Here is a 57671-nt window from a genome sequence, read left to right on the forward strand (position 1 = left end):
GCGGCTGCCCGCGTGGCAGTTCGCCGAGCACAGCGCGCTGCCCGGACTGGACGTGGTGCTGGAGGCCGTTCCCTCGGACCAACCGCCGCTGGTCGTGGCCGCGTTCATGACCACGCCGCAGGAGGACCTGCTGGTCGGCGACCGGCCCACCACGCCACGGGACTGGCTGCTGGCCGGCGGTGATCCACAACGCGTCGCCGAGCTGGCCACTATGCTGGGCACCCCCGCCTGAGCTCGCCGGCTCCCAGGCACGAGACGACTGGCCCCGTATGACACGGCTTCCCCAGCCGCCGGCTCCCGCTGTCCTGCAGGCGCAGTTGCGCCGCGCCGAGGACGTGGTCGCCGTGCACCGCGCAACGCGACTGGTCCGGATCTTCAGCGCGGGCGGCACGCACCCGCAGCGCTGGAACTCCTTCCGGTACGTGGGTCCACTGCCCCACGCCCGGTTCGACCCGCATCCGCCCGGCCCGAACAACCTGCCCGTGGAGAACCGCGACCACGGCGTGCTGTACTTCGGCCTGTCCGTGCGCACCAGCATCGCCGAGGTCTTCCAGGCCACCTCCACGGTGGACCGGACAACCCGACTGCCCCACCTGGTCGTGCTGCGGCCCCGCCGCACCCTGCGCCTGCTCGACCTGGCCGGCCTGTGGCCGACCAGGGTGGGCGCCTCGCAGGAGATCAGCACCGGGCCCAAGCACCTGACCCAGCCGTGGGCCCGGGCGATCCGCGCGGCGTACCCGGAGCTGGACGGGCTGTGGTACCGCTCGTCCATGGACTCCGGCGACCCGGCCGTCTGCCTGTGGGACCCGCCGGGCGCCAGCGGCCTTCCGGCCGCGCCCGACGTGCTGCTGCCCCTTGACCACCCCGGACTCGACCTGCCGCTCGCGCGGGTCTGTGAGGAGCTGAACTACACGCTGCTCGGGTGAGCCAGCGGCCAGCCCGGGCCGAAGCACCGCCGGTTGCGCCCACGCGCGGCCGGCAGGAAGCGGCCGTACCTGGTCTCGACCAACTCCTGCGTGCCGAGCCGGTGGTGTTTGCCGGCGCCGTCGGCTCGCCAGCCGTGCGCCGCGTAGAACGCCCTGGACGGCTCGTTGGTCTCGAAGACCCACAGCACCGCGTAGCGGAACCCCTGGTCGGCCAGGTGCGCGAGGCCCGCCTCGTGCACCAGCCGGCCGGCGCCGGTGCCCAGGTGGTCCGGGTTGGCGTAGAGCGCGATCAGCTCACCGGTGGGCAGGTCGCGGTGCCGGTCGTCGTCCGCGCGCACCGCGCCCACCCCGCAGTAGGCGCCGATCGCGCCCTGATCGTCCACCGCGACCAGGACCGCGCTGGGATCGGGCGCGCTCAGCCACCGGCGCCAGCCGGCCAGCCGTTCCTGCGGCAACATCCGGTCGAGGGTCTCGTCGGCGATGATCCCCCGGTAGGCCCGCTGCCAGGCCGCCACGTTGATCCTGGCGATCTCCTCGGCGTCCGCCGGCTCTGCCCTGCGCACCGTCCACTGCTGCATGCCTCGCAGAATCGCTCACCGCGGCCCAGCCCGTCACCAGCTTTTTCTCCGGCGGCGGTCACGCGCTGGCCGCCGCCGGAGCCGCGGTGAGCGCCCGGTTCACACCGGCAGGTGCCGGTTCCACCAGTCGAGCACCGCGACGAACCGCTGCTGGCGGTGGCGGGGCTGGCCGGAGCGGGTCAGCTCGTGGCCCTCACCGGGGAACAGCAGCATCTCGGTGTCCACGCCGTTCTGGCGCAGCGCCACGAACATCCGCTGCGCCTGCTCCAGCGGGCAGCGCCAGTCCTGCTCGGAGTGGACCACGGCGAACGGGATGCGAATGCGGTTCGCGTGGGTGAGCGGGCTCTTCTCCAGCTGGGTGGCCAGGTCGGCGCCCACGTAGGCCTGGGTGAAGAACCAGCCGATGTCCGAGGAGCCGGTGAACGAGTCCCACGCGTTGACCGCGCGCTCGCTCCACGCGGCCTGGAACCGCTCGCCGTGGTGGGCGGCCAGCCAGCCGGTCATGAACCCGCCGTAGGAGCCACCCATCACACCGACCCGCGTGGCGTCGCACTCGGGTTCGGCCAGCGCGAGGTCGAGCACGGACAGCACGTCGTCCACGTCCACCGTGCCGAAGGCACCCACCACGGCCTGGCCGTGCTCCTGGCCGTAGCCGGCGGAGCCACGCGGGTTGGGCAGCACCACCGCGTAACCGGCCGAGGCGTAGACCTGCGCCTCGTCGTAGAAGCCCCAACCGTGGTACATGAACGGGCCGCCGTGCACGGCGAGCAGGACCGGGTGCGGGCCCTCCCCTTCGGGCAGCACCAGCCAGCCGTGCACCGGGTAGCCGTCGGAGGCCGTGCCGGTCAGTTCCCGCACCGGCCGCAGGCCGGTCTCCCGCACACCGGCGGCGAAGTCGGTGAGGGTGCGCGTCTGGCCGTCCACCAGCAGCACCACCTCACCCGGGCTGTCCGGTGTGGACACCACGGCGGCGATCCGCCCGCCGTCGGCGCTGAACGACTTCACCGAGGCGTGCTCGCCAGCCAGTAAGGCCAGCTCGGCCAGGGGTGCGGCGGCCGCGTCCCTGGGCACCGCGCGCAGCTGGATCGCGCCCCGGTCGCGCACCGCGACCAGCACGCCGTCGGCGGTGAGCACGGGTGGCCCGGACAGCCGCTCGCAGTCGACGGTCTGCTCGTCGGTCAGCCGGCGGCCCTCGGCTGGCGCACCGGTCAGCTGGAGCGGGGCCGCCCACAGCCCGGTGTTGCGGGCCACCGAGTCGATGCCGGTGAAGGCGGTGCCGAAGTAGTAGACGGTGTTGTCGGCGTCCACCACCGGCAGGCTGGCGCTGCCCGCGCTGCGCACGACGAGCACCAGCTCGCCGCCGTCCGCCGGCACCGCGTACAGGTCGCTGCTGGTGGTCTCCTGCTCGGCGAGGTCGCGGTCGGCGACCACGACCAGGTGGCCGCCGTCGGGCGTCCACGCCGGCTCGACCACGTCGAACCGGCCGTCGGTGAGCTGGCGGGGCTCGGCGTCCTCGGCCAGCGCGTCCACCACGAACAGGCACTGGCGCCGGTCCAGGACGAACCCGACGTTGTCGGCGCGGTAGTCGAACCGGGTGATGCGGCGCGGGGCCTCGGCCTCGGGCCCCGGGGCGGTGGCGCCCTCGGCGGCCGGCGTGCCGTAGCGGCCGGACTCGGGCAGCCGGGCGGTGAACGCGATCCGCCGGGAGTCGGGTGCCCACACGGGCGCGCCCGCGCCCAGTGGCAGGTCGGTGATCCGCCTGGCCTCACCGCCGCCGACCGGGATCACGTGCAGCTGCGGCTTGGCGGCCCGCCCGGTGTTCCCGGTGGTGCGCAGGAAGGCCAGCCAGGCACCGTCCGGCGAGACGCGCGGGGCGAAGTCGTGTTCGCCCTGGGTCCAGGCCACGGGTTCGCCGCCGTCCAGCGGAACCCGGTGCAGGGTGCCGCGGTAGGCGTTGGCCTCGGGGTCCGGGCTGGCCACGTCCACCAGGAGCAGCTGTCCGATCAGGCAGGGGGTGCCGGGCACCCGCAGTGTTGCCACGTCGTCTGGTCTCACGGCCGCACTCTAACCGAAAACGTTAGCAAGCCTTACGAACTGGTTGGCTGAGCGCCGCCACCCCGCCCCGGCGGCCACCGGTGCCCGTCGCCCCCGGTGGACAGCCCCGGAAATGCCCGGGGCCGGCGTCGGGAGCGACAAGCTCACCCAACGCCGGCCCGCGCACCTCGCGGCCGGGGTCACCCCACCCGGTCGGCGACCTCCGTCCGCGCGTCGCGCCGGACCTTGAGCAGGCTGGCCACCGTGGTCACGGCCAGCACCACGACGATCACCGACAACGACAGGCCGATGCTGATCGTGGGCACGTGCAGGCCCTGGCCGCCGTTGATGAACGGCAGCGAGTTCGAGTGCAGTGCCTCCAGGATCAGCTTGACGCCGATGAAGCCCAGGATCACCGACAGGCCGATCGCCAGGTACACGAGCTTGCTCAGCAGGCCGCCGATGAGGAAGTAGAGCTGCCGCAGCCCCATCAGCGCGAAGGCGTTGGCGGTGAACACCAGGAACGGGTGCTTGGTGAGGCCGAAGATCGCGGGAATGGAGTCGACGGCGAACATCAGGTCGGCCGTGCCGATGGCGATCATCACGATGAACATCGGCGTGACCATGCGCCTGCCGTTGATCTTCACGAACGACTTGGCGTCGTGGTACTCGTCGGTGACCGGCACGATCCGGCGCACCAGGCGCAGCGCCGCGTTCTCCTTGTTGAACCCCTCGTCGTCCTCGTCGTGGCCGTAGGAGCGGGCCTGCTTGTAGGCGGTGTAGATCAGGAACGCGCCGAACAGGTAGAAGACCCAGCTGAACTGCGAGATCACCGCCGCACCCAGGGCGATGAACAGGCCGCGCATGATCAGGGCGAGCAGGATGCCGATCAGCAGCACCTTGTGCTGGTGGATCGCGGGCACCGCGAAACTGCTCATGATGAGCACGAAGATGAACAGGTTGTCGACGCTGAGCGAGTACTCGGTGATGTAGCCGGCGAAGAACTCACCGGCGTGCGCTCCGCCGCTGAAGTACCAGATACCGAGACCGAAGGCCACCGCACAGGCGACGTAGAAGACCACCCACTTGGCCGCCTCGCCGATGGTCACCTCGTGTGGCTTGCGGTCCACGATCACCAGATCGATGGCCAGCAACGCGAGCAACCCGACAAAAGTGGCAATCCACACCCACACGGGTACGTTCATGCAAAAAACCTCCGGTTCACGGCACACGCCAATGACCGGAGGTCTCTTCCGCCAGCCCACCGGGCTGGCCGACGGCACCGGGTGCCCGTGGGCTCCGTGTTGACGACACCGCCGCGAAGGAGTACTCCCCTCCCGCTCGGCAGATATTCTCCCCGATGTCTGACCGGCGACGCCAGCCAGGGTGAGCAGACCCACCAACGCCCGTTCGGGAACGTGCGCCGACGTGTCGCGGCGCGCTCGACGGCACGCCACCCCGCGACGACACCTCCGGCCTGCCGTCGGTCGCCCGATACGCGGCTTTCAAGTCACGTCGCATACGGTTCGCACGTGCCCCGCCTCTCGCGTCCCAGAAGCAGGCGGCCACTACTCGCCGTAGCCGTGGTGCTGGCGGTGGTGGCCGGTGCGGTCGTGTGGTCGTCGTCCGGCTCCGCCGCTCCCCCGGTGACCACGCGCGACGCCACCGTCGACGTCCTGGACGGCCCAGCCCGCGACCAGCGGGTGCAGCTGAGCACCCGGCTCTACCTCCCCGAGAACACCCCGGCCCCGGCGGTGCTGCTGGCCCACGGCTTCGGCGGCAGCAGGGACACCGTGGCCGAGCAGGCCAGGGAACTCGCACAGCGGGGCTTCGTGGTGCTCACCTACTCCGCGCGCGGCTTCGGCCTGAGCACCGGCAAGATCGCGTTGAACGCGCCGGACTACGAGGTCTACGACGCCCAGAAGCTGCTGGACTACCTGGCCAGGCAACCCGAGGTGATCACCGACGGGCCGGACGACCCCCGGGTGGGCGTCACCGGTGCGTCCTACGGCGGGGCGCTCGCCCTGATGCTGGCCGGCACCGACAAGCGGGTGGACGCGATCGCCCCGGTGATCACCTACAACGACCTGTCCCAGGCGCTGCTGCCCAACGCGGCCACCACCGGGCAGACCGCGCGCACCCCGGCCGCGGGCGCGTTCAGCGGTGACGGCGTGTTCAAGCGGTCCTGGGCCGGCCTGCTGTTCTCGGCCGGTGCCGGCCCGCGGGGCGCCGGCGCACCCGGGGGCGGCGCGGCCAACCCCGGCGCCACCCAACAGCCCACCCAGCCGCCCACCGACCAGCCCAGCGACCAGCCCACCCAGCCGCCCAGCGAGCAGCCCACCGGTGCCAGCGGGGACCAGGGCGGCCAGCCGCCAGCCGGTGACGCCACCGGCGGCCCGGTCTCCTGCGGCAACTTCACCGACGAGATCTGCCGGGCCTACGTCGAGGTGGCCACCACGGGCCGGGCCAGCCAGCAGACCATGGACCTGCTGCACAGCGTGTCCCCGGTGTCGGTGGCCGAGCACATCACCGCGCCCACCCTGCTCGTGCAGGGCGAGCAGGACACCCTGTTCGGCCTGGACCAGGCCGATGCCACCGCCAGGCAGATCAGCCAGGCCGGCGGCACGGTGAAGGTGATCTGGTATCCCGGCGGCCACGACGCGGACAGCCCCGGACCGGACCTGCGCGCCACCATCGGCGACTGGCTGGCCACCCACCTCGGGCTGCCCAGGACCAGCACCCTGGACACCGCCGCGGTCACCACCGCCGGCTTCGAGTACTCCATCCAGGGACCGCTGCGCACCCAGCGCGCACCCACGGTGCGCACGGTCGCGGCCCCGACCTACCCCGGTCTGGGCACCGAGTCGCCGGGCACCCAGCGCCAGTCCCTGGCACTGGCCGGCAACCCGCAACCGGTGCTCCGCCCACCCGGCGGCAGCCCCACGTCGATCAGCGCGATCCCCGGCCTCGGCACGCAGACCGCCACCTCGTCCCAGCTCGCCAACCGGCTCGCCCTGGACATGCCCGGGCAGACCGCGCAGTTCACCACCGAACCGGTGACCGAGCAGATCCTGGTGGCCGGCGCGCCGACCGTGCGGCTGCGGATCAGCTCCCCCGCCGGCCAGCAGGGCGCCGACGAGGCCGTGCTGTTCGCCAAGCTCTACGACGTGGCCGCGGACGGCTCGCGCACCCTGCCCGGCTCGGCCGTGGCCCCGCTGCGGGTCACCGGACTGCCGGCCGACGGCAGCCCGGTCGAGGTGACGGTCACGCTGCCGGGCATCGTCCGCCCCGTGGCAGCCGGCCACCGGCTGCAACTGGTGGTGACCACGACCGACCTGGCCTACGCCACCCCGGTGCAGCCGGCCACCCACGTGGTGGCACTGGCCGGTGACCAGGGCCTGGCCCTGCCGGTGGTGCCCGGACGCACCGTCACCGCGGACAGCCTGCCCACCGGCGCGCTGTGGGGCATCGGCGTGGTGCTCGCGGTCTGCCTGGTGCTCGGCCTGGTCAGCCTGGTCCGCCGCCGCCACCCCGAGGACGTGGCCGAGGACCTGACCGGGGTGCCGCTGGTCATCGACGGCCTCACCAAGTCCTACCCGGGTGGCCTGACCGCCGTGCGGGACCTGTCCTTCCGGGTGGAGCGCGGCCAGGTGCTCGGCCTGCTCGGCCCGAACGGGGCCGGCAAGACCACCACGCTGCGGATGCTGATGGGCCTGGTCCGGCCGACCGAGGGCAGCATCCGCGTGTTCGGCCACCAGGTGAGCCCCGGCGCGCCCGTGCTGTCCCGGATCGGCTCGTTCGTCGAGGGCGCCGGTTTCCTGCCGCACCTGTCCGGCGCGGCCAACCTGCGGCTGTACTGGGCCGCCACCGGCCGGCCCGAGGAACAGGCCCACTTCGACGAGGCGCTGGAGATCGCCGGCCTGGGCAGCGCGGTCTACCGCAAGGTCCGCACCTACAGCCAGGGCATGCGGCAGCGGCTGGCCATCGCCCAGGCCATGCTGGGCCTGCCCGACCTGCTCGTGCTCGACGAACCGGCCAACGGGCTGGACCCGCCGCAGATCCACCAGATGCGCGCGGTGCTGCGCCGCTACGCGGCGACCGGGCGCACCGTGCTGGTGTCCAGCCACCTGCTCGCCGAGGTCGAGCAGACCTGCAGCCACGTGGTGGTGATGCACCGGGGCCAGCTGGTCGCGGCCGGACCGGTCGGCGAGATCGTGGCCGACGGCGGCGAGGTCAGCTTCCGGGTGGACGACGCCGAGACCGCCGCGCGGGTGCTCCGGGAGCTGCCCGGCGTCACCAAGGTGACCGTGGCCGGCCCCGACCAGGTGCACGCCGAACTGGACGCGGTACCGCGCGCGACCGCCGTGGCCAGCCTGGTCCGGGCGGACGTGGCGGTCGAGCAGGTGAGCCCGAGGCGGCGCCTGGAAGACGTGTTCCTGGAACTGGTGGGTGAGGGGGCGGCGCGGTGAACGCACGCGAGCACGGGCCGGCGGAACGCGGCCGCAGGCGGGAGGCCGCCACCGGGGCCGGCGGCACGGGCGGCGGCCACGACGTGCACACCGATCCGGCGGCGGTGGCCGAGTTCACCGAACTGGCCGAACACGAGCACCTCGGGGTCTCCCCGGTCGGCGCCGCCGCCGGCTACCGGGCCGGGCGGACCCTGCCGCTGCGCGTCGAACTGGCCCGCCAACTGGGCCGGCGGCGCACCCAGCTCCTGCTGGGGTTCCTGGTGCTGCTGCCGTTCCTGCTGGTGCTGGCGTTCGAGCTGGGCAGCGACAGCGCCAGCCAGCGCTCCGGCGGCTTCGTGGACCTGGCCACCAGCAGCGCGCCCAACTTCGTGGTGTTCGTGCTGTTCGTGTCCGGCAACTTCCTGCTGCCGATGATCGTGGCGCTGTTCTTCGGCGACACCGTGGCCAGCGAGGCGTCCTGGTCCAGCCTGAAGTACCTGCTGGCGATACCCGTGCCCCGGCTGCGCCTGCTCAGGCAGAAGGCGCTGGCCTCGGCGCTGCTCTCGCTGTTCGCCCTGGTCCTGCTGCCCGCGGTGGCCCTGGTCGTCGGGCTGGTCTGGTACGGCACCGGCCAGCTGGTCAGCCCGAGCGGCGAGGCCCTGCCGTTCGGCGACGGCCTGGTCGCGGTCCTGCTCGCGGTCGGCTACCTGGCCGTGCACCTGTGCTGGGTGGCCGGGGTCGCGCTGTTCCTGTCCGTGCTCACCGACGCGCCGCTCGGCGCGGTCGGCGGCGCGGTGCTGATCTCGATCCTGTCGCAGATCCTGGACCAGATCACCGCCCTGGAGGACCTGCGCGACTACCTGCCGACGCACTACGCGTTCGCCTGGTCGGACCTGCTGTCCAGCGAGGCCGACTGGGGCGACATGACCAGGGGCGCGTTCTCGGCGCTGGCCTTCGCCCTGGTGTTCACCCTGCTCGCCGCGCGCCGGTTCACCACCAAGGACATCACCAGCTGAACTTTGGACCAGCTGAACACCGGCCCCAGCGGCCCGCCCACCGTCGCACCACGTCGACCGAACCACCCCGAGGACCAGCACCGTGCCGTACGCGACCGCCCCGGACCAGACCCGCATCGCCTACCAGGTCGCGGGCGATGGCAGCCCGCTCGTCCTGCTCGCCGGGCAGGCCAACAACCACCACTGGTGGGACCCCGTCCGGGCGGACTTCCACGCCACGCACCGCACCATCACCCTGGACTGGCGGGGCACCGGCGAGAGCGACAGCCCGGACCGGCCCTACAGCACCGAGGGCTTCGCCGACGACGTCATCGCGGTGCTCGACGAGCTGGGCATCGAGCGGACCGACCTGTACGGCACCTCGATGGGCGGCCGGGTGGCCCAGTGGGTCGCGGCCCGCTATCCGCAGCGGGTGCGCGCCCTGGTGCTCGGCTGCACCTCACCGGGCGGGCCGCACAGCGTCGAGCGGGACAACGGCATCCGCAAGGCCCTGGCCCAGCCCGATCCGGCCGAGGCACGGCGGGTGCTGCTCGACCTGATGTACACGCCTGACTGGCTGGCCACCCACCCCGGCCCGCACCACACGCTCGGCGACCCGACCATGACCGGCCACGCCCGCCGCCACCACCTGACCGCCAGCAACCGGCACAACGCCTGGGACGTGCTGCCCACCATCACCGCGCCCACCCTGGTGGTGCACGGCACGGACGACGTGTTCAACCCGGTGGCCAACGCGCCCCTGATCGCCGGGCGCATCCCCGGCGCCCGGCTGCACCTGATCCCCGGTGCGCGGCACGCCTACTTCGAGGAGTTCCGCGCCACGGCGAGCCCACTCGTGCTGGACTTCCTCAACCAGGCAGCCGCCCACTGACCCGGGACAGCCAGGACCGGCGACCGGTGCCGGCTGGCTGGCACGACACCAGCCACCCGGCACCCGGCACCCGGCTGAACCTCAGCGCACCCCGGCCGCGTCCATGCCGCGCAGTTCCTTCTTCAGGTCCGCGATCTCGTCGCGCAGCCGCGCGGCGAGTTCGAACTGCAGGTCCCGCGCGGCGTTCATCATCTGGTCGGTCAGCTGCTGGACCAGGTCGGCCAGTTCCGCGCGCGGCATGGCCTTCACGTTCCGTTCGGCCAGCACCCCCGAGCTGCCCCGGCCACCGCCCGGCTCACCAGCCGGCTTCTTGCCGCGCGAGGCGTTGCGGCCGGAACCGCCGACCGGCACCTCCTGGTCGGAGTCCTCGGCCTCGGCGTAGACCTTGTCGAGGATGTCGGTGATGCGCTTGCGCAGCGGCTGCGGGTCCAGTCCGCGCTCGGTGTTGTAGGCGATCTGCTTGGCGCGCCGCCGGTTGGTCTCGTCGATGGCCCGCTGCATCGAGTCGGTGACCCGGTCGGCGTACATGTGCACCTGGCCGGACACGTTGCGCGCGGCCCGCCCGATCGTCTGGATCAGGCTCGTCTCCGAGCGGAGGAACCCCTCCTTGTCCGCGTCCAGGATGGCCACCAGGGACACCTCGGGCAGGTCGAGGCCCTCCCGCAGCAGGTTGATGCCGATCAGCACGTCGTACTCGCCGAGCCGCAGCTGGCGCAGCAGCTCCACCCGCCGCAGGGTGTCCACCTCCGAGTGCAGGTAGCGCACGCGGATGCCCAGTTCCAGCAGGTAGTCGGTGAGGTCCTCGGCCATCTTCTTGGTCAGCGTGGTGACCAGCACCCGCTCGTCCTTCTCGGCGCGCACGCGGATCTCGTGCACCAGGTCGTCGATCTGGCCCTTGGTCGACTTGACGATCACCTCGGGGTCGACCAGGCCGGTGGGTCGGATCACCTGCTCGACGAACTCACCGCCGGTCTGCCCCATCTCGTACGGCCCGGGGGTGGCCGACAGGTACACCGTCTGGCCGATCCGGTCGGAGAACTCCTCCCAGGTCAGCGGCCGGTTGTCCAGTGCGCTCGGCAGCCGGAAACCGTGCTCGACCAGGGTGCGCTTGCGCGAGGCGTCGCCCTCGTACATGCCGCCGATCTGCGGCACTGTCACGTGGGACTCGTCGATGACCAGCAGGAAGTCCTCGGGGAAGTAGTCGAGCAGGGTGGCCGGGGCCGAACCGGCCGGCCGGCCGTCGACGTGCCGCGAGTAGTTCTCGATGCCGGAGCAGAACCCGACCTGGCGCATCATCTCGATGTCGTAGGTGGTGCGCATCCGCAGCCGCTGGGCCTCCAGCAGCTTGCCCTGGCGTTCCAGCGCGGTCAGCCGCTCCGCCAGCTCGGCCTCGATGGCCGCGATCGCCCGCTCCATCCGCTCCGGGCCGGCCACGTAGTGGGTAGCCGGGAAGATGCGCAGCTCGTCGACCTCGCGCACCACCTCACCGGTGAGCGGGTGCAGGTAGTAGAGCCGGTCCACCTCGTCGCCGAAGAACTCCACCCGCACCGCCAGCTCCTCGTAGGCGGGGATGATCTCGACGGTGTCGCCGCGCACCCGGAAGGTGCCCCGGTTGAACGCCAGGTCGTTGCGGGCGTACTGGACGTCAACCAGGGCGCGCAGCAGCACGTCCCGCTCGATCTCGGTGCCGGTCTTCAGCTGGATCGACCGGTCCAGGTACTCCTGCGGGGTGCCCAGGCCGTAGATGCACGAGACCGAGGCGACCACGATGACGTCACGCCTGGTCAGCAGGCTCATCGTGGCCGAGTGCCGCAACCGCTCGACGTCCTCGTTGATGGAGGAGTCCTTTTCGATGTAGGTGTCGGTCTGCGGGACGTAGGCCTCGGGCTGGTAGTAGTCGTAGTAGCTGACGAAGTACTCGACCGCGTTGTCCGTGAAGAACCCGCGCAGCTCGTTGGCCAGCTGCGCGGCCAGCGTCTTGTTCGGCGCCATCACCAGGGTGGGCCGCTGCACCCGCTCGATCAGCCAGGCTGTGGTCGCCGACTTGCCGGTGCCGGTGGCGCCGAGCAGCACCACGTCCTTCTCGCCGGCCTTGAGCCGACGTTCCAGCTCGTCGATGGCCTGCGGCTGGTCTCCTGCCGGCTGGTAGTCGCTGACCACACGGAACCGACCCTCGGTGCGCGGGATGTCGCTGACCGGGCGGAACTGGGAATCTGCGATCACGGGTGCCTGTGCCACGCCTACGACTGTATGCCCGCCCCCTGACAGAGTTCAGTCCGGCGCGGTCCGGCGCACAGTCCCGCTGTCACAGGTGTCCCACCAGTCGCACCACCCCCAGCCGCGACGCCCACGCGCCAGCCGGCCGGCACCGCCGCCCGGGCCTGCCGCGCGGGGTTGGGGGACGGGGGCGCTGCGGGCAGGATGGGCGCCATGACCAGCGTGCACCCTCCGCGACAGCCCGCGCCCCGTGCCGCCGACCCGCACCCCGTCCACCCGCCCAAGGTGGAGCTGTTCGACCTGACCGCCGGCACCAACACCGACCCCAAGGGCTTCGTCCGCCCGGTCGAGGAGTACCGGGTGGAGCCGGGCGGGCTGTACATGTTCCGGCCACTGGTGGGGCATCCCGAACTCGACCACTTCGAGTCGTGGCTGGTGCCCGGACACGGGTTGCGGGTCACCAGGCAGTGGTGGCGCCCCGGACACGAACGCGACTACGACTTCTACGTCGACATCGTGGAGATCAGCGCGGACGACGCGGTCTGGCGCACCCTGGACCTCTACCTGGACCTGCTGGTGCGCACCGGCAGCGGGGTCGAGGTGGTGGACACCGACGAGCTGGCCGATGCGCTGGCCGCCGGCCTGGTCAGCACCGAGCAGGCCCGCTGGGCGATGGACACCTGCTTCCGCGCGGTCGCCGGCATCGCCGGCCACGGCAACGACGTGCTCGCCTGGCTGGCCGGCCAGGGGGTGTCCACCAGGTGGCGGACGGGGTGAGGGCGCGATCCGCTACCCGCGCTGGGCCGGTCGGGTCAACCGCCGTCCGCATGGTCATATGCGGTTTTCACTGAATCGCAATCCCAGCGGCGACGAGCCGTGACATAACAAATCAGCTGGCACCGTCACTACCCGCACACCCCCGGCTACCCTCAGGTCGCGTGGGAGCCGTCATCACTCCGCAGCTGGTGGATGTCGTCGACACGTTCACCGCGATGCGCAGCTACTCGTCCGGGTCGACGCGACACCTCGCCACCTGCCGCGTCGAGCTGTGGGGGCTCCGGTTGGAGTGCCCCACGCCGGAGGACCCGTTCTCCGCGTCCGAACTCACCTGGATCCTGCCCGAGCCGGGCCTGCGACTCACCTACCGCCGGCCGAGGTCGCGGCACGCCCTGGGCGGGCCCAGCACGCTGACCGCCGTGCGGGTGGAGCGGGACACCCGCTCGTGGCGCACCACCGACCTGCTGCTCGGCCTGGCCGTGCCAGGCGGCACCACCGCGCGGATCGTGCACTACGAGGAGTTCGCCGCGGCCGTGGCCGGCCGGGTGCTGCTGTCCGACGACGCCGACCGCGCGTTGCGCACGGTGCACCGCACCCTGGAGGAACTCAGCCACCTCCACCACAACCTGGCCGCGTGGCTGTCCACCAAGGGCATCTACGAGCCGTGGCCGGCGCCCTGACCGTCCGCCGGAGCGCACCCGCGGCGGACACCGCCCGCCACACCCCGCCCACCGACCCCGTTCCCACCCCGCGCGGCCGCGATCCACTCGCCGAGCCGGATCCCGCGCCAGCCGCCCGACCAGGACGCCACCCGATCAGGACACCGCGCGACCAGGACGCCGGTCAGTCGGCCGGCGCCCACCCGGTCCGCGCGGCCCACTGCTCCGCCCTGGGCAGCCACTCGTCGAACCAGGGCTTCTTGGCCTCGGTGTAGTGCGCCGTGGTGTCGTCCCCGGCGTGGACCCGCGCCAACTCGGTCTTCAACCGCTGGTAGTCGGCTCGCGCCCGCGGTTCGGCGCGCAGCCAGTCGCGGAACAGCAGTGCCGAGCGCCACCCGGGACTGCCCTGCACCCGCACGTGCAGGTTCACCCGCCGGCCGGGGTCGGCACCGCAGTGCAGCCGCTTGCGCCAGTGCTCCGGGTCCGGGTCGATGGCCTGCGGGTCGTCCCGGTCCAGCTCCGGCACCAGCGGAAAGCCCGCCTCGGCCAGCGGCTCGGCCAGCGCGTCCGCCTCGGCCAGGCTGGCCACGGTCAGCTGCAGGTCGATCACGTCCTTGGCGGCCAGCCCCGGCACGGACGTGGAGCCCACGTGGTCGACGCGCAGTCCCGAGGGCCCGGCCGCGGCGCGCACCCGGGCGGCCAGCCGCCGCGCCTGCTCGGGCCAGGTGGGGTCGGCGGTCACCACCCGCGGCGGTGTCGGCGTGTACCGGCGCAGCCGGACGTTGGCCTCGTAGGGCACCAGCCGGTCCACCCACAGCGCGTCCACCTCGGCGAGCACCTGGTCGATCGAGCCGCTGTTGTCCAGCCACACGTCCGCCACGGCCCGCCGTCGCGCGTCGTCGGCCTGGGCGGCGATCCGCGCCCTGGCGTCCTGCTCGGTGCTGCCGCGCAGCGCGGTCAGCCGGCTGACCCGCAGTTCGGTGTCGGCGTGCACGACCACGACCAGGTGGTAGGCGGGCGCCAGGTCGTTCTCCACCAGCAGCGGCACATCGTGCACGACGATCGCGTCCGGTGGCGCGGCGGCGATCAGCTCCTGGGCCCGCGCGCCGACCCTGGGGTGCACGATCGCGTTGAGCGTTGCCCTGGCCGCGTCGTCGGCGAACACCCGGGCGGCCAGGGCGGGCCGGTCCAGCCCGCCGTCGGCGGTGAGCACGTCCGCGCCGAACGCGGCCACGATCTCGGCCAGCCCGTCAGTGCCCGGCTCGACCACCTCGCGAGCCAGCTGGTCGGCGTCCACCAGCACGGCACCGTGCTCGACCAGTCGCCGCGCCACCGTTGACTTGCCCGACCCGATGCCACCCGTGAGCCCCACTCGCAACATGCGGGCAGTCTGCCGCATCCGCCGCGCCACCAGGGCCGCCCGTCCGCGATCCGCGCCCCGACCACCGCGCCCCGATCACCACGGCCCGATCACCACGGCCCGGACCGGACCGGCTCAGCGCCGCTCTGCCGCCGCCCGCGGTCCCGCCGGTCGGATCCGTCCGCGCCCGGGCCGGCAGCGCCGCAGCACGGGTGTGAGCGCCGGCGGCGTGCCCGTGCGCGGGACCCGCACCGGTCACCCGGTCACCGGGCCGGCTCAGAGCTTGGGGGTGAGGGCGTGCTGGGCCAGCTTGACCAGCACGCCGGTCATCCGGTCGTCCGGTACCAGACCCTTCTTCACGGTGACCAGGTAGGAGGTCTTGCCGAGGGTGCCGATCAGGGTCTGGGTGCCGCTGGCCGAGAGCAGCATCCCGGTCTGGTTGCCCACCTTGGTCTCGGTGACCGCGGCCCCGTCGGCGCGTTCGGCGTCCAGGCTGATCTGGTACCGCTCCTGCGCGGTGGCGGCGTCGGCGTAGGTGGCCAGGCCGATGAGCACGGCCGCCTCGGTGAGCCCCTGCCCGTCCGGGATGCCGAAGTAGCAGTCCAGCTTGGCGGTGCGGCCGATCTTGGGTTCGGGGATGCCGATGATGTGCGTGGCCGACCCGGGCAGCTGCTGGCCGACCGCCTCGTCGACCGCCTCGGGGTCGGCCACGTCGGCGCAGTCGTCGCTGAGCGGACGATCGGTCATGGTCGGTGTGCGCGACAGCGATGTCGGCGCGGTGATCGTGGGAATGGGCGGGGACTCGGCAGCCACTTCCGACGCCCCACACGCCGCGAGCGCGGGCACCAGCCCGAGCGCGCCCAACAGGACCAGTGAACTTACCCGCCATCCACCCTTCACGACCACCGAACCGTAGTGGGCCGGGCCCGCCCGCGCCAGCGGAGAGCACCCCACCGCGACAGGTCAACACGACCGAGGGCCCCGCACCACGGTGGGTGCGGGGCCCTCGGTTCAGCTGCTACGGAGCCGGGTGGTCCGTGCCGCAGGTGGCTCAGGCGCCGCCGGACAGCTTCTCGCGGAGCGCCGCGAGCTGCTCGTCGCTGGCCAGCGTGCCACCGGAGGTGGTGCTGGTGCTGGCGGCGGGAGCCTCACCACCGGAGGAGTAGTTGGTCTCCCCGGCGGCCTCGGCCTCGGCCTCGGCGGCCTTGGCAACCTGCTTCATGTGCTGCTCGTAGCGGGCGTGGGCCTCGGCGTACTGCCGCTCCCACTCCTCGCGCTGCTTCTCGTACCCCTCCTGCCACTCCTGGGTCTCCGGGTCGAAGCCCTCGGGGTAGATGTAGTTGCCCTGCTCGTCGTACTCGGCCGCCATCCCGTACTGGGTCGGGTCGAAGTCCGAGTCCGGCGTGAAGCCCTCGTTGGCCTGCTTGAGGGACAGCGAGATGCGCCGCCGGTCCAGGTCGATGTCGATGACCTTGACCATGACCTCGTCGCCGACCTGGACGACCTGCTCGGGGATCTCCACGTGCCGCTCGGCCAGCTCGGAGATGTGCACCAGGCCCTCGATGCCCTCGTCGACGCGGACGAACGCGCCGAACGGAACGAGCTTGGTGACCTTGCCGGGCACGATCTGGCCGATCGCGTGGGTCCGGGCGAACTGGCGCCACGGGTCTTCCTGGGTCGCCTTGAGCGAGAGCGAGACCCGCTCGCGCTCCATGTCGACGTCGAGGACCTCGACGGTGACCTCCTGGCCGACCTCGACGACCTCGCTCGGGTGGTCGATGTGCTTCCAGGACAGCTCCGAGACGTGCACCAGACCGTCCACGCCGCCGAGGTCGACGAACGCACCGAAGTTGACGATCGAGGACACGACGCCCTTGCGGACCTGGCCCTTCTGCAGCTGGTTGAGGAACTCGCTGCGCACCTCGGACTGGGTCTGCTCCAGCCAGGCGCGGCGGGACAGGACCACGTTGTTGCGGTTCTTGTCCAGCTCGATGATCTTGGCTTCCAGCTCGCGGCCCACGTACGGCTGCAGGTCGCGGACCCTGCGCATCTCCACCAGGGAGGCGGGCAGGAAGCCCCGCAGACCGATGTCGAGGATCAGGCCACCCTTGACCACCTCGATGACGGTGCCCCTGACCGGCTCGTCCTTCTCCTTCAGGGCCTCGATGGTGCCCCAGGCCCGCTCGTACTGGGCCCGCTTCTTGGACAGGATGAGCCGACCTTCTTTGTCCTCCTTCTGGAGGACCAGGGCCTCGACCTCGTCACCGACGCTGACCACCTCGGCCGGGTCGACGTCGTGCTTGATCGACAGCTCACGCGAGGGGATGACTCCCTCGGTCTTGTAACCGATGTCGAGAAGCACCTCGTCGCGGTCGACCTTGACGATGGTGCCTTCAACAATGTCGCCGTCGTTGAAGTACTTGATGGTCTTGTCGACGGCGGCGAGGAAGTCCTCCTCCGTCCCGACGTCGTTGATAGCGACCTGCTGCTTCGGCGCGGTGCCAGCCGGGACAGTGGTGGTGTCGGTGGACATTAGGTGGGTTGCTCCGGTACGGATTGGGGTCGTTGGCCTACTCATTGTTCACGCTGCGGGTCGGTTTCGCCGCGAACTGTAGGCGCCCCTGTCGGGCGACACCACCTTCACACGGTGAGCGAGGCTCGGGATCCCGGTTGGGACCACGGGCAGCGCAAACCCACTGCGCGGCCGGTATCGTACGCGGTTACGGGACAACCGGGCAAACCCGGACCCCGGAAGGAGTAATGGTGACCCGCGAGCCCGGTTTGGATACCCCTTTCGTGACCGATGCCACTAGCCCCGACCAGCGCTCTGACCAGGCGAAACAGTCCGACGACGCAGGTGGTGACCGGCACGCGGCCGCGGAGCGGGCACTGGGCACCACAGGTGTGGTGAAACGGCCGGTCGGGCCGGGCGAGTCCCGGTCGGCCAGCCGCGCGTGGTGGGACGCGGACGCCGACGACTACCAGGCCGAGCACGGCGCGTTCCTGGGCGCGGCGGACTTCGTCTGGTGCCCGGAGGGGCTGCGCGAGGCCGAGGTGGGGCTGCTCGGCGAGGTCGCCGGCGCCAGCGTGCTGGAGGTGGGCTGCGGCGCGGCCCCGTGCGCCCGGTGGCTGTGCGCGCAGGGAGCCAGGGCGGTCGGCCTGGACCTGTCCGCCGGCATGCTCAGGCACGCCGTGGCCGACAACCGGCGGACCGGGATCGCCGTGCCGCTGGTGCAGGCCAGCGCGGACCAGCTGCCCTTTGCCGACGCCTGCTTCGACCTGGCCTGCTCCGCCTTTGGCGCGGTGCCGTTCGTGGCCGACGTGACCGCGCTGCTGCGCGAGGTGGCCCGGGTGCTGCGGCCCGGTGGGCGCTGGGTGTTCGCGGTGACCCACCCGATCCGCTGGATCTTCCCGGACGACCCTGGCCCGGACGGGCTGCGCGCCACGCTGCCCTACTTCGACCGCACGCCCTACGTCGAGGTCGACGAGCAGGGCGTGGCCACCTACGTGGAGCACCACCGGACCCTGGGCGACTACGTCCGCGCAATTCACTCAGCCGGGCTAACCCTGGTGGACCTGATCGAGCCGGAGTGGCCCGAGGGGCACACCCGGGAGTGGGGGCAGTGGAGCCCGCTGCGGGGCGCCCTGTTCCCGGGCACCGCGATCTTCAGCTGCCGCAAGAACTAGCGCCGCTCTCCCCCACGCGGGTGACCGGTCGGGCGGCGCCCCTCACCCGGTCCGGTGACCAGCCGTGCCGGCACTAGCGTGGGTGCCGGCGGGCAGGCGGAGTGACAGGAGGCACCCATGGCCGTGGGCCGGGATCTGGTGCAGGCGCAGTCGGCGCGGTTCGCGGCGCTGGATCCGCTGCTGCCGCCGGCCGCCGACCCGCCGGAGGGCCAGGTGCTCACCGCCGCGCTGCCGGACGGCCGGCGGGTGGCCGGCGTGGTGGTGCGGCAGCACTACGGCCGCACGGCCCTGGCCAGCCTGTGGTCGGCCGAGGAGACCTGGGAACTCACCCCGCTGCTCGGCGGCTCCGGCGGCACCGGGATGAGCGCGCTGCTCAGCGCGTGGCGCCAGTGGCTGGACCGGGTGGCCGACCCGGGCGGGGACTCGGCCTGCGTGGTGACCTGGCCCAGCCGGGACGCCGAGGCCACCAGGGCGCTGCTGGACCACGGTCTGGTGCCGCTGTCCGCGGTGGCGGTGCGGCGCGCCGTGCCCGGTCCGGACCTGCCCCCGCCCGCCACGGTGACGGTGCGCCGGGCCGCGCCGGCGGACCTGGACACGGTGCTGCGGTTGGCCATGGCCGAACTGGAGTACTCCGCCCTGGTCGGCCCGACCGTGGTGCGGCCGAACGCGGTCAGCCTCAAGCGCGCCGCGCTGCGGGAGCGGCTGGTCTCGGGCGGCCTGGTCTGGCTGGCCGAGCAGGACGGGATCGCGGTCGGGCTGGCCGAGTGCGCGCTGACCAGTTCCGAACCCGGCTCGTGGACCTCGGGCCGGCTGCCGCTCGGCCGGTGGGGTTATGTCAACTGCCTGTCGGTGCTGCCCGCCGCGCGCGGCACCGGCGTCGGCCAGCAGCTGATGGCGCTGGTGCACCACGAGCTGTCCCGGCTGGGGGTGGTGGGCACCTACCTGTACTACAACCCGCCCAACCCGCTGTCCTCGGTGTTCTGGCTGCGCCAGGGCTACCGTCCGCTGTGGACGGTGTGGGAGGTCCGGCCGGCCGGCGCGCTGCGCTGACCCCTTCGAGGTCCACAGTGGACCACCAGGGGCGGGGTCGGTTTCCCGGCCGGTCCGGTTAGTTCGCCTGGTGTCCGGGTAGTCCGGGAAGCAGGTGCTCTCGGACACACCGGAGGTTGTGATGACCACGCCGTCTCCTCGGCCCGACAACGCGGGCCCTGATCGGGACGACCCCAAGGACCAGCAGCTGGAACCGGCACGGGTGGACCTGACCGACACCCGGTTGACCACCCAGCAGGGTGTGCGGGTGGACCACACCGACGACTCGGTGACCGTGGGCGAGCGCGGTCCCACGCTGTTGGAGGACTTCCACGCCAGGGAGAAGATCACCCACTTCGACCACGAGCGGATCCCGGAGCGGGTGGTGCACGCCCGGGGTGCCGGCGCCTACGGGCACTTCCAGCCCTACGACGACTGGCTGGCCGAGTACACCGCGGCGCGGTTCCTCACCGACCCGGCCAGGCGCACCCCGGTGTTCGTCCGGTTCTCCACCGTGGCCGGCTCGCGCGGCTCCGCCGACACCGTGCGCGACGTCCGCGGCTTCGCCACCAAGTTCTACACCGACGAGGGCAACTACGACCTGGTCGGCAACAACATGCCGGTGTTCTTCATCCAGGACGGCATCAAGTTCCCCGACTTCGTGCACGCCGTCAAACCCGAGCCGCACAACGAGATCCCCCAGGCGCAGTCCGCGCACGACACGCTGTGGGACTTCGTGGCCATGCAGCCCGAGACGATGCACATGATGATGTGGCTGATGTCCGACCGGGCGCTGCCGCGCAGCTACCGGATGATGCAGGGCTTCGGCGTGCACACCTTCCGGCTGGTCAACGCGCGCGGCCAGGGGACGTTCGTGAAGTTCCACTGGAAGCCGCTGCTCGGGGTGCACTCGCTGGTGTGGGACGAGACCCAGAAGATCGCCGGCAAGGACCCCGACTACAACCGGCGCGACCTGTGGGAGGCCATCGAGAGCGGCCAGTACCCCGAGTACGAGCTGGGCGTGCAGCTGGTGCCCGAGTCCGACGAGTTCGCCTTCGACTTCGACCTGCTGGACGCCACGAAGATCATCCCCGAGGAGCAGGTCCCGGTGCGCCCGGTGGGCCGGATGACGCTGACCCGCAACCCGGACAACTTCTTCGCCGAGACCGAACAGGTCGCCTTCCACACGGCCAACGTGGTGCCCGGCATCGACTTCACCAACGATCCGCTGCTGCAGGCCAGGAACTTCTCCTACCTGGACACCCAGCTGATCCGGCTGGGCGGGCCGAACTTCGCGCAGATCCCGGTCAACCGGCCGGTCGCCCCGGTCACCAACAACCAGCGCGACGGCTACCACCAGCACGCCATCCACCAGGGCCGCACCAGCTACGTCAAGAACAGCCTCGGTGGCGGCTGCCCGGCGGCCACCGGCGAGTTCCCCGAGGTCTTCTCCCACTACCAGGAGAAGGTCGAGGGGCACAAGATCCGCAGGCGCAGCGAGAGCTTCAAGGACCACTACAGCCAGGCCACGCTGTTCTGGAACAGCATGGCCGACGTCGAGCGCGACCACATCGTGGCCGCGTTCCGCTTCGAGCTGGGCAAGGTGGGCGAGCGTGCCGTCCGGCAGGCCGTGGTCGAGCACCTCAACCAGGTGGACCACGAGCTGGCCACCCGGGTGGCCGCCGGCATCGGCGTGCCCGCCCCCGACCAGCCGGCCCGGCCCAACCACGGCCGCAGCTCCCCCGCGCTCAGCCAGCTCAACACCGCGATGGACAGCGTGCTCAGCCGCAAGGTGGCCGTCCTGGTCGCGGACGGTGTGGACGGCACGGCGGCGCGCAAGGTGGTGGACGCGCTGCGCGGCCACGGGGCCGTGCCCGAGGTGCTGGCCCCCACCGACGGCCAGGTGCGGTCGGCCACGGGCGAGGACCTGATGGCCGACCGGGCGATCAACACCATGGCCTCGGTGCTCTACGACGGTGTGGTGGTGGCCGGCGGCGCGGAGAGCGTGCAGGCGCTGGCCGCGGACGGGTACGCCGTGCACTTCGTCGCCGAGGCGGTCAAGCACGCCAAGCCGGTCGCCGCCCTGGACGCGGGGGTGGACCTGCTCACCACCGCCGGGGTGCGCGGGGTGGACCTGGCCGCCGGCGACGGGGTGCTCACCTGCGACCAGGGCGTGGTCACCGCGCGCACGAACGGGGTGGTGCCCCCGGACTTCGTGACCGAGCTGGTCAGCGCGCTGGCCAGGCACCGGGCCTGGGAGCGGGACACGGCCGCTATTCCCGCGTGAGTCCGGTGCCCGCGAGGGCCCGCACCGGGCCGGCCAGCCAGGCGTTCACCTGGCGCTGGCCGGACAGCCGGACCACGGTCAGCCCGTCGGTGTTCAGCCCGTCGGTGTTCGGCCCATCGGTGTTCGACGGGTCGGTGTTCGACGGCTGAGCGGGCTGGCTCGCCAGCACCGCCGCCATCCGCTGCGCCATCCGGGCGTGCCCGCGCCACGCCCACCGGATGATGTGGTCGGGATCGGTGAACACGGTGCGCAGCGGTGGCTCCCGGTTGCCGTTCCACAGCTCCTCGCGCAGGGCCCAGCGGCGCAGCGTGCGGACCACCACCCGGCGCATCACCAGCGACCGCGGGTGGTCCAGCCACACCAGGGTGTCGGCGCGGTCCAGCAGCAGCCGCCGCACCTGCCCGTGCTGCCACTCGGTCACCCAGCCCGGGTCCTCGGTCAGGCGGGTGACGTCGGCGACGAACTCCGGCCTGGGGGTCCACTGTGGACCGTGGTGCAGCGCGTCGAGTTCGATCCGGCGCAGGTCGAGCCTGTCGGCGAGCACCGTGGCCAGGGTTGTCTTCCCGGAACCGGCCACGCCGGCGACGAGCACCCGGCGCGGCCGGGCGGGAAGGGGATCGGAGGGGCCGAGCAGTAGCACTGGATCAAGACTAGTGGTGCCACCAACCGGTTTCGCCACCGCGGCCGGCGAGCGCCGTTCAGTCGGTCCCGGCCGTAGCGGGCGTGGCGCTGGCGGTGGTGGCCGTGGCGGCCAGTGCGAGCGGGCCGCTGATCACCGCCGCCAGCGGCGGCAGCGTCCACACCAGCACCGCCGCCGTCACCAGCGCGGCGGCCAGCAGCAGCCGGCGTCCGGGCCGCTCCCGCCAGCCCGCCAGTTCGGCCAGGCCGGCCGCGCGCCAGCCCGTCCCGTCGGTCCCGGCCCGCGCGGCCACGCCGAGCAGCAGCGCGCCGCCGGCCGCCACGGCCGCGGCCACCGCCAGCCGCAGCACCGGTCCGCCGGGCAGGCGGGTGGTCAGCAGCGTCAGGTCGGCCAGCAGCACCAGTGCGGCCAGCGCGCACCCCAGTCCCGCGCCGAGTTCAGCCGAGGGGGCGGTGCGCAGCCGGTTCCACAGCGCGGTCCGGAACGCCGCGGCCACGGACGTGCCGGCGCCGGCGCGGCGGTCCGCCAGCACCGCGCAGGCGGCGGCGAAAGCGGTGGGCGCGGTCAGCACGGGCACCGCGGCCACCACCACCAGCAGCCCCAGCAGCAGGCAGTCGGCCAGTTCCTCGGTGCGGTCGTGCCAGCGCCGACCCGTGGCCGCCGCGCGCGCGGAGCGCCTGCTGGCCGTCCCCACCCGGTGCTGTCGCACGTCGGCTCAGCCCTTCAGTCCGGTGGTGGCCACCCCGCTGACCAGGAATCGCTGGAAGGCGACGAAGAACAGGCCGATCGGCAGCAGCGACAGCACCGACATGGCGAACATGGCGCCGTAGGAGGACTGGCTGGTCTGGTCGATGAACAGGCGCAGCCCCAGCGGGATGGTGTAGTTCTCCGCGCTGTTGAGGTAGATCAACTGGGAGAAGAAGTCGTTCCAGGTCCAGATGAAGGTGAAGATGGACGTGGTCACCAGCGCCGGCCGGGACAGCGGCAGGATCACGTACCGGAAGATGCGCCACGGGCCGCAGCCGTCGATGCGCGCCGCCTCGTCGAGTTCGGCGGGGATGCCGCGCATGAACTGCACCATCAGGAACACGAAGAACGCGTCGGTGGCCAGCAGCTTCGGCAGGACCAGCGGCACGAACGTGTCCACCAGCCCCAACTGCTGGAACACCACGTACTGCGGGATCAGCGTGACGTGGGTGGGCAGCATGATGGTGAGCAGCGCGAACCCGAACAGCGGGCCGCTGAGCGGGAACCGCAGCCGGGCGAACGCGTACCCGGCCAGCGAGCAGGACACCACGTTGCCCAGCACCGAGCCCGCGGCCACGATCAGCGAGTTGGCCAGGAACCGCCAGAAGGTGACACCGGCGGCGCCGTCCAGCGCCTGCTGGTACCCCTCGCCGGTCAGCTCGCCCGGGAACAGCTCGCTGAGGTGGGAGACCAGCTCGTCCACCGGCGTCACCGAGGCGCTGAACAGCCACACCACCGGGTAGAGCACCAGCGCCAGTGCCGCGAGCGCGGCCGCGTGCCAGACCACGCGGCGCAGCCGGGTGGCACCGGCCGGCCGGCGCGGCGGTGGCGGCGCTGGCGCGGCGGTGGGTACCTGGGCCAGGACCGGAGCGCTCACCGTCGGCTCCCCTCATCACCGTAGAAGACCCACAGCCGGGAGGTGCGGAACAGCACCGCGGTGATCACCGCGATGGCCACCAGCAGCACCCACGCCATGGCCGAGGCGTAGCCCATCCGGAAGTCGGCGAAGCCCCGCTCGTACAGGTAGAGCGTGTAGAACAGGGTGGAGTCGGCCGGACCGCCGCGCCCGGAGCTGACCACGAACGCCTGGGTGAACGCCTGGAACGCGTGGATGGTCTCCAGCACCAGGTTGAAGAACAGCACCGGGGACAGCATCGGCAGGACCACGCTGACCAGCCGACGCCACCAGCCCGCACCGTCCACACTGGCCGCGTCCAGCAGGTCCGGCGGGATCTGCTGCAGGCCGGCCAGGAAGATCACCATCGGGGCGCCGAACTGCCAGGCCGACAGCAGCACGATCGCCCACAGCGCGTAGCCCGGGTCGTCGACCCAACTGGGCGTGTCAATGCCGAACACGCCCAGCGCGCCGGCCACCGGGCCGCCCCGGTCGAAGATCGACCGCCAGGCCAGGGCCAGCCCGACGCTGGCGCCCAGCAGGGACGGCGCGTAGAACGCGGAGCGGTAGAAGGCCTGTCCCCTGCCGCGCAACGAGTGCAGCAGCAGCGCCACGGCCAGCGCCAGCAACAGCTTGAGCGGCACCGACACCACCACGTAGCGCAGGGTCACGCCCACGGCCTGCAGGTAGCGCCGGTCCCCGGTGAACATCTCCCGGTAGTTGGCCAGGCCGACCCACTGCGGGTCGTTGAACAGGTCGTAGTCGGTGAACGACAGGTACAGCGAGACCACCATCGGGGCCACGGTCAGCCCGATCGCCCCGATCAGCCACGGGGTGAGGAACAGGTAGGCCACGCCACCCCGGTCCCGCCGGGAACCACGGGTTCCGCCCGGCCGGCCCCCGGTCATCACCTGGACCGGCGAGGTCACCGCCGGTTCGGCGACCGCCATGCCGCCACCGCCTTCCTGGCTCAGCGCCTGCCCTGGCTCGGATCCGTCCTGGCCCAGGTCTCCGCCCTGGTTCGGGGACCGCCCTAGCCCAGGGTCTGTTCGGCCTCGTCGAAGAACTGGTTGACGCCGTCGTCGACGGACAACCGTCCGAACGCGACCTCCTGGTACTTGCGGTCGAAGAGCTTGTGCACCGCGCCGTCCCCCTTGGGCGGGGCCGGGGGCGCGTCACCGAGCTTGCTGTCGATGGCCGCCTCGAAGTCGAAGATCTGTTTGTCCACTCCGGTCAGTCCGGCGCTGATCCGCTCGCGGATCTTCAGGTTCGGCGGCAGGCCTCGGGTGGCGCCGAGGGCCTTGCCCGCGTCCGGGTCGTTGAGCAGGAAGTCGATCAGCTTCACCGACTCCTCGTGGTGCTTGCTCCTGGCCGAGACCGACACCATCACCGCCGGCTTGCGGTACATGCCGATGTTGTCGGCGCTGTCCGCCGGGTACGGGGCGATGGCCAGTTCACCGCCGTGCGCCTGGACGAAGGCGGGGTAGGTGCTGTCGAAGGTGAACTCGGCGGCCGACTGCTTGCGGCCCAGCGGGCTCTGCTCCGGCCCGGTGGACACCACCAGGGTGTTCAGCTCGGCCGGGGTGGCCGCGCCGGTGTCGCGGAACCGCTGGGACAGCCGCCAGTACTCGGCGAGGTCGGACTTGGCGAAGCCCAGTTCGCCATCGGCGGTGTACAGCGCCTTGCCGCGCTGGCGCAGCCAGATCTCGAAGGCGTCCTCGTTCATGCCGAAGTCGGTGACGCCGTGGACCTGGCCGTTCGCGTCGTGGATCCGCTGGGCGGCGTCGCGGTACTGCTCCCAGGTCAGTGGCTGGTCCGCGGTGGGCACGGGCAGTCCGGCTGCCTGGAACACGGCCGGGTCGTAGGCCATGACCGTGGTGTTCTGGCCCAGCGGCAGCGCAGCCAGCTTGTCGTTGGACCTGCCGGTGTTGGCGAAGCCCTGGTTCCACTCGTCCAGCCGCAGCTGCTTGCCGACAAAGGGCCCCAGGTCCAGCAGCACGCCCCGGCCCGCGTACTCGTTGAGGTAGCGGTAGTCCATCTGCATGACGTCGGGGGCGTTGCCGCCGGCGGTCTCGGTGGCCAGCTTGTCGAAGAACGCCTGGTAGTCCGAGAAGCTGGTGTCCACCTGGATGTTCGGGTTGCGCTCCTCGAACAGCGCGATGGCCTTCTCGGTGACGTCGGCCCGCTGCTGGTTGCCCCACCAGACGAAGCGCAGGGTCACCTTGCCGTCGGATGCTCCGCTGCCGCACGCCGCCAGCAGGGCCGCCACGGGAACCAGCACGACGAGCGCGGCCAACGCGGCCAGCCGGGAGCCGCCGCGCCCGCTCCGCCCCGCCGCTGCCGCCAACCTGGGTACTGCCATCCGCCTGCCTCTCTGCGCTGGGAGGTGCCGATGTCCACCGCCGCCGGGGCGGCACGCCGGGAAGCTGTCTACTGTGGACTCCCGGGCGCCCGCTCCCGGTGGCCGTCCTCGGTCCCGGTGAGCTGTTCGAGCCGGTCCGCTTGCTGTTGTTCCGCTGCCGAACTTGGCTGTGCCAGGTGATGAAAGCGCTTACTGTGATGGCTGAACGTAGGGGCGCCGCAGCAGCGTGTCAAGGTCGATTTCCCTTGCTCAGCAGGCAATTGACAGAATTGGCCGCAACCGGCCACGGTAGAAAGCCCTTGCCTGCGCCATACTCGGCCTCGCCGAGGAAGGAGCCCCCATGCACAGCCCCCGGCCCGAGATCGGCGGACCGCCAAGGACCGCCCACGCGCACCCGCGGTCGCGCTGCCCTCGACGGCAGCGGTGACCAGCCGGCAGCGCGCCGCCACGAGCGTCACGCTCGCCGACGTGGCGGCCAGGGCCGGTGTCTCCCCGGCCACGGTCTCCCGGGTCCTCAACGACAGCTACCCGGTGTCGGCCAGCACCCGCGACCGGGTGACGCGGGCCGTGCGCGAGTTGAAGTACGTGGTCAACGGGCACGCCAGGGCGCTGGCCGCGAGCACCTCGATGGTGGTCGGCGTGATCGTCAACGACGTGTCGGACCCGTTCTTCTCACAGATCGTGCGGGGCATCCAGACCGAGGCGGCGCACGACGGCAAGCTCGTGGTCATCTGCAACACCGAGGGTGAGCCCGCGCGGGAACTGAGCTACCTGGAACTGCTGCGCCAGCAGCGGGCCCACTCGGTGCTGCTCACCGGCGCGGCCGTGGACGACCCGGTGCACCTGGCCGAACTGGCCGAGCAGGGCCGCGGCCTGCTGGCCCAGGGCGGCCGGCTGGTGCTGTGCGGCCGGCCGCGGCTGCCCGACGTGGACGCACCCGCGGTCACCTTCGCCAACCACGCCGGGGCCAGCGCGCTGGCCAGGCACCTGGTCGAACTGGGGCACCGCAGGATCGCCTACCTGACCGGCCCGCTGGGCCGCACCACCACGGCCGAGCGGTTCGCCGGGTTCCGCGAGCAGCTCGCCGCGGCCGGCGTGCCCCTGGCGCCCGAGCTGGTCCTGTCCGGCGGGTTCACCCGGGCCGCCGGCTACGACAACACCCGGGCGCTGCTGGCCGCCGGCGCCGAGTTCACCGCGCTGGTCACGGCCAACGACGCCATGGCCTTCGGCGCGCTGGCCGCACTGCGCGAGCACGGCATCGACGTGCCCGACCAGGTGTCCGTGGCCGGGTTCGACGACCTGCCGTTCTGCGTGGACAGCGCCCCGCCGCTGACCACGGTGCGGCTGCCGCTGACCGAGGCCGGGGCACTCGCCGCCCGGCTGGCCGCCGGCCGGGAGCCGGTGCCCTTCGGCGGGGTGGTGACCCTCCAGGGCGAACTCGTGGTGCGCCGCACCGTCAACCGGCCGCCCAGCCAGCCCGGTGGTCAGCGGTAGCGCGCCCCGATCAGCTCGCCGCCGCGACCCGCTCCCCGGCCCGGCGCCGGTCAGTGCGCGGCGTCGTCCCAGGAGCGGCCGAAGCCCACCGACACCTCCAGCGGCACCTCCAGCTGGTAGGCGCCGCCCATCTGCTCCCGGACCAGGGCCTCGACCTCCTCGCGCTCGCCGTTGGCCACCTCCAGCACCAGTTCGTCGTGCACCTGCAGCAGCGTGCGCGAACGCAGGCCGCGCTCGCGCAGGGCCCGGTGCACGCCGAGCATGGCGATCTTGATGATGTCGGCGGCGCTGCCCTGGATGGGCGCGTTGAGCGCCATCCGCTCGGCCATCTCCCGGCGCTGGCGGTTGTCGCTGGTCAGGTCGGGCAGGTAGCGGCGGCGACCCAGGATGGTCTCGGTGTAGCCGTCCTTGCGCGCCTGTTCCACCACGGCGTGCAGGTAGTCGCGCACCGCGCCGAACCGGGCGAAGTAGGCGTCCATCTGCGCCTTGGACTCCTCGGCGGAGATCCGCAGCTGCTGGGCCAGCCCGTACACGGACAGCCCGTAGGCCAGGCCGTAGGACATCGCCTTGACCCGGCGGCGCAGCTCCGGCGTCACCTCCTCCGAGGGCACGCCGAACGCCCGGGACGCGACAAAGGTGTGCAGGTCCTCGCCGGTGCGGAACGCCTCGATCAGCCCCTGGTCGCCGGACAGGTGCGCCATGATCCGCATCTCGATCTGGCTGTAGTCGGCGGTCATCAGCACGCTGTCGGCGGCACCGACCACGAACGCCTGCCTGATCCGCCGGCCCTCGTCGGTGCGGATGGGGATGTTCTGCAGGTTGGGGTCGGTGGAGGACAGCCGGCCGGTGGCGGCGATGGTCTGCTGGAAGGTGGTGTGGATGCGCCCGTCGTCGGCGACCGACCGCAGCAGACCGTCCACTGTGGTCTGCAACTTGTCGACGTCCCGGTAGGCCAGCAGGTGCTGGAGGAACGGGTGCTGGGTGGTCGCGTAGAGGTTCTGCAGCGCCTCCGCGTCGGTGGTGTAGCCGGTCTTGGTGCGCTTGGTCTTGGGCATGCCCAGCTCGTCGAACAGCACGACCTGGAGCTGCTTGGGCGAGCGGAGGTTGATCTCCTTGCCGATCACCCCGTAGGCGTCCTGCGCGATCTGCTTGAGCCGGGCGAGGAAGTCGGTGGACAGCGCGGACAGGTAGTCGACGTCGACCGCGATGCCGGCCGACTCCATCTCGGCCAGCACCGCCATCAGCGGCATCTCCACCTCGGCGAGCAGCCGCTGGCCGCCGATCCGCTCCAGCGCCAGGTCCAGCGCCTGGGCCAGTTCGGCGACCGCCTTGGCCCGCACCAGCTCCGCACCGGCGGCCCGCTCCTGGTCGTCCTCCTCGGTGCTGAGCAGGGACAGCTGACCGTCGTCCTCGGGCTCCTCGGCCCGCAGCTCCCGCTGCAGGTAGCGCAGCACCAGGTCGTCCAGGGCGAACGAGCGCTGGCCGGGGCGCACCAGGTAGGCGGCCAGCGCGGTGTCCATGCTCAGTCCGGCCACGGTCCAGCCGCGGGAGCGCAGCGCGCGCAGCCCCAGCTTCAGGTCGTGGCCGGCCTTGGCCACGTCCGGGTCGGCCAGCCAGGCGGCCAGCGCCTGCTCGTCGGCCTCGGTGAGCGCGGTCACGTCCAGGTAGCCGCCCTCGCCGTCGACCGTGGCCAGGGCCAGCCCGACCAGGTCGGGGCCACCGGGTCGGGTGGCGCCGGCCGTGGGCGCGAAGCGCAGGGACAGGCCGACCCGGCCGGACCTGGCGTGCTGGTCCAGCCACTGGGCCACGGTGTCCGGGGCGACCCGTCCGCCGCTGATCTCGAAGCCCTCCTCGGCCTCCGGCTCGGCGGTGGACAGGGTGGCGAACAGCCGGTCCCGCAGCACGCGGAACTCCAGGTCGTCGAACAGGCGGTGCACGGCATCCCGGTCCCACGGCCGCAACACCAGGTCGTCGGGCTGCACGCCGACCTCGACGTCGTGCACCAGCTGGGTGAGCTGGCGGTTGAGCAGCACGCTGTCCAGGTGCGCGCGCAGCGCGTCACCGGCCTTGCCCCGCACCTCGTCCACCCGGTCGACCAGGCCGTCCAGCGAGCCGTACTCGGTGATCCACTTGGTGATGGTCTTCTCCCCCACCCCCGGGATCTTGGGCAGGTTGTCCGAGGGGTCGCCGCGCAGCGCGGCGAAGTCGGGGTACTGGGCCGGCGTCAGCCCGTACTTCTCCACCACCGCCTCGGGCGTGAACCTGGTCAGGTCGGACACGCCCTTGCGCGGGTACAGCACGGTGACCTGGTCGTTGACCAGTTGCAGCACGTCCCGGTCGCCGGTGCAGATGACCACGGCGAAGCCCTCGGCCGAGGCCATCGTGGTCAGGGTGGCGATGACGTCGTCGGCCTCGTAGTTCTCCTTGCGCAGCACCGGGATGTTGAGCGCGCCCAACACCTCCTGGATCAGGCTGACCTGACCCTTGAACTCGTCGGGCGTGGCCGACCGGTTCGCCTTGTACTCGGCGTAGGCCTCGGTGCGGAAGGTCTTGCGGGAGACGTCGAAGGCCACCGCGATGTGCGAGGGCTGCTCGTCGCGCAGCAGGTTGATGAGCATGGAGGTGAACCCGTACACGGCGTTGGTGAACTGCCCGGTGTGGGTCTGGAAGTTCTCCTGGGGCAGCGCGTAGAACGCCCGGTAGGCCATGGAGTGGCCGTCGACCAGCAGCAGCTTGCGCGTGCCCGCGCGGGTGGTGGACGTGGTCATGCCAGCACCTCACTCCCGGTGTCGCGCACCGCACGGATGGTGGTGTGTCCTCGCCTGGTTCGCTCGCTCCGCTGGCTCACGCCGCGAGTCTAGGGTGGACCACCGACAACGCCACACGGCACCGAAGGTGTGCCCCGCCACGACCAGCCGACCGGAGACGCCCGTGACCGCTCCCGCCCCCTCCTCCCAGCCGACCCAGGCCGCCGCCACCGACGCCCCCAGCGCCGACGCCCCCAGCGCCGACGTCCCCGGTGCCGACGCACTGGGTGACGCCGACCAGTTGGCCACCCGGATGGGCATCGAGATCACCGAGTGGAACCGCGACCGCCTGGTGGGCACCATGCCCGTCGCGGGCAACCGTCAACCGTTCGGGTTACTGCACGGCGGCGCCAGCGCGGTGCTCGCCGAGACACTGGGCTCGTACGCGGCCGTGATGCACGTCGCCCCCGAGCGGATCGCGGTGGGCACCGAACTGTCCTGCACCCACCACCGGGCCGTGCGCACCGGCCGGGTCACCGGGGTGGCCACCCCGCTGCACGTCGGCGGGAGCGTGGCCACCTTCGAGATCGTCATCTCCGACGAGGCCGGCCGGCGGGTCTGCACCGCCCGACTGACCTGCATGCTGCGCCAGCGCCCACCGGGCGAGCGCGCCGCGCGGTAGTCGACCGACAACGGTCCGCTGTGGACGCCCGGCCCGCCGGGTAGCGCCCCCGCGACAACGGAAGGGGTGGCGGCCGGCGCACCGACCACCACCCCGCGCACTCACCCGCTCACGCCACGCCCAGGTACGCCTCCTTGATCGAGGCGTCGTTGAGCAGTTCCTGCCCGGTGCCGGTGCGACTGATGCTGCCGGTCTCCAGCACGTAGGCCCGGTGCGCCCGGCTCAGCGCCTGCTGGGCGTTCTGCTCGACCAGCAGCACGGTGGTGCCCTGTTCGTTGATCTCGGTGATGATCCGGAAGATCTGCTGGATGAACTGCGGGGCCAGCCCCATGGACGGCTCGTCGAGCAGCAGCAGCCTCGGCCGGGCCATCAGCGCCCTGCCGATCGCCAGCATCTGCTGCTCGCCGCCGGACATGGTGCCGCCCGCCTGGTTCTTGCGTTCGGCCAGCCTGGGGAACAGCGTGAACACCCGGTCGAGGTCCTCGGCGAGGTTCTTGCGGTCCTTGCGGGAGTAGGCCCCCATGTCCAGGTTCTCCATCACCGTCATGCCGGGGAACACGCCCCGGCCCTCCGGTGACTGCGAGATGCCCCGCACCACGCGCAGGTCCGCGCGCAGCGTGCTGATGTCCTCACCGTCGAAGGTGATGGTGCCGCCGGAGAGCGGCCGGATCCCGGAGATCGCCCGCATGGTGGTGGTCTTGCCGGCGCCGTTGGCGCCGATCAGCGTGACGATCTCGCCCTGCTCGACCGTGAGGGACACGTCGGACAGCGCCTGGATCCGACCGTAGTGGACGGACACAGTGGACAGCTCAAGCAACGCCATCGTCGGGCACCCCCAGGTATGCGGCGATCACGGCCGGGTTCTCCCTGATCTCGGCGGGCAGCCCCGCGGCGATCTTCTTGCCGAACTCCAACACCACGATCCGGTCGGTGACACCCATCACCAGCCGCATGTCGTGCTCGATGAGCAGCACGGTGTACCCGTCGTCGCGGATGGTGCGGATCAGCTCCATCAACCCCTCCTTCTCGGCGGGGTTGAAACCGGCGGCCGGCTCGTCCAGGCACAGCAGCTTGGGTTCGGTGGCCAGCGCCCTGGCGATCTCCAGCCGGCGCTGGTATCCGTAGGGCAGGTTCTTGGCCTTGTCGGCCGCGCGGTCGGCGATGCCGACGAACTCCAGCAGCGCCATGGCCCGCTCGACCGCCTGCCGCTCCTCGCGGTGGTGGCGCGGCCCGCGCACCAGCGCGCCGAGCACGCTGGTGCGGTGCCTGGCGTCGGCGCCGACGACGACGTTCTCCAGCGCGGTCATCTCGTTGAACAGCCGGATGTTCTGGAAGGTCCGGGCGATGCCCAACTGGGTGATCGCGTACCGCTTGCGCCTGCCGAGCGGGTGCCCCTCCAGCAGGACCTGCCCCGCGGTGGGCCGGTACACGCCGGTGATCACGTTGAAGCAGGTGGTCTTGCCAGCGCCGTTCGGGCCGATCAGCCCGAGGATCTCGCCGCGCTTGATCTCGAAGGAGACCGAGTCCAGCGCGACCAGACCGCCGAAGCGCAGTGTCACGTCCCGCATGGCCAGCAGGGTGTCCCCGACCCCGACCTCGATCTCCCGGTCGGGGGCGACGACCTCGGCGACCTCCGCCTCATGCCTGGCCCGCTCCTCGGCGGACATGTGCCGCAACTCGGCGACGATCCCGCCCACGGCGGGAACCTCGGCGTCGTCGTCGACCTCGCCACCGGGCTTGGCGCCCGTGTCCGTCACGTCACTCACGACCCAGCCCCCTTGACCGGCTCGGCTGCCAACGCACTGTCACTGCTGACCTGTTCGGGTCGACCGATCAGCCGACGGTAGGCCTCCCGGCCGTAGGCCAGCAGGCGCTGCCGCGCACCCAGCAGGCCCTGCGGCCGGAAGATCATCAGGATGATCAGGGCCAGGCCGAAGATCAGGTACCGGTACTCGTAGAGCGACTGGAACCGCAGTGGCACATAGGCGATCACGGTCGCGCCGAGCAGCACGCCGACCTTGTTGCCCGACCCGCCGAGCACCACCGCGGCCAGGAACAGCACCGAGGTGACCACGTCGAAGCGCTGGTTGTTGACGAACCCGATCTGCCCGGCGTAGAGCGCGCCGGACAGGCCGCCGATGGCCGCGCCGATGGCGAAGGCCCACAGCTTGAACCGGAACGTCGGCACACCCATGATCTCGGCGGCGTCCTCGTCCTCGCGAATGGCCACCCAGGCCCGGCCGACCCGGCTGCGCTCCAGGTTGCCGACCAGCATCAGCACCACGATGATCAGGGTGACGGTCAGCCAGTACCACGGGGTGCCGTCGCTGGTGTTGAACACGTCCTGCCCGTCCGCCCTGGTGCCCGGCGGCTGGCCGACGCCCTGGAAACCGGCGTTGCCGCGCAGCGGCGACAGGTCGGCGAGCAGCCGGACGATCTCGCCGAAGCCCAGGGTCACGATGGCCAGGTAGTCCCCGCGCAGGCGCAGCGTCGGACTGCCGAGCAGCACCCCGAAGACCATGGTCACCAGCACCGCCAGCGGCAGCACCACCAGGTAGGGCAGCTTCGCCAGTTCCGAGTCCGGGCTGGTGAACAGCGCGGCCACGTAGGCGCCGATGGCGAAGAACCCGATGTAGCCGAGGTCCAGCAGGCCGGCCTGACCGACCACCACGTTCAGGCCGATGGCGACCAGCGCGTAGCGGGCCACCTCGAACATGGCGATGGAGAAGGTGTAACCGGGTTCGGTGCTCAGGATCGGTGGGTTGAGCACGGGAAGCGCGTAGATCAGCAGGACGAGGGGGACCAGGAACGCCCACTGCTGGAAGCGGCTCATCCCGTTCCAGCGGTCCCGCCACTGCTGCAGCCGCGAGGGGCCGCCGGTGGTCGTCTCCTGTGTGCTCATACCCGTGCCTTCCCGAGGGATTCACCAAGAATGCCGGTGGGCCGGAACATCAGGATCACGATGAGCAGCACGAAGGCGACGATGTCGCGCCAGTCACCACCGAACAGCGATTGGCCGTAGTTCTCCACCACACCGAGCAGGAGTCCGCCCAACAGGGCACCCCGCAGGTTGCCGATACCGCCGAGCACCGCGGCGGTGAACGCCTTGATACCCAACAGGAAGCCACCCTGGTAGGAGGCGCCCTGCGGGATCTTCATGAGGTAGAACAACGCCGCGGCGCCGGCGAGCAGCCCACCGACCAGGAACGTGATCATGATGACGCGTTCCTTGTTGACCCCCATCAGCGTCGCGGTGTCCGGGTCCTGTGCCACCGCCCGGATGCCCCGGCCCAGCCGGGTGCGGTTGATGAACGTGTCCGCGACGACCAGCAGCACCAGCGCGGCCAGCACGGTGATGATCTGGATGTTGGTGACCGCGGTGTTGAAGACGGTGAAGACCGGCTCCGGCCGCAGCAGGCGGATCGCCTGCTCGGCGTTGCCGCCCCGCCAGATGAACAGGACCTGCTGCATCACGAAGGACGCGCCGATCGCGGTGATCAGGAAGACCAGCGACGGGGCGTTGCGGCGCCGCAGCGGCCGGTAGGCCACCCGTTCCAGCACCACGGCGGTGGCACCGGACACGGCCATCGCCGCTATCAACGCCAACAGCAGGAACAGGATCAGCTCGCCGATGCCGAGCGTGACCGTGGGGCCGGGCCGGAAACCCAAGCCGTAGAAGGTGAAGTAGGCGGCGAAGACCCCGAAGACGAACACTTCGGAGTGCGCGAAGTTGATCAGCCGCAGCACACCGTAGACGAGGGTGTAGCCCAGGGCGACCAGGGCGTAGATGCTGCCCTGGGACAGCCCCTCGATGGTGTTGTTCCAGAACTGCCCCAGCAGCGCGTCGACGTCGAAGCGAATCCAGTCGACGCCCTCTGCGAGATAGGTGACTACCTGGTGGTTCACGACTCTGCTCGTTCCTCACGATGAGTCGGGGCATGTACGCGACAGCGGCGTTGCCCTGGCCGCGTACATGCCCCGGCTACCCCGGACGCGGGGGTGATGGTCAACCGATCTCGACGTTCTTGACGATCTTGCCGCCGTCGACCTTGTAGCTCCACACCGGTGTCTGGGTGAGTTCGCCGTTCGCGTCCCACTTGAACCGCTTGGTCAGCCCCTGGCCGTCGTAGTTGCGGACGAAGTCGAGCATGCCGGCGCGGTCGGTGATGCCCTTGTCGATGCCCTTGAGCAGGATCGTCGCCGCGTCGTAGCCCTCGGGCGAGTAGGTGCCCGGCTCGCGGTTGGCCAACTGCTTGTAGCCGTTGGTGAAGTCGGTGAAGGCGTCGGCCGGCACGCACGGGCAGGTGAAGAAGGAGTTGGGGGCCGCGTCACCGGCGCCCTTGACGAACTCCTCGTCCTTCACGCCGTCCGGCGCGACGAACTTCGCCTGCACGCCCTTGTCGAACAGCTGCTGGGCGAACGGGGCGGCCTCCTGGTAGTACCCGGCGTAGAAGATCGCGTCCGGGTTCTCGCTCTGCACCTTGCCGACCACGGCCGCGAAGTCGGTCTGCTTGGTCTTGACGCTCTCCTGGCACGACGCCTTGTCGCCCAGCGCCTGCACGACCGCGTTGGCCAGACCGGTGCCGTACTCGGAGTCGTCCTTGATCACGCAGACCTTGGTGGCCTTGAGGTTGTCGGTGAGGAACTTGGCGGCGGCGGGCCCCTGCACCGCGTCGTTGCCCAGCGCGCGGAAGAACGTCTTCCAGCCGTGCGTGGTCAGCTCGGGGTTGGTCGCCGACGGCGTGATGGTGACCAGGCCGGCCTGGTTGAACACGTCGCCGGTGGCCTTGGACTCGCCGGAGAACGGCAGGCCGACCACGCCGAGGATCGCGGAGTCGTTCACGACCTGCGGAACCACACCGGTGGCCCGGTCCGGGGTGCCCTCGGTGTCGAACTGCTTCAGCTCGACCTGGCAGTCCTTGTTGGCCTCGTTGTGCTGGTTCACCGCCAGCTGGACGCCGTAGAGGATGTTCAGGCCGAGGGCCGCGTTGGCGCCGTTGATGGTGCCCGCGTAGGCGATCGCGGCTCCGCTGCACTTCGCGGTGCCGTCGCCACGCGGGTCAGCGGCATCCGCTGGCTTGTCCGGAGCTGAGGCATTCCCCGTGCCGGCGGTGTCCCCGCCCGAGGCCGTGTCGGTCCTCGCGGCGCACGCTCCCAACACCAGCGACGTCGCCGCCGCCAGCATGAGAACCCGTGTGAGTCGTGCTCCTGACACCCAGATACCTCCCATGACAACAACCGCCGAACTGTGGCGGAGCCCACCAATCGGGGCAAGACTTGGGACGGAACGGTAACGGTGCGTGGCCACGTTGCACAGGTGGCAGGACTGCTCTGTATCCACATCGTGACGGTCGTCATAAATCGACAACATGTCGTTCACCCGATTACGGGAAGCAAACGTGACCACTCGTCACGATTAATAACTCAGAGTAACCGACTCTGGGCAAACTTTAGCGCGCCCAGGCGTACCCGGGCGCGCTAAAGCATGTGGGTGATCAGGCCAGGTTCTCGATCACGGCCTCGGCCACCGCCTTCATCGTGGTGCGGCGGTCCATGGCGGTGCGTTGAATCCAGCGGAACGCTTCTGGCTCAGCCAGGCCCTGCTTGCTCATCAGCATGCCCTTGGCCCGCTCCACGACCTTGCGGGTCTCCAGCCGCTCGGTGAGGCCGGCGACCTCGCCCTCCAACGCCTTCAGCTCGGCGAACCGGCTCATCGCCAACTCGATGGCGGGAACCAGGTCGCGTTTGGCGAACGGCTTCACCAGATAGGCCATGGCACCGGCGTCCCGGGCCCGCTCAACCAGGTCGCGCTGGCTGAACGCGGTGAGGATGACGACCGGGGCGATCCGATTGCCCGCGATGGCGGACGCCGCCTCGATGCCGTCCACCTTGGGCATCTTCACGTCGAGGATGACAAGATCCGGCCGCAGCTCGTTGGCCAGACGCACGGCCTCCTCGCCGTCGGCCGCCTCGCCGGCGACCTGGTAGCCCTCCTCGCGCAGCATCTCGACCAGATCGAGGCGGATGAGCGCCTCGTCCTCGGCCACGAGCACGCGCGGCTGGTTGGTGGTCTGGGCCTCTGGCTGGGCCTCGGCAGCCGGTTGGGTCACCGGGGTCCTCCTGATGGTCCTACCTTCACCGATGCGGACGCACCGGACGCCACATTTTATCGATACGCGATCGGCTTCAGCCGCCCTCAGCTCCGTGATGACCGACACCGCGAGAGCACAGCCGCCAGCAGGCGGCCCACCCGAGCCAGCCCACCCCGGCCGGCGACCCACCGACACACCCAACAACCCCGGGTGGTCGCAACTCCGATCAAGCGATCGCGTAAAGTCTCCCCCGCCAGCCCCCGTAGCCCAATCGGCAGAGGCAGCGGACTCAAAATCCGTCCAGTGTGCGTTCGAGTCGCACCGGGGGCACTCTCCCTGATCACCCACGACCGCCTGCTGCCCTGCACTGATGAGGTCAGCAGGCGGTCGTGTGCTGTCCGGCCGTGTCCGCAGGACAGCGACGCTGTGCCCGGCCCACTCCGCGGTCAGCGCGCCCTCCGCCAGGCCCTGCTGGAGGTGCTCTCCGAGAGCAGGCCGACCTCGCGCACCCCCGGAAGAGGAACCCCACGGCGTTGGTGCCGACCTCCGCAGGTGCTCCCGCAGTGGACGGGTCGGCTGCGGCGGGCACGGGGGTTCCGCGGGTGGTACCCGCGCACGCCCGGGGTGGTCCCGCGGCGCCTACCCCGGCTGCCGCGTGAGGGGCGCTCTGGTGAACGAGTCGCGATCGAGTTCGACGGCTGCGGCATCGGGTCGGACGAGCAGGTGACCTGAGTGGCTGCGGCAGTTCGACCCAGATGCTTCTGGCTGAGGGCTGGCTTGATCTGGCCCTGATCCGGGCGGAGATCAACGGAGTCGACCCGAATACCGTGGCGGAGGCCACCCGGCTGTTCGATGCGGCCGGCGAGTATTTGGACGAGCAGGACCCCGAGGCCGCCAGCGGCTTCGAGCGGCTCATGAGCCTGGCCCGATCCTGGCTGCGGGTGGCCCAGACCGGTGGCTACGTCACCGCTCGCGACACGCGGACGGGGTGAACAGGTCACGACCTCACAGACCTCCCCGACCACAGGTGGGACACGGCGCGCCGTCTGGGCATCGGCCGGTGGTCCCGCGCGAGGGGTGGTCCCGGGGCGTGCTGCACGACATCCTGGTCAGCACCGTGGTCCTCGCGCGAGCGGGGGCGGCCAGATCCCGGTGCGTTCGAGTCGCACCGGGGGCACTCTCCTTGAACACCCACAACCTCCTGCTGACCTGCCCTGATGCTTCAGGGGCGCCGTACGGCTCAGCGCGGTCCGGTTGGGGACTAGGCATGGCGGCTCGGTGACGGCGTCCAACAGAGGGATTGAGTTGGCCGCCGTGACCGGCGATTCTTGGTCGCGGGGCATCTGGGGACCCCCGCCGACTCGACAACGAGCAATCTTTCCTTTGTGGACAGACGGCCTCAGCAGCCGCGCCCACGAGTTCTTCGCCGCTGGTTTTTCCGCGTCCACCGTCCACCAGGACCACTCACCAGTAGGAGGCGCGTGTGAGGAAGTGGCCACAGTCCGGGCTCGGCCGGTCGTTCGCCGTTGTGGCGCTGGCGGCCTCGACGATGCTGGCTCCCGCACCGATCTCGGCCGCCCCGTCGGGCGCGGCACAGGCAGGTGACAGCACCAGATCGTTCGCCGTGCCCGATCCCGCAGCACTGCAGCAGCTGATCACCAGCAGACCCACCGAATTCGGTGGGATGTTTCTCGACCCGGCCACGAACACGCTGGTGGTCCAGGTGGTCGACGGCCCCAGTGCTGGCTCGGCCAGGCAGGCCGTGGCCGGGTTGCCCCGGGCCCGCGCCGAGCTGTCCGGATTGACCACGTCCACCGCGCTGCGGTTCCACTCCGTTGGCCGCAGCAAGGCCGAACTGGACCGGATCAAGGACCGGGTGTCGACCGACCCGGCGTGGTCCGGGATCGCCGGACCGGTGCTGTCGGAGTGGTACGTCGACGTGATCCACAACCGGGTCGCCGTTGGCGTGACCGAGTTGACCGACGCGGTTCGCCAGGCCGCGGCCACCGCCTTCGGCTCAGCCGTCGACCTGCGGGTCGCGCCACCCGCGGTGGCCACGTCCAAGCAGGTGGACTCCGCGCCGTGGACCGGTGGCGCCCGGATCGCCGTGCAGGGGGCCGCGACCCGCGAGTGCTCAAGCGCGTTCACCGTGGTGGAGACCGCGACCGGCAGACGGGGTGGGCTCACCGCTGGGCACTGCGGCGACGCCGTCGGCAACACCGTCACCAACAACGGCGTTTCCATGGGCACCGTCATCATCCGCGAGTACGCCGCCCAGGGTCACGACGTCGCGATCTACGCCGGGTCGGACTACCAGAACCGGATCTACCGCTCGATCACCACGACCGGGCCGGTCACGGGGACCAACTCCTTCCTCCTGCTCGGCCAGTTGGACATCTGCTTCGGCGGTTGGCACATGGGTGACCAGAACTGCGACGGCAAGCTCACCGCGCTGGACTCGTGCGCCAGCTTCTGGCTCGACTACAACCCGAGGTACGTCATCTGCGGCCTGCTCAAGGCGACGTCCACAAAGGCCGGATACCTGGCCTACGACGGTGACAGCGGCGGCCCCGTGTTCCAGGTGCGCCGGCCGATCGGCGGTGGCGCGGAAAGCGTGCTCGCGCTGGGCCTCATCGTGGGCCGGCCGGGACAGGACCACACGTCGGCCTACTTCCACCCGATCAACACGGTGCTCCCGGCCGGCTGGCAGATCGCCACGTCCTGACGCCTACCGCTGGGCCGTCCACTGGTCGCGCACGAGGTCGTCGAGCGCGGAACGCCGGGGCACCCAGCCCAGTGCGCGCCGGATGCGCGTGGTGTCGGCGCGCAGTTCCACAGCCTCACCCGGGTGGGCGGGCCGCCGCACAACCGGCACCGCCCGCCCGACAACCCGCTCGGTCGCGGCGATGATCTCGGCGACCGACACAGGCGTGGCACCGACGTTGAACACGGCGTAGCCGGTCGTGCTCGTCTCCACCGCGAGCACGACCGCACGGGCGACATCGGCGACGTGCACGTAGTCGCGCACCGCACGGCCGTCGCCGAACACTTCGAGGTGCGGCACCCGACCGGTCGCGGCGGCGACCGCCCTGGTGATGATCCTGGTCTCGTCGCGGTCGCCCCGGCCCATCCACGCGCCGGCCACGTTGAAGACGCGCAGGGCGATCCCGGTGATCTGACCGGTCTCGGCGGCGCGACGCACAGCCTGTTCCGCGGCCCACTTCGAGGCGGCGTACGGACTGCCCGGGGTCGCTGGCGTGTCCTCGCTGATCGGTTGCCTGACCGGGGAACCGTAGACGCCGGCCGTGGAGGCCAGCACCAGCCGGGGAACGCGCCCCGCCGCACCGGTGGAATCCGCCAGCGCCGCGATGACGTTGACCGTCCCGCTGGCGTTCACCTCGTGGTAGCGGGCCGGTTGGTCGAACGACTCGCGCACTCGGGTGAGTGCGGCGAGGTGGACAACGGCATCGGTGTCCGCGCAGGCCGCCACCAGGCTCGCCGGGTCGAGGATGTCCCCCAGGACGGATTCGGTACCGGTGACGGGTGTGCCGGGAGAGCGCACGAGCAGGCGCGGCTGGTGCCCTGCCCGCACCAACTCCGTGACGACAGCGTTCCCGACGTAGCCGGTGCCCCCGGTGATCAGCACTCGCACCCGCCCATCCCAGCAGGACGAACCTCCAGTGTCGACAGAGGACACGGTGAATGCACGAGCGCCGCACTGACCGCACTGCGGTGCCACACCTGCACCGTGACGCTCGTCACAGGCCGTGTTCGTTCGGATCGCGGTAAGAACCCGCGCGCTCCTCGCACTTCCCCATGAGAGGGCTTCGATGAGGAGAGCGAGTGAGCGATGCCGACCAGTTCCGCGAGCTGTACGAGGAGTGTTATCCCCGGGTGTTGGCCTATGCGGCCAGCCAGGTCGGGCGGCAGCTCGGCGAGGACGTGACCAGCGAAACGCTCAGCATCGCCTGGCGGCGCTGGCCTGAGGTCCCGGTGCCACCGCTGCCCTGGCTGCTCGGTGTGGCCCGCAACGTTCTCCGGGACATGCGGCGCAAACAGAGTCGCCAGTACGAGTTGGCCGCGGCCGTGGCCGTGCGGGAGAACTTCGTCAGCGCGGACGCGAGCGACGCCGTCCTCGGGCGGGCTGCGGTGTTGCAGGCGCTGGCCGCCCTGTCCCAGGACGACCGCGAACTGCTGATCCTCTTCGCCTGGCACGGCCTCGGTGCCAGGGACGCCGCCAGGGTGCTCGGCTGCACCACCGCCGCGGTCACCGTGCGGCTGCACCGGGCCCGGCGTCGGTTGGACCGGGCCTTGGACGCGACCGAACTCTCCAGCGAATCCGTCCGAATGCGACAGTGGAGGTAACCAGAAGATGAGAAACGACCGACGCGACGTCATGAAGGCGTTGGCGGACGCCCGCCCCGACTCGCTCGACCCCGCGCAGCTGATCGGTTCTGACCGTTCCCGCAAGGACCTGACCCGAATCCTGACCGACGCTGCACTGTCCACTTCGGAGCAGCCGGTGGTGGCGGGCGGCGGCCGGGTGCGGCAGCGGGCGTGGCTGTGGGCGGTTCCGGTGACCGCGGTGGCGGCCGCGGCCGCGGTGTTGGCCGGCACGGTGTTCACCACACCGACCACCGGCGGTGGCGACCAGGTGATCGCGGCGGCGCCGACGGAGGCCAGGGTGGTGTTGCTCAACGCGGCCGACAAGCTGGGCGCGCGCGAGCAGACCGGCGAGTACTGGCGGGTGCGCACCCAGTCGCGCGTGGTGCTGCTGTCCTCGGCCGGCGGCAAGGACTTCGCCTTGCTGTGGACCGGAGAGGAGGAACGATCGGTCGGCGTCAAGCCGGGCGCCATCACCCGGGGCGGGGTCAACCTGAATGACCGGACCGAGCCGCGCACCGAAGCCGACGGGGTGATCTGGCGGGAGGTCGGCTCGCCGGCCGAGCCGGAGTTCAAGCACAGCACCGCCTACTCGGCCAAAGTGCCGGCCGTGGGCACCTCACCGCAGCCGAAGTTCTACGAGACCAGCCTCGCCGACCTGGTCTACCCCATCGGTGGCCGCGAGGTCAGTTACGCGGATCTGCAGGCGCTGCCCAAGGACCCGGTCGAGTTGCGCAAGCTCCTGGCGCGGTCGATCGCCTCCTCCGAGGAGGGGAGCGTCGAACTGACGCGGTGGCTGTTCCACCAGGCCGCCAGCCTGATCACCCTGCCGGTCCCGACCGAGGTGCGCCAGGCCGCCTACCGGCTCATCGCCGACCTGCCCGGCGTCCAGGCGCTCGGCGAGATCACCGACCCGAACGGGCGGCGCGGTGTGGGTGTGGGCCTGCCGAGGGGCGAGTCGCCGGACTACGGCACCACCGAAGAGCAGTTGATCATCGACCAGGCCACCGGATTGCCGTTGGCCCAGCAGGAGGTGCTGCGCCAGCCGGGGGCAGAGCGGACCCGGTTCGGCCTGAAGGACGGCGACGTGGTGCGTTCGTCGACCACGTTGCGGGCCGAGTGGACTGACGAGCAGCTGGCTGTGCCCTCGGCCGGCTGACCGCTGATCCCCCTCGTGGTTGGCCCGTGGGCGTCACCCCACGGGCGAACCACCGCGCTGCTCGTGTCCACAGCGGATCTTCTTCCCGTTGCCCGCGCGCCGCGGCGGTACTACCGGGCGGCGCTGGCGCGGTACTGGGGGAACCGCCGCAGCGCGGGGTTGGTGTTGTCGCGGTGCCACGCGAGCACGATGGGCACGAGACGACTTCGCCAGGCACGACCTGGTCAGGTTGGCAGCCAGTCCATCTGCCTGCCCGGATCCGTATCGGCGGGCCAGTTCCCCCACCGCGTCGGCGCGGGCGATCTGGTCCTCGGCCACGGAGTTCACCACCACTTCCGCGCTGGACGCCCCTGGCCGGCCAGATGTGGGCCCACTACCTGCCCAACGGGACGACCTCCGGCTACGCGGCTGCCAGCCCGCGCCGAGGATCTCACCGGTCTGCCGCCCGCCTACGTGTTCACCGCCGCACGTCCCACTGCGCGACGAGGCCATCGACTACGCCGTCCGCCTGCTTCGGGTCCGACTGTGGCGAGCCTGCCGGAAGCGGGGCGGCACGGCGCTCGGCGGGGCGTCCACAGCGACCGGGACAGCCGGAGCTGCTACAGCGCGTCCATCAGGTAACCCCCACGTTCCCCACCGGCGTGCACTGGGTATTCGTGGTGGGGACGGTTCACCGCCCTGCTGTTGTGACGGCTGGAAGTGGTACGCGGAGTGCCGGTCACCCGACTACTTGGACGATCTCACCGACGTCCCACTGCGCCTATCGGGTGTAGCCGAAACAGACAGTGATACGCGTGGTGATCCGCACTCACTTCATTTCGGGGTCAAACTCGGTGAACTCACGATGCGAGACCGACGACTCTGTTGCGGCCGCTGTTCTTCGCCTTGTACAGCGCTCCGTCCGCGATGAACAGCAACTGTTCAAGGGTGTCTCCGCTGTGGGGGTAGATCGCCACACCGATGGACGCCGAAAGCCCGGTGATCACCGCTGTGCCGTCAGCGACCGGCACGTCCACCGTGAGTTCGCTGATCTGGTGGCGGATGCGCTCAGCGACCGCCAACGATTCGGCAGGGGTGGTGCTTGGCAACAGCACGGCGAACTCCTCGCCGCCGAATCGGCCGCTGACACCGTATTCACGGACCTCGGTCCGCAGCAACCGGGACGTCGCCTTCAGCACTTCGTCGCCAGCCAGGTGACCGTAGGTGTCGTTGACACACTTGAAGTGGTCCAAGTCGACCATCAGCACGCCGACGGTGTCGCGGTGCCTCCGCGCGCGTTCGATCTCCTTCTGCGCCAGACCGTGCCAGGTCGCCGCGTTGAGCAGTCCGGTCTTCAGGTCCTTGCTCGCCGACTCCTCCAGTTGCCTGACCAGCACGCTGCGGTGCAGCACGAACAGCGGCACGTAGACGAGCACGACCGAGACCGGCTGATGGCTCAACATGATCGCCGCCATCGCTCCCAGGCAGATGGTGGCCAGCTCCAGTGCGTTGTCGCCAGCACTGCCGAGCACGTCGACGAGCCGGTTGGCCGGCTGCTCCAGCTTGGCGGCGGCGGCGATGAGCACCGCGTCGACAACGAAGAACACGACGACGGCGGCCAGCACGATCGCGAACGCGGTGCTGCTTCGGTCCTCGATCGCGGAGATGTCCGTGACCCCACCACAGAGCAGCACCGCCTTGGCGGCCAGTGCGGACAGCACGATCGCCGCGGCGGCCACGGTCATCCGGTAGGGGCGAACCCCCTGCATCCGGTACCAGCTTCTGATCCGCAGGTGGCAGTAGAGCACCACGACGAGCAGCCCGACCCATCCGATCGGCAACAGCAGCACACCGGCGAACACCCAGACGGAGGTCATGTTCACGTGCAGGGTGCCGCTGAACCGCCGCCGGGTTCGCTCGATGATGCGCGAGAGTTCCCCCTGCACCAGTGCCAGTGCGACCAACAGTGACCAGGTCCCCAGCATTGACAGGGTGCTCTGATTGGTGGCCAGGGACCACCCGATCGTGACTGCCGCGACCAAGTCAACACCCAGGAGACAGACACGCGGTATAGCAGGAACCGCACGCAGACTCCGTCCGGGCAACCGGTCTGTTCCGCCGGTCAATGACTCAGACGGCCCAGAGATTCCCTCCTCGCACTCTATGCTTCTCATGGTTTCCCCCTCAGTTCTCCTGGACAGAGGGTAATGAGAGTGTCGCGGGCTGTCTCCGGGTTCGACCAGGATTACCCCGCTGGAGCAACCAAAAGGAGGTCGGCCGTCATGCGCGGTAGGGATTACTGATCCGGAAGTTCACCCCTTTGCACGTCGTCACCGTCACTGGCGACGCGGCGTGCACGAGGGTGGGCTACACCAGGCCAGCGCCGGGGTGGAGTGGTCTCGTGCGCCTCGCACGAGACCAACTCACGGCGATTGGGATGGCCAGCGCCGTGCCAGCCGCACCGGCCACCGCCACGGCGCCGGCCGCGGTCAACACGTCCGCGAGTGCGCCGACGACCAGTGCGCCCAGGCCCTGCACGGTGAGCAGGACAGTGGACAGCAGGCCGATGCCCTGGGCACGGGCGTTGTCCGGCAGCAGCCGCACGGCGGTGGCGCTGCACTGCATGGTGTAGGCCGTGGCGAGGGCGCCGCTGAGGGCGAACAGCAGCATTGACCCGATCAGGCCAGGGTGCAGCGCACACAGCAGGAGCGGGACGCCGGCGAGTGCGCCGAGCAGCCCGATCACCTGAAGGCGGCGGTGCTCCGGCACGAACCGGCTGAACAGAAACGCGCCGATGATGCTGCCAACCGGGTCCGCCGCCATGATCAGCCCCACAGCGAACGCACCTTGCTCCAGTTCGGCGGCATAGGGCGCGGCCAGCGCCTCAGGCGCGATGTAGAACACCGCGAGCCAGGAGATCGCCGCGATGGCACGGAGCCGGGGGTCTTGCCACACCAATGCCGCGCCCCGGGCAAGTGAGCTGGGTGACCGGCTGTTGCTCGCGGGCCCGCCGTGCTGCCCGCTCGGTGCGGGACGCTGCCGCACCCCGAACCGCACCAGCAACCCGGAAGCGACGAACGTGGCAGCGTTGAGAGCGAGCGCCAGATACGGGTTGAGTATCGCGACCAGCAGACCACCACCGGCGAAGCCGGCCAGTTGGGCCGACTGGCTGGTGATGTTGCGGATCGCCAGACCGACCACGAAGCGGTCACCGTCGAGCATGTCGGGTAACAACGCCAGCTGAGCGGCCTTGAACGGCCCGTTGGCAATCACCACCAGCGTCAGCAGCACGCACAGCGCCCAGAACGGGACAGCGGGGATGGCCATCAAACCGACCAGCACGGCCCGGAAGAGATCAGCGGCGACCATGACCTCCCGGCGCGGATACCGGTCGCCGAGACCGGCCAATAACACTCCGCCGAGCATGGTGGGCAGGTAGGTCAGGGCAAAGGTCAGGCCGGTCAGGGTGGCCGAGGACGTGCGCTGGTAGACCAGCACGGACAAGGCGACCCTGGCGAGCTGGTCCCCGGCGATGGACAGCAGCTCGGCCAACCAGACCGCTCGGAACTCGCCGATCGCGAACACCGAGCGGAACGTGACGGTCTCCCCCATTGGGACTCCCTGCGCCCATCGACCCACACTGAACCCGGTTCACCGAACGTCTGCTGGCGCACACTGTAGCGAGACAGGCACGGCGGGTAGTTCGCGGAGGTGTTCCCCGCAGTCCTAACAGAGGGCAGACGATGGCCAACTGACAGGGAATCCACGGTGGACGCCGCTGGAGACCGAAGGCTTCACCGCTGCCTTCACAATGGCTTGCTCGGCGTTCGAGCACGGCCAGCCGAACTGTCCTGCTCAAGCTCGAACGGAGTGCTCCGCCGCTGGTCAACTGGACGAAGACGAACGATGAGCTAGAACAGGACGGGCGCGTCGCAGGCCGTGCCACCACCCAGGTTCCCTCGGCTCGCGCACCTGGTCAGGCCCGGCGAACCCCTGGCGGTCTTCTGGTCCCGACCAGAGCCAGGCAGTCAGCGGGTTCACCAGGTGCCAGCGCCTGTCCCGCTGGCCTCCGGCAGAGCAGATCGCCGCCCAACGTCAGGCATCACCTGCCGTGCGGCCGGGCTCGGGCAGCGGTTGACCAGCTGTCGCACGACCGCTGGTGGCCCCGGTGACGTCCAGCACGAAGTCGACCAGCACTCGGTAGACCTCGTCTCGGTCCAGTTCGTTGAGGATGTTGTGGCGGTCCTGCGGGAAGATCACCGCACGCGCGTTCGGAAGCAGCCGAGCGGCTGCGCGCGCGCCAGCCGCGGGAGCCACGTCGTCGTCCTCGCCGTGCACCAGCAGCACGGGCAGGGTGAGCGTCCGCCTCCGAACGACCGAGGCAAGCCGGTGTTCAGCCGCGGCCAACGCCGCCACAGTCGCCGGCCGGATCCCGCCCTGCCAGGTCAGTGGGTCGTCGCGAACCTGTTGGGCGAAGGCACTGTCACGAGTGAGTTCACCGGGGTCCTTTCGGATGTCCATCGGGTCGATGCCGGTGGCCAGCAACTCTCGGAGGCCTCTGGCCGGTTCAGGTGGTGGGACCAGCGAGGCTCCGGTGAGGACAAGCCCCTGAGGGAGCACACCGGCCGGGAGCAGTCGTTCAGCAGTCAACAGCGTCGCCACCGTTGCACCCAACGAGTGGCCGGCAACGACCAGAGGTAGATCGGGGTGCGCCGTTCGAGCGAGGGCGACCAACTGCTCGGCGTCAGCGATCAGATCATCGATCCGCTCGATCAACACTCGTTCGCCAGCACTATGCCCATGACCGGCGTGGTCAGCGGCCCACACCGCGATCCCCGCGGCATTGAGCGCGGTGCCGAACGGCACGTAGGAACCGGTGTGCTCGCCGAGGCCGTGCAGGAACACCGCCAGTGCCCTCACCTGGTCAGGTGCCCACCGGCGGTAGTGGACGTCACCGATCACTCCGGTGAAGTGCGCCATCGATCGCTCCAGGCTTCAGGTGGCACTTGCGGCGCGCAGGCCTCGGTCCAGGTCCGCGATCAGGTCGTCGACGCCTTCCAGTCCCACGGACAGTCGAACCAGCCCGGGCGTCACACCGCTGGCGCGCTGCCGCCGCTCGTCGAGCTGCGCGTGGGTGGTCGAGGCCGGGTGGATCACCAGGCTGCGCACGTCACCGATGTTGGCCAGGTGGCTGAACAGCGTCAGCCCATCCACGAAGCGTTCGCCGGCGCCACGTCCACCGACGAGTTCGAAGGCCAGTACCCCGCCCACCCCGTCGGGGAGGTACCTCGTGGCGGCGGTGTGCCAGGGACTGGCCGACAGCCCGGCGTAGTGGACGCGTTCGACTTCGGGACGTTGCGCCAGCCAACCGGCGATCTGGGCGGCGTTGCTGACGTGTCGGGCCATCCGCAACGACAGTGTTTCGATCCCCTGGAGCAGGAGGAAGCTGTTGAACGGGGAGACCGCGGGCCCGAGGTCGCGCACCAGTTTGGTGCGCAGCCGCATCGAATACGCCAGGTTGGCGAACCGTTCAGCGAAGACCAGCCCCTGGTAGCTCGGGTCTGGCTGGTTGAACTGGGGCCAGCGTCCTGGCTGGGCCTGGTAGTCGAATCGGCCTCCGTCGATCACGATGCCGCCGATTCCGGTGCCGTGGCCGGACAGGAACTTCGTGGTGGAGTGGACCACGATGTCGGCGCCGTGCTCGATGGGGCGCACCAGGTAGGGCGTGGGAACCGTGTTGTCGACCACGAGCGGGACTCCGGCGGTGTGGGCGATGCCAGCGACACCGGCGATGTCGAGCACGTTGCCCAGCGGGTTGCCCACGCTCTCGGCGTAGAACGCCTTGGTGTTCGGTCGCACCGCGGCTCGCCACTGGTCGAGGTCGTCGGGATCGGTCACGAAGTCGACGGCGATGCCGAAATCAGCCAGGGTGTGGGCGAACAGGTTGTAGGTGCCACCGTAGAGGGTCGCGGCCGACACGAGGTGGTCACCTGCCCGGGCGATATTCAGCAACGCCAGTGTTGACGCTGCCTGGCCGCTGGCGACCGCCACCGCGGCCACGCCCTGTTCGAGGTCTGCCAGCCGTTCCTCCACCACCGCGGTGGTCGGGTTGGACAGTCTGGTGTAGGCGTGCGTCTGCAGGTCGGCCAGGGCAAAGGCGTTGGCGGCGTGTTCGGCGTCAGCGAAGACGTAGGAGCTGGTCTGGTAGATGGGGGTGGCGCGCGAGCCGGTCATCGGTTCCGGTCGGGCGCCCACGTGCACCTGCCTGGTTTCGAACGACCAGCGTCGGCTGGGACTGGTCACGTCGCTGCTCCGGTGGGGTGAGTTTCGGTCAGCACATCCGCCCACCAGCGCTGGGCCACCGCGGGGTGGGATCGCAGCCAGCCGAGAAGCGCGTTTTCACCGAACGCGGCGAGCAGGGGGTTGTCCTGGTCGTTGCTGACACCACGAGCGACCGCGGCCAGTTCCGGGGGCAGCGTCAGCGGCTCGACCACCGCGTCCAGTCTCGGCCCGAGAAAGAACGGAACCGAGAAGCGTTCCACTCCAGGAGGTGGGCTGACCACTCGGTGCCTGGTCGCGGTCAGGTAGCCCTGGGTGGCGATCTCCAGCATCTCGCCGATGTTGAACACGAAGCTGCCGGGGATGGGAGTGGCGTCGATCCAGCCGCCGTCCTGTGTCTGCACCTGGAGGCCACCGATCTCATCCTGTTGCAGCAGGGCGAGGTAGCCGTAGTCCTTGTGCGCGCCCACCCCCTGGTCGGCCTGGTCGGTTTCGCGGCCGGGGTATCGGATGATCTTCACGTGGGTGGATGCCTCGGAGTCGAACCAGGTGTCGAAGTAGTCCTCGGCCTGCCCCAGCGACACGGCCAGTGCCCGGAGCACTTCGCGGCTGACCCGTAGTGCCTCGGCCTGCCATGCCAGTGTCATCTCGCGTAGCTCGGGAAGGGCGCTGGGCCACTGGTTGGGCCCGATGAGCCGCAACCAGGCGGGCTCACCGGCAGCCACCCGCAGCGCTTGCCGCTCCGGTCCGATGTCTATCTGTTCTCGCCGGTCAGGCGAGCCACCGGTGTGCTCGGTGCCAACGCGGGTGTAACCCCGGAACTGCGGCGAGTTGATGTTCTCGATCTCCAGCCGCTGGGCGAGCGGCAGCGCGAAGAACCGCCTCGCCACGTCAACTATCCCGGTCATCAGGTGAGTGGGGACACCATGCCCGACCACGTAGAAGAAGCCAATCTCGTGGGCCGCGTGACGCAGCTCGGCCAGGAAAGCCTCGCGGTCGGCCGTGGGGTTGCGGAACTTCGATATGTCGATCAACGGCAGTGCCGCGTCCGCCTTGTCGAGGGTGCGGTCCGAGCTTCCAGTCATCACGCCTCCAGCCCGTCGTGAACCTGCGGCAGAGTGGTCGCAGCGTATTCGGCACTGGGCAGGCGCGGACAAGATCTCGCATGGCGGACGCTGCTGGCCAACCAACACGATCCGTAATCAAGACCCGAAGCGCGTGCTGCCCGTCGCGCTGGCCGCCCGCCGCGACCGAGGATTCCCTTCCCTGTGTTGAGCAGCAGGAACAGCGAAGCCGGTGCGGCCTGGCATCGGAGGACCGTCAACGCCTCGGCCGTCAGTCGAACCGATCAGTGCAGTTCGGACACTGCCCACCAGCACGCAACAGCCGCCAGCGACCACCGCCGCCCACTCTCACCCGATCAGGGAATGTCCCCAGCACACCCCGCCCCCGTAACCTCGTATCTCGAACACAAGTTCGACACCGAGGAGGTGAACTCGATGGACCAACCAACCCTGTGTCTTTCGCTGCTTCGTGACCTCCTCGACCATTCCGATCAGCTATCACGCGAGTCCGACAACTCCTTGCTCGAGTTGCTCCGCACCCTGGAGTCGGTGTCCCGGCTGGCCTCGCTCATGGCGCTGACGGTGGCGGCCGAGGCGGACCGACGTGGTGTTCCCAGTCAACACTCCTGTTCCTCACTGGGGGTCTTCCTGCGGCGGCTGCTCCGACTGTCACCAGGCGAGTCAGCGGAACGCGCCCGCATGGCCAGAGCGCTCACCGAGAGCATCGACGAGTCAACCGGCACCAGATATCCACCGGTGTTGCCGGCCACCGCGACGGCACTGCGCACCGGCGAACTCGACCTGGGTCACGTCCGAGTGATCGCTCGTACCCTGGCCGCACTGCCCCTCACGCTGCCAGATCAGGTCCGACGCGACGCCGAGGCCTTCCTCACCGAACAGGCCTCCCAACTCGACCCCCACCAGCTGACCGCCGTCGCACGAACCTTGCGCACCCGCCTGGACCAGGACGGCACGCTGCGCGAAGAACAGGACGCTGTCGAGCAACGAGAGCTGCACATCACCAGGGACCGGCGGGGACGCACGAGGATTCGCGGCGTACTGGACGCCGAGGCCGGTGCGGCACTGCAGACCGCCATCCACACGCTGGCCTCCCCCGGCCCTGCCGCCGATGGCAGAACCGATCCACGCGGCCCGGCCCGGCGTCGAGCCGACGCGCTGCTGGGCCTGGCCCACCACGCCCTCGACGGCGGTGGGCTGACCAGTGGGGTTGGCGAACGCCCGCATTTGAGCGTCACCATCGGCTTCACCCAGCTCCGCGACGTCGCTGGGACGGGAACGCTGGAGCGGGGTGATCCCATCACCGCCCAGTCAGTCCGCCGAATCGCCTGCGATGCTCAGGTTATTCCGGCCGTGCTGAACGCGACTGGAGAACCACTGGACATCGGTCGCGCCTCCCCCACGGTCCCCGAACCGATACGCCGAGCGCTCGCTGTCCGGGACGGCGGCTGCGCCTTTCCCGGCTGTGACCGGTCGCCGTCGTGGTGCAACGCCCACCACATCCGGCATTGGGTCGAGGGGGGAGACACTGCTCTCCGCAATCTCGTTTTGTTGTGCGGGCCGCATCATCGTGCGGTGCACCATGACGGCTGGCAGGTTCGGGTCGTCCACGGACGGGCTGAGTTCGTACCTCCTCGCTGGGTCGATCCGACGCGGCGTCCCCGCCGCAACGCCGGCCCGCACGACTTCAGTCGGTTCGATGCCGCGAGTTGACGGGATCCGCGGCTTTGCCGGAGGGCTTGTCGAGCAGGGCAATCGGTGGTGGGGCAAGCACGGTCAGCTCGGGCAGCGGTCCGGTGAAACGCTCCACCTCGACCTTGGTGTGGCCTCCGCTGCACGCCTGGGACAGCGTCGAGGTAGGCAGGTCCGCGATGAGCACGTTGGGGTTGCCGTGCCGACACAGCCGTGGATCGGCGGGATCGGGGTCGTACCAGGCTCCTGTGGACAGCTGCACCACGGCAGGACGGACCAGTTCGGAAAGCCGCACGGCCGCCAGACAGGACCCGATGTCGTTGAACACCCGCACAATGTCGCCCTCCGCAAGGCCGCGCCGGGCCGCGTCCGCAGGGTGCATCCGCAGCGGTTCCCGATCACGAATTTTCGTGGACCTGCTGTGGTCTCCAACGTCGAACTGGCTGTGTAGACGCGATTTCGGTTGGTTCGCGAGCAGGTGCAGCGGATAGCGCTCGGCGCGTGATGACTCACCGGCCTGCAGCTCCGCAGTCTCCAGCCAGTCGGGGTGGCCAGGACAGTCCTCGTAACCGAAACTCGCGATCGTCGCCGAGTGGATCTCGATCCGTCCACTCGGCGTCCTCAGTGGATTCTGTTCCGGGTCAGCACGGAACGCGTCGAACAGCACCCGGTGAGGCGGCTTGGGTGGCAGCGCAACAGCGCCGGCTGACCAGAACTCGGCGAACCTGGGAATGCCGCTGTTGTCACCACCAAGGCCGTCCCGCCACTCCTCGTAGAGGTGTGTCAGCCATTCCATGGCGTCCCTGCCCTCGGTGAACGCCGTGTGCACGCCGAGTCGGTCCGCCAGTTGACTGAAGATCGTGTAGTCGTTCCGCGACAGGCCCACGGGCGCGGTGAGCGCTGGCATGGCGAGCAGCAGGGGGTCGGCGTTGCCCATGCCGAAATCGTCCCGTTCGATGGTCATGGTTGTGGGCAGCACGATGTCTGCGTGCCGCGCGGTGCTCGTCCAGAACGGTTCGTGAACGACGATGGTCTCCGGGCGGGTGAACGCCCGACGCAACCGCGCCAGGTCCTGGTGGTGGTGGAAGGGGTTCCCACCACACCAGTAGACCAGCCGGATGTCTGGATAGGACAGTCGCTCGCCGTTGAACTCGTATTCCCCGCCCGGGTTCAACAGCATGTCGGCGATCCGGGCGACCGGGATGAAGGTGCTGATCGGATTGCGGCCCTGGGGCAGGCTGGGCAGATGCACTGCCGCAGAGCGTTCTCCCGGGTAGGCCGTTGAGCCGTAGCCGTGCCCGAATCCGCCGCCCGGCAGGCCGATCTGCCCGAGCATGGCGGCGAGCACCACGGCCAGCCACAGCGGTTGCTCACCATGTCTGGCCCGTTGGAGCGACCAGCTGACCGTGATCAGGGTGCGGCCAGTGGCCATCTGCCGGGCCAACACGCGAATCCGGTGCGCGGGCACCTCGGTGATCCGCTCCGCCCACTCCGGTGTGCGCCCCTTGGCCAACACGTCCGCGGCGAATTCGGGGTAGCCCGTGCAGTATCGCTCCACAAAGCCGTGGTCAACCAGGTTTTCACTGATCAGCACATGTGCCACGGCCAGCATGAGTGCCGTGTCAGTCCCGGGGCGCGGGGCGATCCACTCCGCATTGGCCTCGTCCGGGGTGTCGTCCCGGATGGGGCTGATCGAGACGAACCGGGTGCCGCGTGCTCGTGCCTGAGCAAGTCGTGACCGCAGCTGGTGTCGGGCTACGCCGCCGGAGGACATCATGGCGTTCTTGGCGGAGATCCCGCCGAAGGCGACGACAAGATCGGTGTGGGTGGCGATCGAGTCCCACGAGGTGGCGTTGCTCAGCACCTCGTCGAAGCCACCAACCACGTGCGGTAGCAGCACCTCGCTCGCCCCGTAGCTGTACGTGCCCACTGACCGGACATACCCACCGAGACAGTTGAGAAAGCGGTGCAACTGTCCCAGCGCGTGGTGGAACCGGCCCGCACTGGCCCACCCGTAGGAACCGCCGAACACCGCCTGCCCACCGTGGTGGTCGTACACCCTGCGCAGTTCTGCGGCGAGTAGATCCAGAACTCGGTCCCAGTCCAGGGGAACGAATGGCTCAGCTCCACGACGTGGTGCGCTTCCCGGTCCCCTCCGCAGCCACCCCAGGCGTACGTAGGGCCGGTCGATGCGCGTGGGGTGGTGCTGGGCCGAGGCGACGTTGTGAATCAGCTCGTTCGGCTCTGGGTCGTCGACGTAAGGTGTGACGCTGGTCAGCCGGACGCCGTCGGTCTCGGCGTGGAAGGCGCCCCAGTGGGTCAGATGGGTGCCTCGGGTGCGGCTCATGGTGCGTCCTCCGAACGCTGGGCGGCCAGAAGTTCGAACGCGGCTCGGCTGTTGATCGTTCCTGCCGTGTTCGGGATGCCGTCTGCGGCGGCGTGTCCTGCTGTGCTCCGCTCATCATCGTTGGTCGTGACGGGACACCGGCTGGTCGACGGCGACACCTCGGGCGGTGATGGCCTCGCCCAGGGCCTCGGCTGAGCGCAGCAGGCGGACGATGACCGGGACGACCACCCGCCAGGAGGTTCGTCGCATTCCCCGGGCGCGGTAGGCGTCGCTGGAGGTGTGCCAGGCCGAGGCGACGAGTGGAATGCACCGGATGGTCAGCGCCAGCACCAGTGCCACTCGACGCGGGCTGACACCAACACGAGCGAGCGGGCGGGCAAGTCGCTCGAAGAGCACCAGCATGGTGCTCACCTTGGTCGTGGCTGTGACCAGGCCGGCCAGGAGCACGACGATGAGCAGTTGACCACCGATGACCAGGGATTTCTGCCAGGTCGCGGTGAGCAGTTGGAACGCCACGACCAAGGCCAGGAACGGCAGCAGAACCCGGGTGTTCCGCCACAGCAGCCGGAAGGGCATTCGGGTGGCTGGATACAGCAAGGCGGTGATCGCCAGTTCGGTTCCGACAACCGCGACATGTGATGTGAGCAGGACCCCGGTGACGGCGAGGGCCAGCCCGAGCAGCTTGGGGCCGGCGGGGACGGCGTGCAGCCAGGACGTGCCTGGGTGGTAGGTGGTGACGCTCACCGCGGGGTGTTCCGACCTGGTGCGGTACCGCCGGCGCTCACCAGCGCCCGGTAGTGATCGACCGCTTCGCTGGGGGCGCCGTCAAAAGCCAGCCTGCCCTCGTCGATCACCAGCACCCGGTCGAAGTCGTGCAGGATGTCCAGGTGGTGCGTCAGCAGGATGACCTGCTGCGGCAGTGCCTTCAGGGTCTCCACCACGAGCGTGACGTTGCGCAGGTCCAGCAGGGTGGTTGGCTCGTCGCAGATCAGAATCTCCGGTTCGGTCACCAGCACCGCGGCGAGGGCCAGCATCTGCTTCTGCCCGCCGGAGAGCAGGTGGGCCGGGCGGTCGTGGTGTGCGGCCAGTCCGTATCGCGCGAGGATGTCGGTCGTCCGGCGCGCGACGTCAGCCTTGCTCAGGCCACGGCCGGACAGACCGATGGCCACGTCCTCGGCGACCGTGGGCATGATGATCTGGGTGTCCGCGTCGGGGAACACGAAGCCCACGCGCTGTCGAATCCGGTGACCGTGCTTGCGGGTGTCCAAACCGTCGACCAGCACGCGTCCGCGTTCGGGGATGACCAGGCCGTTGAGCATTCTCGCCAAGGTCGACTTGCCGGAACCGTTGGCGCCGATGATGCCGACCCGGGACTCGGTCAACGTGAGGTCGATGCCGTGCAGGACCGGGTGATCATCGTAGGAGTGGTGGACGCCTTCCACCCGGATCATCGTTCGCCGCTCCGCCGTCCCGCCGCGGGAATGGGGTAGGCGCGGTGCACGGCCGCAGTGATCAGCGCGCTGAGCACGACCTTGATCGCGTCTCCCGGCAGGAACTGGAGGGACGACACGATCGTGGCGAGCAGTCCGCTGTCGACCCGCCACGCGGTGACGGGGATGCCGATCGCGTAGATCGCCACGATGCCACCCAGGACGTTCGCCAGGATCAACCCGGGCAGGCGGGTACGGCCGGTCACCTTGGTCACCAGCACACCGATGACGAAGGCGCCGAGCAGCCACCCGATCAGGTAACCCCCAGTGGGCCCGACGAACACCCCGATTCCGCCGCGGCCACCGGGCAGCAGCGGCAGGCCCGCCGCCACCAGGACGAGTAGCGTCAGCACGGCGAGCATGCCCCGTTTGGCGCCGAGGATGCTGCCGGCGAGCATCACGCCGAGCGACTGCGCGGTGATGGGGACCGCGGATCCGAAGAGCGCGAAGCTGCCCGGCAGCCCGAGCACCGCGATGAGGGCCGCGAACAGCGCGATCAGTGCGAGGTCGCGGGGTAAGAGACCGATGCGGCTGGCGGTCGGCTCGGTGTCGGGTGCGGGGTCCGCGCCGGCGCGGTCGTTGACGGGGTCAGCTGGCGTGGACATGGGTTTCCTCGGGGTTGGGTTACGGGGTGTCACGGCCGTCCCTCGTTGGAGGGCAGCCCGTGTGCACGCCTGATGGTATTCGGCATGTGGGGAGAGGTGGAGACCTGCTTTGTGCTCTCGTGACCCGCGACACTGGGCATCGTCGCTGGCCATGCGGGTTGTTCCCAGAATGCGGGAGCTGCGGACGGGGGTTGATCGGTGGAGTACCACCGGGTTGTTGTCTGTGTTGCGTGACGACGACAACGGCGGGGATGGTCGTGCGGCCCGCTTCGAACTGGTGTCAGCCGCACTGTTGACGGTGCTTCCGGTGCGACTACCGCACTGTTGGTGATCGCCGTGCGGGGGGCTGACCAGCCCGCTTCCCGCGTCAACGAGATGGGTTCTGTCCGATCCGCCGGGGAGGCGCAACTGTCGTCGCCTGATGGGCTCGGAGCCGCGCGAGGCAACGGCGGCCGTGCCGGGTGTACGGGGCCGACGGCTTGGTCAATCGGAGGGTTGGCGAAGCCTGATCGGGCCTGGCTCTCGTAGAATTGTGGAACAATCCTGCCCGCAGCGCCAGCACCGGATGACCGGGCGCGGCGTTCAGTGCGCCGCGCTGCGAACTGTCGGAGTTCATCCGGTCGGTGGTGCGGGCTCGGTTCGAGCAGTCGGCGAGCCGGGTGGCTGGCGGCCACCAGACCGGGCTACCGTCCGCAACCGCACGGCCTGTGCGCATCAGAATGGGAGATACCCGATGACCGAGCAGCCCTCGACCGGCCCGGTGGTCGATCTGAACAGCGACCTCGGTGAGGGCTTCGGCATCTGGCCGCTCGGCGACGACGACGCCCTGTTGGACATCGTCTCCAGTGCGAACGTGGCCTGCGGCTTCCACGCGGGTGACCCTTCGGTGTTGCGGCGGGTGACCGAACGGGCCGCTGAACGCGGTGTGGTGATCGGCGCTCAGGTCGGCTATCGGGACCTGCCGGGCTTTGGCCGCCGGTTCATTGACGTGGACCCGGCCGAACTCGTCAACGACGTCATCTACCAGATCGCCGCGCTGGACGGGTTCGCTCGGATCGCCGGCACCAGGGTCAGGTACGTCAAGCCGCACGGTGCCCTGTACAACGC

At 70.4% G+C, this 57671-nt stretch carries 47 protein-coding genes and 1 tRNA gene (2 of these 48 cut by a window edge); 19 read left to right on the plus strand and 29 right to left on the minus strand.

Annotated elements, in window-relative coordinates:
* Window positions 1–232, plus strand: the 3' end of a protein-coding gene (locus LX83_RS31665) for a helix-turn-helix domain-containing protein (RefSeq protein ID WP_253778089.1). The gene continues 353 nt to the left of window position 1, outside the view; only the last 232 of its 585 coding nucleotides appear in the window; the start codon falls outside the window, past its left edge; it ends in the stop codon at window positions 230–232.
* 37 nt (window positions 233–269) lie between these two features.
* A complete protein-coding gene (locus LX83_RS31670) occupies window positions 270–926 on the plus strand; it encodes an RES family NAD+ phosphorylase (protein ID WP_253778090.1) in 657 nt (218 codons plus the stop codon).
* Here the strand turns inward: LX83_RS31670 and LX83_RS31675 are convergent.
* The 3 genes from LX83_RS31675 to LX83_RS31685 all read right to left on the minus strand — a co-directional run bounded on the left by LX83_RS31675 (window position 908) and on the right by LX83_RS31685 (window position 4743).
* Window positions 908–1504, minus strand: coding sequence for a GNAT family N-acetyltransferase (locus LX83_RS31675; protein ID WP_253778092.1), 597 nt, complete (start codon window positions 1502–1504; stop codon window positions 908–910). The genes LX83_RS31670 and LX83_RS31675 overlap by 19 nt on opposite strands.
* A gap of 99 nt (window positions 1505–1603) precedes the next feature.
* A complete protein-coding gene (locus LX83_RS31680) occupies window positions 1604–3559 on the minus strand; it encodes a S9 family peptidase (protein WP_253778094.1) in 1956 nt (651 codons plus the stop codon).
* 179 nt (window positions 3560–3738) lie between these two features.
* A complete protein-coding gene (locus tag LX83_RS31685; RefSeq protein WP_253778096.1) occupies window positions 3739–4743 on the minus strand; it encodes a TerC family protein in 1005 nt (334 codons plus the stop codon).
* A 327-nt stretch (window positions 4744–5070) separates the two neighbouring features.
* On the opposite strand from LX83_RS31685, the gene LX83_RS31690 reads away from it, so the two are divergent.
* The 3 genes from LX83_RS31690 (at window position 5071) to LX83_RS31700 (ending at window position 9873) form a co-directional block, all read left to right on the plus strand.
* Window positions 5071–8007, plus strand: a complete 2937-nt coding sequence (locus LX83_RS31690) for an alpha/beta fold hydrolase (protein ID WP_253778098.1) — start codon at window positions 5071–5073, stop codon at window positions 8005–8007.
* 83 nt (window positions 8008–8090) lie between these two features.
* Complete coding sequence (locus LX83_RS31695; RefSeq protein ID WP_253778314.1) at window positions 8091–9002, plus strand: ABC transporter permease; 912 nt, start codon at window positions 8091–8093, stop codon at window positions 9000–9002.
* An 82-nt stretch (window positions 9003–9084) separates the two neighbouring features.
* Window positions 9085–9873 carry an alpha/beta fold hydrolase gene (locus LX83_RS31700; protein ID WP_253778101.1) on the plus strand — a complete coding sequence of 263 codons (789 nt, stop codon included), beginning with the start codon at window positions 9085–9087 and terminating at the stop codon, window positions 9871–9873.
* An 81-nt stretch (window positions 9874–9954) separates the two neighbouring features.
* Here LX83_RS31700 and uvrB read toward each other — a convergent pair whose 3' ends face one another.
* Window positions 9955–12111 carry an excinuclease ABC subunit UvrB gene (uvrB, locus tag LX83_RS31705; protein WP_308204087.1) on the minus strand — a complete coding sequence of 719 codons (2157 nt, stop codon included), beginning with the start codon at window positions 12109–12111 and terminating at the stop codon, window positions 9955–9957.
* 192 nt (window positions 12112–12303) lie between these two features.
* Here uvrB and LX83_RS31710 point away from each other — a divergent pair, with 192 nt between their 5' ends.
* Both LX83_RS31710 and LX83_RS31715 read left to right on the plus strand, forming a co-directional pair.
* Complete coding sequence (locus tag LX83_RS31710) at window positions 12304–12867, plus strand: DUF402 domain-containing protein (RefSeq protein WP_253778103.1); 564 nt, start codon at window positions 12304–12306, stop codon at window positions 12865–12867.
* Window positions 12868–13028: 161 nt separating this feature from the next.
* Complete coding sequence (locus LX83_RS31715; protein ID WP_253778106.1) at window positions 13029–13547, plus strand: DUF402 domain-containing protein; 519 nt, start codon at window positions 13029–13031, stop codon at window positions 13545–13547.
* 163 nt (window positions 13548–13710) lie between these two features.
* Here the strand turns inward: LX83_RS31715 and coaE are convergent, their stop codons facing one another.
* From coaE to rpsA, 3 genes are all read right to left on the minus strand, one after another.
* A complete protein-coding gene (gene coaE, locus LX83_RS31720) occupies window positions 13711–14907 on the minus strand; it encodes a dephospho-CoA kinase (protein ID WP_253778108.1) in 1197 nt (398 codons plus the stop codon).
* Between the two features lie 255 nt (window positions 14908–15162).
* Window positions 15163–15633, minus strand: a complete 471-nt coding sequence (locus LX83_RS31725) for a hypothetical protein (protein WP_253778110.1) — start codon at window positions 15631–15633, stop codon at window positions 15163–15165.
* A gap of 304 nt (window positions 15634–15937) precedes the next feature.
* Window positions 15938–17419, minus strand: a complete 1482-nt coding sequence (gene rpsA / locus LX83_RS31730) for a 30S ribosomal protein S1 (RefSeq protein WP_253778112.1) — start codon at window positions 17417–17419, stop codon at window positions 15938–15940.
* Between the two features lie 356 nt (window positions 17420–17775).
* Here rpsA and LX83_RS31735 point away from each other — a divergent pair, with 356 nt between their 5' ends.
* The 3 genes from LX83_RS31735 (at window position 17776) to LX83_RS31745 (ending at window position 21889) form a co-directional block, all read left to right on the plus strand.
* Window positions 17776–18573 carry a class I SAM-dependent methyltransferase gene (locus LX83_RS31735; protein WP_253778319.1) on the plus strand — a complete coding sequence of 266 codons (798 nt, stop codon included), beginning with the start codon at window positions 17776–17778 and terminating at the stop codon, window positions 18571–18573.
* Between the two features lie 117 nt (window positions 18574–18690).
* A complete protein-coding gene (locus tag LX83_RS31740) occupies window positions 18691–19623 on the plus strand; it encodes a GNAT family N-acetyltransferase (protein ID WP_253778114.1) in 933 nt (310 codons plus the stop codon).
* A 121-nt stretch (window positions 19624–19744) separates the two neighbouring features.
* Window positions 19745–21889 (plus strand): catalase, encoded by a 2145-nt coding sequence (locus LX83_RS31745; RefSeq protein ID WP_253778116.1) that lies wholly within the window; start codon window positions 19745–19747, stop codon window positions 21887–21889.
* Here the strand turns inward: LX83_RS31745 and LX83_RS31750 are convergent.
* The 5 genes from LX83_RS31750 to LX83_RS31770 form a co-directional block, all read right to left on the minus strand.
* The gene (locus LX83_RS31750; RefSeq protein ID WP_253778119.1) at window positions 21876–22529 is read right to left on the minus strand and encodes a P-loop NTPase family protein; all 654 of its coding nucleotides are present in this window, start codon (window positions 22527–22529) and stop codon (window positions 21876–21878) included. The two genes, LX83_RS31745 and LX83_RS31750, sit on opposite strands and share 14 nt — an antisense overlap.
* 58 nt (window positions 22530–22587) lie before the next feature.
* A complete protein-coding gene (locus LX83_RS31755; protein WP_253778121.1) occupies window positions 22588–23238 on the minus strand; it encodes a hypothetical protein in 651 nt (216 codons plus the stop codon).
* 6 nt (window positions 23239–23244) lie between these two features.
* Window positions 23245–24153 (minus strand): carbohydrate ABC transporter permease, encoded by a 909-nt coding sequence (locus tag LX83_RS31760; protein ID WP_253778123.1) that lies wholly within the window; start codon window positions 24151–24153, stop codon window positions 23245–23247.
* Window positions 24150–25121, minus strand: coding sequence for a carbohydrate ABC transporter permease (locus tag LX83_RS31765; protein WP_407649706.1), 972 nt, complete (start codon window positions 25119–25121; stop codon window positions 24150–24152). Before LX83_RS31765 ends, LX83_RS31760 begins: the two co-directional genes overlap by 4 nt.
* Window positions 25122–25204: 83 nt before the next feature.
* Window positions 25205–26533 carry an ABC transporter substrate-binding protein gene (locus tag LX83_RS31770; RefSeq protein ID WP_253778125.1) on the minus strand — a complete coding sequence of 443 codons (1329 nt, stop codon included), beginning with the start codon at window positions 26531–26533 and terminating at the stop codon, window positions 25205–25207.
* A 423-nt stretch (window positions 26534–26956) separates the two neighbouring features.
* Here LX83_RS31770 and LX83_RS31775 point away from each other — a divergent pair, with 423 nt between their 5' ends.
* The gene (locus LX83_RS31775) at window positions 26957–28027 is read left to right on the plus strand and encodes a LacI family DNA-binding transcriptional regulator (RefSeq protein WP_253778128.1); all 1071 of its coding nucleotides are present in this window, start codon (window positions 26957–26959) and stop codon (window positions 28025–28027) included.
* Window positions 28028–28077: 50 nt separating this feature from the next.
* On the opposite strand, the gene polA is transcribed toward LX83_RS31775, so the two are convergent.
* Entirely contained in the window at window positions 28078–30795 is a 2718-nt protein-coding gene (gene polA / locus LX83_RS31780) for a DNA polymerase I (protein WP_253778130.1), read from the minus strand.
* A 280-nt stretch (window positions 30796–31075) separates the two neighbouring features.
* On the opposite strand from polA, the gene LX83_RS31785 reads away from it, so the two are divergent.
* A complete protein-coding gene (locus tag LX83_RS31785; protein ID WP_407649712.1) occupies window positions 31076–31456 on the plus strand; it encodes a hotdog fold thioesterase in 381 nt (126 codons plus the stop codon).
* A gap of 109 nt (window positions 31457–31565) precedes the next feature.
* Here LX83_RS31785 and LX83_RS31790 read toward each other — a convergent pair whose 3' ends face one another.
* The 6 genes from LX83_RS31790 to LX83_RS31815 all read right to left on the minus strand — a co-directional run bounded on the left by LX83_RS31790 (window position 31566) and on the right by LX83_RS31815 (window position 37566).
* Window positions 31566–32279: an ABC transporter ATP-binding protein gene (locus LX83_RS31790; protein ID WP_253778132.1), complete on the minus strand. Its 714-nt coding sequence runs from the start codon at window positions 32277–32279 to the stop codon at window positions 31566–31568.
* On the minus strand, window positions 32266–33123 hold the full coding sequence (locus LX83_RS31795; protein ID WP_253778326.1) for an ABC transporter ATP-binding protein: 858 nt from the start codon (window positions 33121–33123) through the stop codon (window positions 32266–32268). The genes LX83_RS31790 and LX83_RS31795 overlap by 14 nt, the downstream gene beginning before the upstream one ends.
* Before the next feature lie 95 nt (window positions 33124–33218).
* Window positions 33219–34358, minus strand: coding sequence for a branched-chain amino acid ABC transporter permease (locus tag LX83_RS31800; RefSeq protein ID WP_253778134.1), 1140 nt, complete (start codon window positions 34356–34358; stop codon window positions 33219–33221).
* Window positions 34355–35362, minus strand: coding sequence for a branched-chain amino acid ABC transporter permease (locus tag LX83_RS31805; protein ID WP_253778135.1), 1008 nt, complete (start codon window positions 35360–35362; stop codon window positions 34355–34357). Before LX83_RS31805 ends, LX83_RS31800 begins: the two co-directional genes overlap by 4 nt.
* 100 nt (window positions 35363–35462) lie before the next feature.
* Window positions 35463–36641: a branched-chain amino acid ABC transporter substrate-binding protein gene (locus LX83_RS31810; RefSeq protein WP_253778137.1), complete on the minus strand. Its 1179-nt coding sequence runs from the start codon at window positions 36639–36641 to the stop codon at window positions 35463–35465.
* 310 nt (window positions 36642–36951) lie between these two features.
* Complete coding sequence (locus LX83_RS31815) at window positions 36952–37566, minus strand: ANTAR domain-containing response regulator (protein ID WP_253778139.1); 615 nt, start codon at window positions 37564–37566, stop codon at window positions 36952–36954.
* A gap of 238 nt (window positions 37567–37804) precedes the next feature.
* Here LX83_RS31815 and LX83_RS31820 point away from each other — a divergent pair.
* From LX83_RS31820 to LX83_RS31830, 3 genes are all read left to right on the plus strand, one after another.
* A tRNA-Leu gene (locus LX83_RS31820) sits at window positions 37805–37878 on the plus strand.
* Window positions 37879–38303: 425 nt separating this feature from the next.
* Window positions 38304–38540 (plus strand): hypothetical protein, encoded by a 237-nt coding sequence (locus LX83_RS31825; RefSeq protein WP_253778141.1) that lies wholly within the window; start codon window positions 38304–38306, stop codon window positions 38538–38540.
* Between the two features lie 491 nt (window positions 38541–39031).
* Entirely contained in the window at window positions 39032–40273 is a 1242-nt protein-coding gene (locus tag LX83_RS31830; RefSeq protein WP_253778143.1) for a S1 family peptidase, read from the plus strand.
* A gap of 3 nt (window positions 40274–40276) precedes the next feature.
* On the opposite strand, the gene LX83_RS31835 is transcribed toward LX83_RS31830, so the two are convergent.
* Window positions 40277–41200 carry an NAD-dependent epimerase/dehydratase family protein gene (locus LX83_RS31835; RefSeq protein WP_253778144.1) on the minus strand — a complete coding sequence of 308 codons (924 nt, stop codon included), beginning with the start codon at window positions 41198–41200 and terminating at the stop codon, window positions 40277–40279.
* 191 nt (window positions 41201–41391) lie between these two features.
* On the opposite strand from LX83_RS31835, the gene LX83_RS31840 reads away from it, so the two are divergent.
* Complete coding sequence (locus tag LX83_RS31840) at window positions 41392–41913, plus strand: RNA polymerase sigma factor (protein WP_253778145.1); 522 nt, start codon at window positions 41392–41394, stop codon at window positions 41911–41913.
* Window positions 41914–41920: 7 nt separating this feature from the next.
* Window positions 41921–43090, plus strand: coding sequence for a CU044_5270 family protein (locus LX83_RS31845; RefSeq protein WP_253778146.1), 1170 nt, complete (start codon window positions 41921–41923; stop codon window positions 43088–43090).
* A gap of 839 nt (window positions 43091–43929) precedes the next feature.
* Here the strand turns inward: LX83_RS31845 and LX83_RS31850 are convergent.
* From LX83_RS31850 to LX83_RS31870, 5 genes are all read right to left on the minus strand, one after another.
* Complete coding sequence (locus LX83_RS31850) at window positions 43930–45111, minus strand: GGDEF domain-containing protein (protein ID WP_253778147.1); 1182 nt, start codon at window positions 45109–45111, stop codon at window positions 43930–43932.
* A gap of 325 nt (window positions 45112–45436) precedes the next feature.
* Window positions 45437–46681: an MFS transporter gene (locus LX83_RS31855; RefSeq protein ID WP_253778148.1), complete on the minus strand. Its 1245-nt coding sequence runs from the start codon at window positions 46679–46681 to the stop codon at window positions 45437–45439.
* A 483-nt stretch (window positions 46682–47164) separates the two neighbouring features.
* A complete protein-coding gene (locus LX83_RS31860) occupies window positions 47165–48049 on the minus strand; it encodes an alpha/beta fold hydrolase (protein WP_253778149.1) in 885 nt (294 codons plus the stop codon).
* Between the two features lie 15 nt (window positions 48050–48064).
* Window positions 48065–49372, minus strand: coding sequence for an O-acetylhomoserine aminocarboxypropyltransferase/cysteine synthase family protein (locus tag LX83_RS31865; protein ID WP_308204088.1), 1308 nt, complete (start codon window positions 49370–49372; stop codon window positions 48065–48067).
* A complete protein-coding gene (locus tag LX83_RS31870; RefSeq protein WP_253778151.1) occupies window positions 49369–50541 on the minus strand; it encodes an isopenicillin N synthase family dioxygenase in 1173 nt (390 codons plus the stop codon). Before LX83_RS31870 ends, LX83_RS31865 begins: the two co-directional genes overlap by 4 nt.
* 306 nt (window positions 50542–50847) lie before the next feature.
* On the opposite strand from LX83_RS31870, the gene LX83_RS31875 reads away from it, so the two are divergent.
* Complete coding sequence (locus tag LX83_RS31875; RefSeq protein ID WP_253778153.1) at window positions 50848–52143, plus strand: HNH endonuclease signature motif containing protein; 1296 nt, start codon at window positions 50848–50850, stop codon at window positions 52141–52143.
* Here the strand turns inward: LX83_RS31875 and LX83_RS31880 are convergent.
* The 4 genes from LX83_RS31880 to LX83_RS31895 all read right to left on the minus strand — a co-directional run bounded on the left by LX83_RS31880 (window position 52118) and on the right by LX83_RS31895 (window position 56564).
* Window positions 52118–54469, minus strand: coding sequence for a molybdopterin-dependent oxidoreductase (locus LX83_RS31880; protein WP_253778155.1), 2352 nt, complete (start codon window positions 54467–54469; stop codon window positions 52118–52120). The two genes, LX83_RS31875 and LX83_RS31880, sit on opposite strands and share 26 nt — an antisense overlap.
* A gap of 114 nt (window positions 54470–54583) precedes the next feature.
* Window positions 54584–55213: an energy-coupling factor transporter transmembrane component T family protein gene (locus tag LX83_RS31885; protein WP_253778157.1), complete on the minus strand. Its 630-nt coding sequence runs from the start codon at window positions 55211–55213 to the stop codon at window positions 54584–54586.
* On the minus strand, window positions 55210–55920 hold the full coding sequence (locus LX83_RS31890) for an energy-coupling factor ABC transporter ATP-binding protein (RefSeq protein ID WP_253778159.1): 711 nt from the start codon (window positions 55918–55920) through the stop codon (window positions 55210–55212). The genes LX83_RS31885 and LX83_RS31890 overlap by 4 nt, the downstream gene beginning before the upstream one ends.
* Window positions 55917–56564, minus strand: a complete 648-nt coding sequence (locus tag LX83_RS31895; protein WP_253778161.1) for a biotin transporter BioY — start codon at window positions 56562–56564, stop codon at window positions 55917–55919. The genes LX83_RS31890 and LX83_RS31895 overlap by 4 nt, the downstream gene beginning before the upstream one ends.
* Window positions 56565–57297: 733 nt before the next feature.
* Here LX83_RS31895 and LX83_RS31900 point away from each other — a divergent pair.
* Window positions 57298–57671, plus strand: partial view of a LamB/YcsF family protein gene (locus LX83_RS31900; RefSeq protein WP_253778163.1) — the beginning only. Its footprint extends 406 nt past the window's final position; only the first 374 of its 780 coding nucleotides appear in the window; its start codon is at window positions 57298–57300; the stop codon falls past the right edge of the window.

It is taken from the genome of Goodfellowiella coeruleoviolacea (genome assembly GCF_024171785.1).
Lineage (GTDB): Bacteria > Actinomycetota > Actinomycetes > Mycobacteriales > Pseudonocardiaceae > Goodfellowiella > Goodfellowiella coeruleoviolacea.

What these genes read in the sequence shown, in the direction of transcription:
- LX83_RS31825 (WP_253778141.1), top strand. Translation starts at nt 38,304, where the DNA reads ATGCTTCTGGCTGAGGGCTGGCTTGATCTGGCCCTGATCCGGGCGGAG.
- LX83_RS31800 (WP_253778134.1), bottom strand. Translation starts at nt 34,358, where the DNA reads ATGAGCACACAGGAGACGACCACCGGCGGCCCCTCGCGGCTGCAGCAG.
- polA (WP_253778130.1), bottom strand. Translation starts at nt 30,795, where the DNA reads ATGACCACGTCCACCACCCGCGCGGGCACGCGCAAGCTGCTGCTGGTC.
- LX83_RS31670 (WP_253778090.1), top strand. Translation starts at nt 270, where the DNA reads ATGACACGGCTTCCCCAGCCGCCGGCTCCCGCTGTCCTGCAGGCGCAG.
- LX83_RS31685 (WP_253778096.1), bottom strand. Translation starts at nt 4,743, where the DNA reads ATGAACGTACCCGTGTGGGTGTGGATTGCCACTTTTGTCGGGTTGCTC.
- LX83_RS31675 (WP_253778092.1), bottom strand. Translation starts at nt 1,504, where the DNA reads ATGCAGCAGTGGACGGTGCGCAGGGCAGAGCCGGCGGACGCCGAGGAG.
- LX83_RS31740 (WP_253778114.1), top strand. Translation starts at nt 18,691, where the DNA reads ATGGCCGTGGGCCGGGATCTGGTGCAGGCGCAGTCGGCGCGGTTCGCG.
- LX83_RS31770 (WP_253778125.1), bottom strand. Translation starts at nt 26,533, where the DNA reads ATGGCAGTACCCAGGTTGGCGGCAGCGGCGGGGCGGAGCGGGCGCGGC.
- coaE (WP_253778108.1), bottom strand. Translation starts at nt 14,907, where the DNA reads ATGTTGCGAGTGGGGCTCACGGGTGGCATCGGGTCGGGCAAGTCAACG.
- LX83_RS31710 (WP_253778103.1), top strand. Translation starts at nt 12,304, where the DNA reads ATGACCAGCGTGCACCCTCCGCGACAGCCCGCGCCCCGTGCCGCCGAC.
- LX83_RS31890 (WP_253778159.1), bottom strand. Translation starts at nt 55,920, where the DNA reads ATGATCCGGGTGGAAGGCGTCCACCACTCCTACGATGATCACCCGGTC.
- LX83_RS31745 (WP_253778116.1), top strand. Translation starts at nt 19,745, where the DNA reads ATGACCACGCCGTCTCCTCGGCCCGACAACGCGGGCCCTGATCGGGAC.
- rpsA (WP_253778112.1), bottom strand. Translation starts at nt 17,419, where the DNA reads ATGTCCACCGACACCACCACTGTCCCGGCTGGCACCGCGCCGAAGCAG.
- LX83_RS31895 (WP_253778161.1), bottom strand. Translation starts at nt 56,564, where the DNA reads ATGTCCACGCCAGCTGACCCCGTCAACGACCGCGCCGGCGCGGACCCC.
- LX83_RS31795 (WP_253778326.1), bottom strand. Translation starts at nt 33,123, where the DNA reads ATGTCCGCCGAGGAGCGGGCCAGGCATGAGGCGGAGGTCGCCGAGGTC.
- LX83_RS31810 (WP_253778137.1), bottom strand. Translation starts at nt 36,641, where the DNA reads ATGCTGGCGGCGGCGACGTCGCTGGTGTTGGGAGCGTGCGCCGCGAGG.
- LX83_RS31765 (WP_407649706.1), bottom strand. Translation starts at nt 25,121, where the DNA reads ATGGCGGTCGCCGAACCGGCGGTGACCTCGCCGGTCCAGGTGATGACC.
- LX83_RS31790 (WP_253778132.1), bottom strand. Translation starts at nt 32,279, where the DNA reads ATGGCGTTGCTTGAGCTGTCCACTGTGTCCGTCCACTACGGTCGGATC.
- LX83_RS31845 (WP_253778146.1), top strand. Translation starts at nt 41,921, where the DNA reads ATGAGAAACGACCGACGCGACGTCATGAAGGCGTTGGCGGACGCCCGC.
- LX83_RS31855 (WP_253778148.1), bottom strand. Translation starts at nt 46,681, where the DNA reads ATGGGGGAGACCGTCACGTTCCGCTCGGTGTTCGCGATCGGCGAGTTC.
- LX83_RS31875 (WP_253778153.1), top strand. Translation starts at nt 50,848, where the DNA reads ATGGACCAACCAACCCTGTGTCTTTCGCTGCTTCGTGACCTCCTCGAC.
- LX83_RS31725 (WP_253778110.1), bottom strand. Translation starts at nt 15,633, where the DNA reads ATGACCGATCGTCCGCTCAGCGACGACTGCGCCGACGTGGCCGACCCC.
- LX83_RS31880 (WP_253778155.1), bottom strand. Translation starts at nt 54,469, where the DNA reads ATGAGCCGCACCCGAGGCACCCATCTGACCCACTGGGGCGCCTTCCAC.
- LX83_RS31860 (WP_253778149.1), bottom strand. Translation starts at nt 48,049, where the DNA reads ATGGCGCACTTCACCGGAGTGATCGGTGACGTCCACTACCGCCGGTGG.